The sequence below is a fragment of the Silvibacterium sp. genome (assembly GCF_047605705.1).
Classification (GTDB): Bacteria; Acidobacteriota; Terriglobia; order Terriglobales; family Acidobacteriaceae; genus Silvibacterium.
In genome coordinates, this window is record NZ_JASGFD010000007.1 from 57,672 (window position 1) to 115,342 (window position 57,671).

47 protein-coding genes (1 of these 47 only partly in view) are annotated in these 57,671 nt (G+C 61.9%); 24 read left to right on the plus strand and 23 right to left on the minus strand.

What is annotated here, in order from left to right; all coding sequences use genetic code 11:
- Together QM649_RS04135 and QM649_RS04140 are read right to left on the minus strand one after the other, a co-directional pair.
- Positions 1-899, minus strand: partial view of a M56 family metallopeptidase gene (locus QM649_RS04135; RefSeq protein WP_415197750.1) — the 5' portion only. The gene continues 532 nt to the left of window position 1, outside the view; only the first 899 of its 1,431 coding nucleotides appear in the window; its start codon is at positions 897-899; its stop codon lies beyond the left edge, outside the window.
- The gene (locus QM649_RS04140) at positions 896-1,330 is read right to left on the minus strand and encodes a BlaI/MecI/CopY family transcriptional regulator (protein ID WP_415197751.1); all 435 of its coding nucleotides are present in this window, start codon (positions 1,328-1,330) and stop codon (positions 896-898) included. Before QM649_RS04140 ends, QM649_RS04135 begins: the two co-directional genes overlap by 4 nt.
- 265 nt (positions 1,331-1,595) lie before the next feature.
- Between QM649_RS04140 and QM649_RS04145 the strand changes: the two genes are divergently transcribed.
- The 4 genes from QM649_RS04145 (at position 1,596) to QM649_RS04160 (ending at position 5,327) form a co-directional block, all read left to right on the plus strand.
- Positions 1,596-2,345 (plus strand): YebC/PmpR family DNA-binding transcriptional regulator, encoded by a 750-nt coding sequence (locus QM649_RS04145; protein ID WP_415197752.1) that lies wholly within the window; start codon positions 1,596-1,598, stop codon positions 2,343-2,345.
- A 138-nt stretch (positions 2,346-2,483) separates the two neighbouring features.
- The gene (locus QM649_RS04150) at positions 2,484-3,215 is read left to right on the plus strand and encodes an acyloxyacyl hydrolase (RefSeq protein WP_415197753.1); all 732 of its coding nucleotides are present in this window, start codon (positions 2,484-2,486) and stop codon (positions 3,213-3,215) included.
- Between the two features lie 91 nt (positions 3,216-3,306).
- The gene (ftcD, locus tag QM649_RS04155) at positions 3,307-4,242 is read left to right on the plus strand and encodes a glutamate formimidoyltransferase (protein ID WP_415197754.1); all 936 of its coding nucleotides are present in this window, start codon (positions 3,307-3,309) and stop codon (positions 4,240-4,242) included.
- 134 nt (positions 4,243-4,376) lie between these two features.
- Positions 4,377-5,327 carry a hypothetical protein gene (locus QM649_RS04160; protein ID WP_415197755.1) on the plus strand — a complete coding sequence of 317 codons (951 nt, stop codon included), beginning with the start codon at positions 4,377-4,379 and terminating at the stop codon, positions 5,325-5,327.
- Between the two features lie 73 nt (positions 5,328-5,400).
- Here the strand turns inward: QM649_RS04160 and QM649_RS04165 are convergent, their stop codons facing one another.
- The 3 genes from QM649_RS04165 to QM649_RS04175 form a co-directional block, all read right to left on the minus strand.
- Positions 5,401-6,591: a tetratricopeptide repeat protein gene (locus QM649_RS04165; RefSeq protein ID WP_415197756.1), complete on the minus strand. Its 1,191-nt coding sequence runs from the start codon at positions 6,589-6,591 to the stop codon at positions 5,401-5,403.
- A 95-nt stretch (positions 6,592-6,686) separates the two neighbouring features.
- Positions 6,687-8,102 carry a M16 family metallopeptidase gene (locus QM649_RS04170; protein WP_415197757.1) on the minus strand — a complete coding sequence of 472 codons (1,416 nt, stop codon included), beginning with the start codon at positions 8,100-8,102 and terminating at the stop codon, positions 6,687-6,689.
- Positions 8,102-9,505 carry a M16 family metallopeptidase gene (locus QM649_RS04175; RefSeq protein ID WP_415197758.1) on the minus strand — a complete coding sequence of 468 codons (1,404 nt, stop codon included), beginning with the start codon at positions 9,503-9,505 and terminating at the stop codon, positions 8,102-8,104. The genes QM649_RS04170 and QM649_RS04175 overlap by 1 nt, the downstream gene beginning before the upstream one ends.
- A 183-nt stretch (positions 9,506-9,688) precedes the next feature.
- Here QM649_RS04175 and xylB point away from each other — a divergent pair, with 183 nt between their 5' ends.
- The 3 genes from xylB to QM649_RS04190 all read left to right on the plus strand — a co-directional run bounded on the left by xylB (position 9,689) and on the right by QM649_RS04190 (position 13,569).
- Positions 9,689-11,158: a xylulokinase gene (xylB, locus tag QM649_RS04180; RefSeq protein ID WP_415197759.1), complete on the plus strand. Its 1,470-nt coding sequence runs from the start codon at positions 9,689-9,691 to the stop codon at positions 11,156-11,158.
- Positions 11,159-11,219: 61 nt separating this feature from the next.
- The gene (locus tag QM649_RS04185; RefSeq protein WP_415197760.1) at positions 11,220-11,555 is read left to right on the plus strand and encodes a hypothetical protein; all 336 of its coding nucleotides are present in this window, start codon (positions 11,220-11,222) and stop codon (positions 11,553-11,555) included.
- 181 nt (positions 11,556-11,736) lie between these two features.
- On the plus strand, positions 11,737-13,569 hold the full coding sequence (locus tag QM649_RS04190; RefSeq protein ID WP_415197761.1) for a diguanylate cyclase: 1,833 nt from the start codon (positions 11,737-11,739) through the stop codon (positions 13,567-13,569).
- 93 nt (positions 13,570-13,662) lie between these two features.
- Here QM649_RS04190 and QM649_RS04195 read toward each other — a convergent pair whose 3' ends face one another.
- The 3 genes from QM649_RS04195 to QM649_RS04205 all read right to left on the minus strand — a co-directional run bounded on the left by QM649_RS04195 (position 13,663) and on the right by QM649_RS04205 (position 20,032).
- Positions 13,663-15,693: a beta-N-acetylhexosaminidase gene (locus QM649_RS04195; RefSeq protein WP_415197762.1), complete on the minus strand. Its 2,031-nt coding sequence runs from the start codon at positions 15,691-15,693 to the stop codon at positions 13,663-13,665.
- A gap of 176 nt (positions 15,694-15,869) precedes the next feature.
- Positions 15,870-17,894, minus strand: coding sequence for a M1 family metallopeptidase (locus QM649_RS04200; protein WP_415197763.1), 2,025 nt, complete (start codon positions 17,892-17,894; stop codon positions 15,870-15,872).
- A gap of 56 nt (positions 17,895-17,950) precedes the next feature.
- Positions 17,951-20,032 carry a S9 family peptidase gene (locus QM649_RS04205; RefSeq protein WP_415197764.1) on the minus strand — a complete coding sequence of 694 codons (2,082 nt, stop codon included), beginning with the start codon at positions 20,030-20,032 and terminating at the stop codon, positions 17,951-17,953.
- A 115-nt stretch (positions 20,033-20,147) separates the two neighbouring features.
- Between QM649_RS04205 and QM649_RS04210 the strand changes: the two genes are divergently transcribed.
- Entirely contained in the window at positions 20,148-21,626 is a 1,479-nt protein-coding gene (locus tag QM649_RS04210; protein WP_415197765.1) for a M20/M25/M40 family metallo-hydrolase, read from the plus strand.
- Positions 21,627-21,689: 63 nt separating this feature from the next.
- Here QM649_RS04210 and QM649_RS04215 read toward each other — a convergent pair whose 3' ends face one another.
- Together QM649_RS04215 and msrA are read right to left on the minus strand one after the other, a co-directional pair.
- Positions 21,690-22,358 (minus strand): dihydrofolate reductase family protein, encoded by a 669-nt coding sequence (locus QM649_RS04215; RefSeq protein WP_415197766.1) that lies wholly within the window; start codon positions 22,356-22,358, stop codon positions 21,690-21,692.
- A 48-nt stretch (positions 22,359-22,406) separates the two neighbouring features.
- Positions 22,407-23,075 (minus strand): peptide-methionine (S)-S-oxide reductase MsrA, encoded by a 669-nt coding sequence (gene msrA / locus QM649_RS04220; RefSeq protein WP_415197767.1) that lies wholly within the window; start codon positions 23,073-23,075, stop codon positions 22,407-22,409.
- 204 nt (positions 23,076-23,279) lie between these two features.
- On the opposite strand from msrA, the gene QM649_RS04225 reads away from it, so the two are divergent.
- Both QM649_RS04225 and QM649_RS04230 read left to right on the plus strand, forming a co-directional pair.
- Positions 23,280-25,670: a TonB-dependent siderophore receptor gene (locus QM649_RS04225; RefSeq protein WP_415197768.1), complete on the plus strand. Its 2,391-nt coding sequence runs from the start codon at positions 23,280-23,282 to the stop codon at positions 25,668-25,670.
- A 32-nt stretch (positions 25,671-25,702) separates the two neighbouring features.
- Positions 25,703-26,863: a PepSY-associated TM helix domain-containing protein gene (locus QM649_RS04230; RefSeq protein ID WP_415197769.1), complete on the plus strand. Its 1,161-nt coding sequence runs from the start codon at positions 25,703-25,705 to the stop codon at positions 26,861-26,863.
- Between the two features lie 133 nt (positions 26,864-26,996).
- Here the strand turns inward: QM649_RS04230 and QM649_RS04235 are convergent, their stop codons facing one another.
- Positions 26,997-27,698, minus strand: coding sequence for a cytochrome c biogenesis protein (locus QM649_RS04235; protein ID WP_415197770.1), 702 nt, complete (start codon positions 27,696-27,698; stop codon positions 26,997-26,999).
- Positions 27,699-27,820: 122 nt separating this feature from the next.
- On the opposite strand from QM649_RS04235, the gene QM649_RS04240 reads away from it, so the two are divergent.
- The gene (locus tag QM649_RS04240; RefSeq protein ID WP_415197771.1) at positions 27,821-28,033 is read left to right on the plus strand and encodes a hypothetical protein; all 213 of its coding nucleotides are present in this window, start codon (positions 27,821-27,823) and stop codon (positions 28,031-28,033) included.
- Positions 28,034-28,196: 163 nt separating this feature from the next.
- On the opposite strand, the gene QM649_RS04245 is transcribed toward QM649_RS04240, so the two are convergent.
- The 6 genes from QM649_RS04245 to QM649_RS04270 form a co-directional block, all read right to left on the minus strand.
- Positions 28,197-28,871 (minus strand): heme exporter protein CcmB, encoded by a 675-nt coding sequence (locus QM649_RS04245; RefSeq protein ID WP_415197772.1) that lies wholly within the window; start codon positions 28,869-28,871, stop codon positions 28,197-28,199.
- Entirely contained in the window at positions 28,868-29,392 is a 525-nt protein-coding gene (gene ybaK, locus QM649_RS04250) for a Cys-tRNA(Pro) deacylase (protein ID WP_415197773.1), read from the minus strand. The genes QM649_RS04245 and ybaK overlap by 4 nt, the downstream gene beginning before the upstream one ends.
- Complete coding sequence (gene ccmA, locus QM649_RS04255; RefSeq protein WP_415197774.1) at positions 29,389-30,084, minus strand: heme ABC exporter ATP-binding protein CcmA; 696 nt, start codon at positions 30,082-30,084, stop codon at positions 29,389-29,391. Before ccmA ends, ybaK begins: the two co-directional genes overlap by 4 nt.
- 50 nt (positions 30,085-30,134) lie before the next feature.
- Positions 30,135-31,748 carry a chloride channel protein gene (locus QM649_RS04260; RefSeq protein WP_415197775.1) on the minus strand — a complete coding sequence of 538 codons (1,614 nt, stop codon included), beginning with the start codon at positions 31,746-31,748 and terminating at the stop codon, positions 30,135-30,137.
- Positions 31,749-31,797: 49 nt separating this feature from the next.
- On the minus strand, positions 31,798-32,211 hold the full coding sequence (locus QM649_RS04265) for a MarR family winged helix-turn-helix transcriptional regulator (protein WP_415197776.1): 414 nt from the start codon (positions 32,209-32,211) through the stop codon (positions 31,798-31,800).
- A 109-nt stretch (positions 32,212-32,320) separates the two neighbouring features.
- Complete coding sequence (locus QM649_RS04270) at positions 32,321-32,788, minus strand: cytochrome c maturation protein CcmE (protein ID WP_415197777.1); 468 nt, start codon at positions 32,786-32,788, stop codon at positions 32,321-32,323.
- A 233-nt stretch (positions 32,789-33,021) separates the two neighbouring features.
- Between QM649_RS04270 and thiC the strand changes: the two genes are divergently transcribed.
- Complete coding sequence (gene thiC, locus QM649_RS04275) at positions 33,022-34,491, plus strand: phosphomethylpyrimidine synthase ThiC (protein ID WP_415197778.1); 1,470 nt, start codon at positions 33,022-33,024, stop codon at positions 34,489-34,491.
- A gap of 169 nt (positions 34,492-34,660) precedes the next feature.
- Positions 34,661-34,930, plus strand: a complete 270-nt coding sequence (locus tag QM649_RS04280) for a YtxH domain-containing protein (RefSeq protein ID WP_415197779.1) — start codon at positions 34,661-34,663, stop codon at positions 34,928-34,930.
- Positions 34,931-35,041: 111 nt separating this feature from the next.
- Here QM649_RS04280 and QM649_RS04285 read toward each other — a convergent pair whose 3' ends face one another.
- Positions 35,042-35,218, minus strand: a complete 177-nt coding sequence (locus QM649_RS04285) for a hypothetical protein (protein ID WP_415197780.1) — start codon at positions 35,216-35,218, stop codon at positions 35,042-35,044.
- Between the two features lie 313 nt (positions 35,219-35,531).
- Here QM649_RS04285 and uvrA point away from each other — a divergent pair, with 313 nt between their 5' ends.
- The 3 genes from uvrA (at position 35,532) to pyrE (ending at position 40,134) form a co-directional block, all read left to right on the plus strand.
- A complete protein-coding gene (gene uvrA / locus QM649_RS04290) occupies positions 35,532-38,387 on the plus strand; it encodes an excinuclease ABC subunit UvrA (RefSeq protein WP_415197781.1) in 2,856 nt (951 codons plus the stop codon).
- On the plus strand, positions 38,384-39,352 hold the full coding sequence (locus tag QM649_RS04295) for a lysostaphin resistance A-like protein (protein WP_415197782.1): 969 nt from the start codon (positions 38,384-38,386) through the stop codon (positions 39,350-39,352). The genes uvrA and QM649_RS04295 overlap by 4 nt, the downstream gene beginning before the upstream one ends.
- Before the next feature lie 176 nt (positions 39,353-39,528).
- Positions 39,529-40,134, plus strand: coding sequence for an orotate phosphoribosyltransferase (pyrE, locus tag QM649_RS04300; protein WP_415197783.1), 606 nt, complete (start codon positions 39,529-39,531; stop codon positions 40,132-40,134).
- Positions 40,135-40,227: 93 nt separating this feature from the next.
- On the opposite strand, the gene QM649_RS04305 is transcribed toward pyrE, so the two are convergent.
- Positions 40,228-40,995: an OmpA family protein gene (locus QM649_RS04305; protein ID WP_415197784.1), complete on the minus strand. Its 768-nt coding sequence runs from the start codon at positions 40,993-40,995 to the stop codon at positions 40,228-40,230.
- Between the two features lie 300 nt (positions 40,996-41,295).
- Between QM649_RS04305 and uvrC the strand changes: the two genes are divergently transcribed.
- The 3 genes from uvrC (at position 41,296) to QM649_RS04320 (ending at position 46,338) form a co-directional block, all read left to right on the plus strand.
- Positions 41,296-43,221, plus strand: a complete 1,926-nt coding sequence (gene uvrC / locus QM649_RS04310) for an excinuclease ABC subunit UvrC (RefSeq protein WP_415197785.1) — start codon at positions 41,296-41,298, stop codon at positions 43,219-43,221.
- 97 nt (positions 43,222-43,318) lie between these two features.
- Positions 43,319-44,911, plus strand: a complete 1,593-nt coding sequence (locus QM649_RS04315) for an ArnT family glycosyltransferase (RefSeq protein WP_415197786.1) — start codon at positions 43,319-43,321, stop codon at positions 44,909-44,911.
- 29 nt (positions 44,912-44,940) lie between these two features.
- On the plus strand, positions 44,941-46,338 hold the full coding sequence (locus QM649_RS04320; RefSeq protein WP_415197787.1) for an APC family permease: 1,398 nt from the start codon (positions 44,941-44,943) through the stop codon (positions 46,336-46,338).
- Here QM649_RS04320 and QM649_RS04325 read toward each other — a convergent pair.
- Positions 46,335-47,219 carry an ornithine cyclodeaminase family protein gene (locus QM649_RS04325; protein WP_415197788.1) on the minus strand — a complete coding sequence of 295 codons (885 nt, stop codon included), beginning with the start codon at positions 47,217-47,219 and terminating at the stop codon, positions 46,335-46,337. The two genes, QM649_RS04320 and QM649_RS04325, sit on opposite strands and share 4 nt — an antisense overlap.
- Positions 47,220-47,554: 335 nt before the next feature.
- Between QM649_RS04325 and QM649_RS04330 the strand changes: the two genes are divergently transcribed.
- Positions 47,555-50,122, plus strand: coding sequence for an EAL domain-containing protein (locus QM649_RS04330; RefSeq protein WP_415197789.1), 2,568 nt, complete (start codon positions 47,555-47,557; stop codon positions 50,120-50,122).
- Positions 50,123-50,272: 150 nt separating this feature from the next.
- Positions 50,273-50,452, plus strand: a complete 180-nt coding sequence (locus tag QM649_RS04335; protein ID WP_129208647.1) for a hypothetical protein — start codon at positions 50,273-50,275, stop codon at positions 50,450-50,452.
- 175 nt (positions 50,453-50,627) lie between these two features.
- Here QM649_RS04335 and QM649_RS04340 read toward each other — a convergent pair whose 3' ends face one another.
- Positions 50,628-51,428: a prolipoprotein diacylglyceryl transferase gene (locus QM649_RS04340; RefSeq protein ID WP_415197790.1), complete on the minus strand. Its 801-nt coding sequence runs from the start codon at positions 51,426-51,428 to the stop codon at positions 50,628-50,630.
- A gap of 151 nt (positions 51,429-51,579) precedes the next feature.
- Between QM649_RS04340 and hpt the strand changes: the two genes are divergently transcribed.
- The 3 genes from hpt (at position 51,580) to QM649_RS04355 (ending at position 55,059) form a co-directional block, all read left to right on the plus strand.
- Positions 51,580-52,098 carry a hypoxanthine phosphoribosyltransferase gene (hpt, locus tag QM649_RS04345; protein ID WP_415197791.1) on the plus strand — a complete coding sequence of 173 codons (519 nt, stop codon included), beginning with the start codon at positions 51,580-51,582 and terminating at the stop codon, positions 52,096-52,098.
- A gap of 33 nt (positions 52,099-52,131) precedes the next feature.
- Entirely contained in the window at positions 52,132-52,914 is a 783-nt protein-coding gene (gene deoC, locus QM649_RS04350) for a deoxyribose-phosphate aldolase (RefSeq protein WP_415197792.1), read from the plus strand.
- Positions 52,915-53,247: 333 nt separating this feature from the next.
- Positions 53,248-55,059 carry a SpoIIE family protein phosphatase gene (locus tag QM649_RS04355; RefSeq protein ID WP_415197793.1) on the plus strand — a complete coding sequence of 604 codons (1,812 nt, stop codon included), beginning with the start codon at positions 53,248-53,250 and terminating at the stop codon, positions 55,057-55,059.
- Positions 55,060-55,266: 207 nt separating this feature from the next.
- Here the strand turns inward: QM649_RS04355 and QM649_RS04360 are convergent, their stop codons facing one another.
- Together QM649_RS04360 and QM649_RS04365 are read right to left on the minus strand one after the other, a co-directional pair.
- Positions 55,267-56,880, minus strand: a complete 1,614-nt coding sequence (locus QM649_RS04360; RefSeq protein WP_415197794.1) for a S10 family peptidase — start codon at positions 56,878-56,880, stop codon at positions 55,267-55,269.
- A gap of 146 nt (positions 56,881-57,026) precedes the next feature.
- Positions 57,027-57,521: a DinB family protein gene (locus QM649_RS04365; RefSeq protein ID WP_415197795.1), complete on the minus strand. Its 495-nt coding sequence runs from the start codon at positions 57,519-57,521 to the stop codon at positions 57,027-57,029.
- Between the last annotated feature and the right edge of the window lie 150 nt (positions 57,522-57,671).

The window sequence follows — 57,671 nt, forward strand, 5'->3', positions numbered from 1 at the left end:
ACGTTGGCATCGAAGAGGCCGATGGCGTGGGGGACGGGCAGAGGCATGCCTTCGAGCAACACGGCAGCCAGCCGCAGCAGAGATCGCGCATAGGCCTTCGGCCCGGTCATCTCCGCCGCAAGCTGGTCGCAGACCATCTCGCGGCTCTCCATGACCCGCGCGCGGGTGAGCGCAGAGAGCGGGTGATAGCTCGCCGGCAGCGCCAGCACCTGCAGAACCAGGTTCGCCAGGTAGTCCCGCCGCCGAAGGTGCGCGCACTCATGCGCCAGCGCCGCCTGCAGATCGTCCTCCGGCAAACCGGCCAACATATCTCCCGGCATCAGCACGATTCTGCGCATGGCGCCCATCGCCATCGGTCCCGGGACATCCGGCGAAACCCGGATCGAAGCATCCGCGACACCGAAGTGTTTCGAGCACCGCGCCCACACGGAGGCCGCCTCGCCCGGCAGCTGCTCCACCGGCATGGCCGATCGCAGGATTCGCGCCGCACGCAGCCAGCTCAAGAGAAAGCGCGCCGCGAACCATACCGAGATCAGCACATACGCGGCGGCAACGATGGTGAGCAGCATGGCAGAGATCGGCATGCGGTTCCCTGCCATCCCTGGCTCCATCACCACCGCGACCCCGGAACCTCCGGAGGCATGCGCATGAAAACGCCATGCCATCAGATGACGCAGCCACGGTTCCCACCAGCCTGCCCCTGAAACAGTTGAGGAAATCGCCGAGCAGGCGGGCAGGACACTCTGGAGGATCAGCACCGCTACCCACACTGCATGCTCCATCGCTGCACCCACACGCCGCGCCAGCCGCGCCGCCACCCATCCTGCACCCAGCAGCAGAGGCACCTGCCAGAGCGAGTTCAACAGATACGTCAAGACCCAGGACTCAGCACTCTTCATTGCCCCTCCTTCCCGCCACCCGGCTTCTCAACACCGGGCTCGTCATCGAGCTCGCGATGGAAGCGCTCCGTCAGTTCGGCCAGCTTCTTTGCATCGATCTGCCGATTCTTGAGCAGGCTCATCACCAACTCCTCGCTCGATCCGCCGAACATGCGGTCCACCAGGTCGCGCACGCTCTGGCCGAGCGCCTTGTTCTCGGTCACCCGCGCCGAGTAGACATAGGCACGGCCCTCGAGCTCGCGCTTGAGCTTGCCTTTGCGCTCCAGGATGTTCAGCATCGTCTGCACCGTGGTGTAAGCCAGCGGAGGCTCCAGCTCCGCCTGCACCGCGCTCACCGTGCACGCGCCCAGCCGCCAGATCACCTGCATGATCCGCAGTTCCAGCCGCGTCAGCTCCACCTTCTTCACGCCGTTCTTCGAGTCGCTCGCCACGCTTCCTCCTAATTCATTAGGACACTAGGCCCGCACATTCAGCCCTGTCAACTAAATTCTTAGGACTTCATTCCTCGGAGATCCGGTGCGTCACTTCCCCGCTCTCGGCAAAGCGTGAAGAAGCGCGATTTTCATCGATCCCCCGATGATTTTTCACCCCCGGATTGCCCTGCTATACTTCTGAGTTGCGGGAGTAGCTCCAAAGCAGCAATGTTTTCCAGCACTTCGCGGCAAAAATCAATCCACACAGACTCCTGAGGTCCCTATGTCCGGCCATTCCAAATGGGCGACAATCAAGCACAAGAAGGGCGCACTGGACGCCAAGCGCGGCAAGATCTTTACCCGCCTGATCAAGGAAATCACCATCGCGGCGCGTGCCGGCGGCGGCGATCCGGATGGCAATCCCCGTCTGCGTACGGCTATTGCCGCAGCCAAGGCCGAGAACATGCCGGCCGACAACATCAAGCGCGGCATCCAGCGCGGCACCGGTGAAATCCCCGGCCTGCAGTACGAGGAAATATCCTTCGAGGGCTACGGCCCCGGCGGCGTGGCCGTCATCGTGGACTGCACCACCGATAACCGTAATCGCGCGGTCAGCGAAATCCGTCACGCCTTCTCGAAGAACGGCGGCAACCTGGGCGAGCCGAACTCGGTCCGCTTCATGTTCTCGAAGAAGGGTGTCATCGCCATCGCAAAGGAAGCGGCCAACGAAGAGCAGCTGATGAACATCGTGCTCGAAGCCGGCGGCGACGACCTGAACGACGAAGGCGAAAACTGGGAGATCATTACCGATCCCTCGGCCTACGAAGCTGTCTCCGAAGCGGTGAAGGCTGCCAAGATCGAGACCGTGATGTCCGAGGTGACCATGATCGCCTCGACTTACACCAAGCTCGAAGGCGCACCCGCCGCTCAGATGCTTCGCCTGCTCGATGCGCTCGAAGATCACGACGACGTGCAGAACGTCTACTCGAACTTCGACATGGACGCCAACCAGCTCGAGGAGATCGCCGGCTAACCTCGCGGTTACCGGAAGGGTCAGAGAAGTGGGCCGCCGCTCAGGCGGCCTCGCTTTTGCGGGCAACGCCGGAGGCTACACAGGCCGGCAGAATTTTGTTTCAAGAGGGAAGATACGATTCGGATGCGGATGCAATGGATGTGTGCCCTGGGAGCAGCGCTACTGGCTGCGACCACGCTGAATGCGCAGAATGCGACCGGACAGAGCCAGACGGAGCACCAGGTACTGGAAACCGACGCACCAGCCAAGGCGGCCATGGCGTCGCTCCCGTGGGAGTTCGGCCCATTCCTGCAAGGTGGCCTGGGCGAAGGTGACCGCGATGACTTCAAGTTTCTTTCCGGCGGTGTGCGCCTCGGCAAGGTTCTGACCGACCCACACCTGGGCACCATCTTCCGCGGCCAGTTCGAATATGCCGGTGAGATCATGCCCTACTGGCAGTCCTTCACGCCGGCTCCGTATTCGGCACTGACCAAGATCTACAGCCAGACCGGCACCTACCTCGGGTCGGAGATCCTCCCCTACGGCGGCGGCACCTATACCGGTGTCAGCATCACGCCCATCATCCTGCGCTGGAATTTCACCCCGACGAAGAAGATCATTCCTTTCATCCAGGGTGCGGGCGGACTGGTTTACACCACCCACAAGTTTCCGCCGGACATCCTCGTCGAGCACGGCACCTCGGGCGGCACCAGTGTCTTCAACTTCACGCCCCAGTTCGGCGTCGGCTTCCATTACTTCGTGAAGCCCGGCCAGGCGATCGATTTCGCGGCCAATGCCATCCATATCTCGAGCGCCTCGCTCGGCGATCGCAACCCCGGCGTCAACGCCAGCGTGCAGTTCCAGATCGGTTACTCCTGGTGGAAAAAGTAGGGAGCCATCGGATCGGGGATGGGTGTAGCGTATACACCGCATCCCCGGGCCCATCCGGTATCTTTCTGTTAGCGTGACGCCACTCCTGCCTATGTCCGAACCCCTGATCGAATGCGTACCGAATTTTTCCGAGGGTCAGCGTCCCGAGGTTGTTGAGGCCATCGTCGCAGCCATGCGGGTCGACGGCGTTTCCCTGCTGGACTACTCGCGCGACTCGGACCATAACCGCTCGGTCGTGACCATCGTTGGACCGCCCGCGGCCGTCATCGAATCCGCCGTGCGCGGAGCAGGCAGGGCGGCGGAGTTGATCGACCTCACTCTGCAGGAAGGCGTGCATCCCCGTATCGGCGCGGCCGACGTGATCCCCTTCGTGCCCGTGCGCGACATCTCGCTCGAACACTGCGTGCTCTTCGCCCGGCAGGCCGGCCAGCTGCTCTGGAACCGCTACGGCATTCCGGTTTATTTCTATGAGGCCGCCGCTGCCCGCCCGGACCGCGCGCTGCTCGAAGACGTGCGCCGGGGGCAGTTCGAAGGGCTTCGGGACGCGGTGCATCGCGAAGCGGCACGCCGTCCCGATGTGGGAGGACCGGACCTTCACCCCACCGCCGGAGCCTCGGCCGTAGGCGCCCGCCGCTTCCTGATCGCCTACAATCTGTACTTGAAGACCGCGGACGTCGCCAAGGCCCGCGCCATTGCCCGCGAAATTCGGGCCTCGGGCGGCGGCCTCACCGGCATCAAGGCGATGGGCGTTCTGGCGCATGGCGAGGCGCAGATTTCGATGAACATCACCGACTTCCGCCAGACCCCGGTCAGCGAAGTCTACCGCGCCGTCCGGGACAAGGCTGCCCGTTTCGGAGTGGAAATTGGCCGCGGAGAATTGATCGGGCTCATTCCCGAAGCCGCCGCTGAGCAGGAAAGTGAGTGGATGCGTCTTTTCCATGAGTTCGATCCGGAAGAGAAAATTCTGGAACGCAAACTCCGGCATCCGCGACCCTGGCCGGAACAACCGGCGGGGTTACGAGTCTAAGATAGAAGCGCGGACTCCAGAAACGCGCCACCGTCTACACCTGCAAAGGCAGGAATGGTTTTGAAGAGGTCGGGCGAAGTGCTGAGTGAAGGACCGCCGGCCGAAAGGATAAAGCAATGAGGCTAGATAAGCAGATGAAACGTCTTGCAATGGCAGCGCTTCTGGCAGTGGGCACGACCGTGCTCGCGCCGATGGCGGCCCACGCCGCGCAGCTGGATAACGATGCGCGCTCCGTAATTCCCAAGAACATCCAGCAGATCATCGTCGTCGATTACCGCGCCATGCAGAACTCGCAGGCGGCCATGGATCTGAAGGCGCGCGTACTGCCGCCGCCGCTCAAGCAACTCGAAGAAGCGATGAAGAACTCGGGCTTCAATGAGAATCATGACGTCGAAGAGCTGGCGTTTGCCGCCTTCCGTGTCAGCGATCAGGATACGAAGACCGTTGGCATCGCCCAGGGGCAGTTCGATCTCTCCAGCATCATGGCCAACATCAAGAAGAGCAAGGTCAAGCCGCAGGTCATCCGCGACAACAAGCTCTACCCGATGGGCAAGAGCGGCATGCTGGTCGTCTTCCTGAATCCGACGACGCTGGTCTTCGGCTCAAGCGACGCGCTCAAGATCGCCATGGACGTCCGCGATGGCCTCGCGCCGGGCCTGCTCAACAATGCCAACATGCTGCAGCAGATGACCTCGGTCGACACCGAGCCGCTCTGGAGCATCATGGATGACAAGGGCACCCAGTACATGATGCACGGCCTGCTTGGCGAAGCTTCGCAGCTCACCGACTACGATTCCATCAAGAAGCGTCTGCTCGGCTCGCGCTACACGATGAACTTCCAGAACGGTGTGAAGTTCAACCTCGTCGTCTCGACGCCGGATACCTTCACCGCGGCCACTATGTCTTCGCTGTTGAATGCGGCGGCGATGTACAAGAAGGTGAGCGGCACGGCGGTCGAGAAGTCGGCCATCGACGACACCACCATCGATTCGAGCGCAGGCGACCTCGAAGTCAGCTTCGCGGCTTCCGACAGCCAGTTCTCTACCCTGCTGCAATCGCCGCTCTTCCACTCGGTGGTTCAGTAGTCATTCTGTAAAGGACACACGCAAAAAAGGCTCCCCGCATGGGGAGCCTTTTTTGTAGCTGGCCGGGCCTGCGCTACGGTTGAGAGGCGAGCGCATTTCCTCCCGAGGCATTTAGCCGCCTCCAGTCTTCTTCCTTGCGCGCGGTCTCGCGATCGTTCGCCTGCCGCAGAGACTGGTACTGTTCGAGCGCTGCCCGCGCCTGCTCCGGCTGATTGGTTTTGCGATAGAGCTGTCCCAGCTCATACCATGCCCGGCGCTGCACCTCACCCTCGACCTGCGTCGCCCGCTTGAGCGCCGCTTCTGCCTGCGCATTCTCTCCCTCCGTCGCAAGGCCACGGCCGAGATAATAATCTGCCACGGTGGGATGCCCGTAGAGCTTCACCACCTGCTCAAGCAGCGGCACGCCGGTCTTTTCTTCGCCGCGATCCACGCGGATGCTGCCCAGGTTGTACATCGCCACCGGATTACCCGGTGTCAGCTCGAGCTGCTGTGCGTAGGCTTTCTCCGCAAGCTCCGTGGCGCCCGTCTTGCGATATTCATCGCCCAGCTCTTCGTAGAGATCCGCCTGCTTCGGAGCCAGCTTGATCGCCGCGAGAAACTCGTCGATCGCCTGCTGCTGATGCTCGCCTTCATCGGCGATCTGCGCCTTCAGCCGATGCACCCGCCACGATCCCGGATCGAGCTGGTAGAGCGTGGCATAACTCGCCCGCGCCACCTGCATGTGCGCCTGTCCGCGATAGTCGAGGATGTTTTCATCCTTCGGCGACAGTTCCGCTGCATGATCGAGCGGCGCGGTCGCCAGCTCGGGATGTCCCGTGCTCAGCTCCACGATTCCCATCCACAAATTCGCTTCGACCGAGTTGGGATTCGCCGCAATCGCCTTTTGCAGATGCACGACAGCCTCATCGGCATGATTGGTCTGGTAGTACGCGATGCCGAGAAAGAGATCCGCACCCGGAGCATTCGCATCCAGATCCAGCGCCTTGTTCAGCGATGCAATCGCATCGGGCAGCTTGCCTTCACGAAGCTGTGCAAGTCCCAGGTCGAGAAACCCCGGCGCAAAGCTGGCATCCATCTCCGTAGTGCGGCGAAAGAGCTGTTCCGCCTGATCGGGATGGCCGGCCTTCATCGCCGCGATGCCATCACGATACGTGGATTGCAGCTGGTCGCCCTGCGCCTGGGATAATGCGTGCGGAAGACAAACAAAGGCCGCTGCGCACAGGAAAGACGCACGGCAAAAGACACGGAAAGCGCTTGCTCGCATGTTGCCGTGAACGTTATTGGATCGCCGCCACAAACGTCAATGCGCCGGCCCATGAAGCATGAGGCCGGCGCATTGCGATTCGTTCGACTACGGTTTTAATTCGATTGTGAGGAGAAGCTCGTCAGCTGCGGCTTGACCACAGCCGGGTCGCCCACCACCACCAGCGTCATGCCATCCACCTTCAGATACTTCTTCGCCGTCTCCTGCACCTGCTCAGGCGTCACCGCATTGATGCGGTCGACATAGCCAGTGAGGTAGGAGTCGTTGAGGTGGTGGAAATCCACAAAGTTGAGGTTCGACAGAATGCCCTGACGCGAGGAGTTTCGCAGGATGAAGACACCATCCTCGTAGCGCTGGATGTTCTGCACTTCGGTCGCAGATGGCGGCTCGTCCTGCAGCCGCTTAATCTCTTTCTGAATTTCGGTGATCGCCGGGCCGGTCGACGCAGTGGTGATCGCCGCATTCTCCGCCCAGATATTCGTCCCGTATCCCTGCGAGAGCGAGCTGTGTGGCGAATAGGTATAGCCCTTCTGCTCGCGGATATTTGCGGTGATACGCGAACCGAACGAGCCGCCGAGCAGCGAGTTCATCACCTGCAGCTGCGTCGTATCCGGCGAGCTGACATCGGCCACCGGAATGCCGTAGATTACATTGCTCTGCGCCGCGCCCGGCTGATCGATGAACGCAAAGTGCGCGCCCTCCGCCGCATGCTGATCGGCCCACGCGACCGCGGGCCCGCGATCCCACGCCTTGAAGGCTTTGTCGATCGCGGTACGTACGGCCTTCTCATCGAAGTGACCGACCACGTAAATCGTCGTGCGCTGGGCGCCGAAATTTGCCTTGTAGAAACCGCGCACATCGTCGAGGGTGTAGCTCTTCAGCTCCTCCTCGGTGGCAAGCAGGCGGCCATACGCCTGGTCGCCATACAGGATCTGCGCGAACTTCTGCTGCCCGAGAAAGCCGGGATTCGCCAGCGCCGTCGCACGCTGACGCAGCGCATCGGCACGGTGCCGCTCGAGATCCTTCGCGGGGAACGCCGGGTGCTCGATGACGTCCGCGAGCAGCCCGACAGCATCGGCCGCGTTACTGCTGAGAACGTCCATCGCAAACGACGATTGATAGGTACCGCCGCTCACGGACAGAGTCGAGCCCATATCTCCGGACCTCTGCGCGATCTGCTCGCCGGTCAGGCTGGTGGTGCCTTCGCTCGTCAGCTCCGCGGTCAACACGGACAGGTTGGTATGCTGCGGATCTTCGTTCACCTTGCCCGCGGCCACTTCGATCGTGATAGACACTTTCGGCACAGTGCCATATTCGAGCAGGTTCACCGTCAGGCCGTTGGGCAACGTGTAGCGCGTGCGCGGCGCAAGGTGAAAGGGCCGCGCGGGAGCAGGCGCGGGCGGTTGTTCTTTCACATGGGCAGGAGCCGCATCCTGCGCAATGGCAAAGGGCAGTACCGGTGCGGCAAGTATGGCCAGCGAAAGCGGAAGAGTCAGAGCGCGAACGTGCATCAGTTGCCTCCCTTGGCGCCTGCGGGTGCGGCGGCCGGCTTCGCAACGGTGACTTCAAGGACCGTGCGGTTCTGGGGACGGAGATACTTCGCAGCCGTGGCCTGCAGATCGGCCGGCGTCAGCTTGTTGAAGTTCGCCACCAGCGCATTGATCTCACTGGGATCGTCATCGAAGAGCGCAAAGCTCGCCAGCAGATCCACCTTGCCGAGACCGAGATTTCCCTCGTCGTCATAAAGCGACGAGACCAGCTTGGTCTGTGCACGGCGCAGTGTCGCCTCGTCCACCGGCTTGTCGATCACTCCCTGCACCACCGTGTCGACTGCGCCCATGATCTGCGCCGACGACACAGTGTCGTCATGGATCAGGCTTCCGGTGAAGAGCATCGGTCCGCGATAGTCATACATGTTGCCCAGTTCGTTGATGCCGCCATCCACCGAGCTCGCGTAGCCATCCTTCTTCACCAGCTCCTGCACCAGCAGGCTGTCATCGCCCTGCAGCAGGATCTGGTTCAGCAGCCCCATCGCGTACCAGTCCTTACTCAGGCGCGGAGGCATGTGATAGGCAAAAGCCAGTGCAGGCTTCTTCGCCAGCTTGTCTTCGCGGCTGGCGTGCTTCTCCGCGGTCTGCTCCGGCTCGGTCAGATCCGGCAGCGGCGGAACATCGGCCGACGGGATCGATGCGAAATACTTCTGCACCCAGCTCTTCGCCTGCGCGGTGTCGAAGTCGCCCACCACCACCAGAACCGCGTTGTTCGGCGCGTAGTAGGTCTTGAAGAACTTCTTCACATCCTCGAGCGTCGCCGCCTGGATGTCGGCCAGATCACCATAGAAATTATGCGCGTTATACCAGTTGGTGTTCGCATACTGCGGTATGTCGAGCCAGGGGAAGCCGCCATACGGACGGTTGAGGACGTTCACCTTCACCTCGTTCGAGACGACGCCCTTCTGATTAGTGAGGTTCGCATCGGTGATGTCGAGACCGCGCATGCGGTCGGACTCCGCCCACAGCACCGTCTCCAGCGTATTCGAAGGCAGCACCTCGTAATAGTTGGTGAAGTCGAAGCGCGTCGAACCGTTCAGGATGCCGCCATTCTTCTGAATGAGCTGGATGAACTGCATCTTGCCCAGGTTCTGCGAGCCCTGGAACATCATGTGCTCGAAGAGATGCGCGAAGCCGGTGCGATCTCGCGGCTCGATGCGGAAACCGATCTGGTAGTAAACGCCCACGGCCACTGTCGGCGCGGTCGAGTCCTGTGAGAGAACAACCTTCAACCCGTTCGGCAGCTTGTAGTAGGTGTAAGGCACCTTCTCCGCAGTCGCCTGCGCGCCGGCTGTCGCCGCAACTGGTCCGGCGACGCTCAGACCCAGGACAGCAGCGGCTGCCCAGCTCTTCCAAAGCCTCATCGTGCGTGCTCCATTTCCTGTTGCTGAATGCTGTGCTACGAAGTGTACAGCCAGCTACGAATGTGCGAGCCGGGAAGTTCAGAAGCCCCAAGGATTTTGGTTCTCCACCGACGTCCTCACGGTGTAGAGTAAGTGGGCAGCTATATCGATTTAGCCCAAGGTTTGGCTAACCCGGAGTTTGGCGTGTTTCTTGGTTTGGATGTCGGAACAGGTGGCACCCGCGCGGTGCTGGTGGATGAACGTGGCCGTGTCGTGGCCTCGGCTTCAGAGGAGCATATTCCCTTCGCAAGTCCTCAGCCCGGCTGGGCCGAGCAGGACCCCGAAGACTGGTGGCGCGCCGCGCAGAAGGCCATCCGTGATGTGATCGCCACTGTGCCCGGCGTAGAGGTCGACGCTGTCGGCCTCACCGGCCAGATGCACGGGGCTGTCCTGCTCGATGCTCAGGGCGAGGTTCTGCGCCCTTCGCTCATCTGGTGCGATCAGCGCACCGATGCGCAGTGCGACTGGCTGCATGAAAAGTTCGGACGCGAGCATCTCATCGAGTTGACCGCCAATCCCGCCCTGCCCAACTTCACGCTGACCAAGCTGCTTTGGGTGAAGGAGCATGAGCCGGAGATCTTCGCAAAGACCGAGCACATCCTGTGCCCGAAAGACTACGTCCGCTTCCGCCTGACCGGTACCTATGCCATCGACGTACATGAGGCCTCGGGCACACTGCTGCTCGATGTCGCCAATCGCCGCTGGTCGAAAGAAGTCGCCCAGGGCGCTGGCATTCCTGAATCCTGGCTGCCGGAGCTCTTCGAATCGCCGGAGATCTGCGCGAAGGTTTCTCCGGAGGCCGCAGCCGTCACCGGCCTTACCGCCGGTACGCCGGTCGCTGCGGGCGCGGGAGACCAGGGCGCTGGCGCGGTCGGCATGGGTATCCTGCAGCCGGGCTCGGTCTCGGCCACCATCGGCACCTCGGGCGTGGTCTTCGCCGCGACCGCCGCGCCTACACGCGATCCGCTGGGCCGCATGCATACCTTCTGCCATGCTGTCCCCGGTCGTTGGCATGTAATGGGCGTGACGCAGGCCGCTGGCCTTTCGTTGCGCTGGCTGCGCGAAACCATCGCCTCCGGCGAATCCTACGACCAGCTCACCGCCGAAGCCGCAAAGATTGCTGCCGGCAGCGATGGCCTCCTCTGGACGCCTTACCTGCTCGGAGAGCGTACGCCGCATCTCGACTCCCAGGCACGCGCCGCCTTTGTCGGCATCACGGCCGGACACGGCCGCGGTCATCTCGTGCGCGCCGTGCTCGAAGGCGTAGCCTACTCGCTCAAGGACACCTTTACCCTCTTCTCCGAACTCGGCATCCCGGTCAAAGGCGTGCGTTTAGGCGGCGGCGGAGCCCGCAGCCCGCTCTGGCGTTCCGTGCAGGCCTCTGTCTACGGCTACCCGGTAGATGTGCTCACCGCCGAAGAGGGCGGAGCCTTTGGCGCTGCCCTGCTCGCAGGCGTCGGCGCAGGAGCATGGGCCGATACCGACGCAGCCTGCGCTGCCGCCATCGAGGTAGCAGAGCAGATTCAGCCCGACGCGGCCGCAGTTGCGCGGTATGCTGAAGGGTACAAGGGGTTCCGGCAGGTGTATCCGGCACTCCGCAACATCCGAGGCTGACCTGGATCCGGTGTGCGGCCGGCTCCTCCAGCCGCACACCGTTGGAATACAGGTAGCCCCCATGCTCAGCGAAATCGGCAAAATCGCTTCCCTCCTGCTCAGCCTCCTGTCCCTCGAGTCGCTGCTGGGAAGCGCCTTTCTGGTACCCGGAATGGGCTGGGAAGAACGGCTGATCCGCTCATTGAGCCGCGTGGTACTGGCAGGATGTGTCTGCTTTGCCAGCGGTCTTCTTTTTGAGCAGCGCATGCCGGGCCACGGTCCGGGCGCAGGCATTCTGCGCACCCTGCCGGTTCGCCTCTACCTTGCGGCGCTCATCGGCATGGCGATCCTGTTCCTGCTGGGCTGGTACCTCGATACCTATTACATCCCGACCACCTGGAAGTACCAGCCGTACTGAATCCCGGCCGCATTCCCGTCCCAATCCCGGATAATAACAAGGTAAACAATCGGGCCCGATTCTCGCGCCAGGCAATGGAGCGTGCAATCACACAAGCACGTGGGTGTACATTCTTCCTTCGCAGGAAAGAGTTGATTCCGGCTGGCTCCTTCTGCCTCACAGCCGATAAACAAGGATGGGAATGGAAGCAAGACGGCAGACCCTGGGCCGCGATCTCGGTAGACTCGCACTCCTCCTTATCTCCTCGGATGTAGCGGCCTCGATCATGAATCTGGGGAGCTGGCATTCTGGCGGGATTACGATCCTGTGGCCGACCAATGCCCTGCTCACCGCATACCTGCTTTGCGCACCGCGAAGCTGGAAGCGTATCGCCGCGTATCTCGCGCTGGCCTTCTGCATCGACTTCGCAGAAAACTTCGCGCTCTCCTGGCCCGTGGGCTCCTCGCTCTACTTCGCAGCCTGTAACACGCTCGAAGTCCTGCTGGCGTGGATGCTCATCTCCCGCGTGACCGGTCCACGCCCGGATCTCACCAAGTGGCGCCATTTCGCAGCCATGGTCGTCTTCGGCATGGGCGTCGCTTCCATCGCGGCCTCGCTGGCCTCGTCCGTCGTTTTCGCGAGCGGGCTTTCCTGGACCTCCATGGATCGGCTTATCACCATCCGGAACTGGTACCTGGCAGACGTCCTCGGTATGGCGACCGTCCTGCCGCCGTATCTCAGCTACAGGTTGAGGACCGGTGTCCGCCGCTACTCCCGGACTGAAGCAGCCGGGCTTTTCCTCCTCCTCGTCGCAGTGAGCATCGCGGTCTTCGCCCAGCAGCATTACCCCGTACTCTTTGCACTCACGCCCCTGTTGCTGCTGCTCGGTGTACGCATGGGACTCACCGGCTCCGCGCTCGGCTTGCTGACGGTCACCGTAATCAGCGGCGCCTTCACCTCCCATGGCCGCGGCCCCACGGCGCTGATCCCGGACGCGACGCTGGCGCATCGCGATCTCTTCCTCCAGTGCTTCATCGCACTGAACATGTTCACGCTCTATCTCGTGGATGTGGTGGTCGCCAACAGCCAGCGCCTTCAGCAGGACCTCAAAATCAATGAGGCCCGATTCCGCCTGCTCGCGGAATCTTCGCGAGACATCATCATCCTTTCCAATCTCAAGGGCATGCGCGACTATGTTTCCCCAGCCATCGTCGAATTGCTTGGCTGGACCCCGGAAGAACTGGTCGGCCGATCGTACCGGGAGTATATCCACCAGGACGATCTCGAGCGTTTCGATGAAAAGCTCGATGACCTCCGCGCAGGCAGACCGATCCGTTCCATTACCTACCGGCAACTGGCCAAGAACGGCAGCCACCACTGGATGGAATCCAATCCGCGCCTGCTTCTTGATCCCGCGACCGGCGAAGCGACCGGCTACGTCACCGTCGTGAGGGACATCACGGATCGCAAACGTGCAGAAGAAGAGCTGGCTCGCGCCTTCTCGCTTGTCGAAGAGCTCGCCAGCATCGACGGCCTCACCGGCCTCGCCAATCGACGCCGTTTCGACGAGGCGCTCGAGCGCGAATGGCATCGCGCAGTCAGAGATGCGAGCGAGATCGCGATCCTCATGCTCGATGTCGACCACTTCAAGCGCTACAACGATACGTATGGACACCTTTCCGGCGACGAATGCCTGCGCAAGGTGGCTGGCGCCATACGGCAATCCGCGAACCGCGCTACCGACCTCGCCGCACGCTATGGAGGAGAAGAGTTCGCGGTCATTCTGCCCGGCACAGGCTACGAGGGCGCCATCGATGTATGTACCGAAATCCTGAAAGCGGTGCGCCTTTGCGGCATCACGCACAGTGACAACCCCACAGGAGTCGCAACCCTGAGCGCAGGCTGCGCTGTGACCCGCGCAACCACGGAAGGCAACTACTACAGCCTGCTGCGCGCCGCCGACTCTGCTCTTTATGAGGCCAAGGCCAATGGGCGCAACCAGCTGAAAATGGCGGGATCAATCGAAATAGCCTGACGAAGAAGCCTTCTGGAAAGACAAAGCCCGCGCGGAGATTCTCCGTGCGGGCTTCACTTCGTTCCAGCCTGTTTGATTCGCTCAGGGCGAGCGCTACTGCACGCTCGCCACCAGCTGCTTGAGAGGCTCCAGCACCGTGAACCGCACCATGCCGATCGGCTCATTCGCGCCTTTCAGCAGCGCCTGCGCCTGATCTTTCCAGCCCGCGGGTGCGGCCTGCTTCGCGTCGAGATACTTCAGCGCATCCAGCCCGATCTGTCCCAGTTGACCGAACTGCTCCGCCTTTGGCGCAGCCTCCTGCAGCAACGGCGCCTTCATAAGCGGCGCAAGCTGCGGCGCAGTCTTCACCCACTGCTGGAACCAGGCTGTCAGCTGCGCATGTGCAGGAGAGTCTGCAGACGGATTCTTCAGATACTCGGCAACCGCCGCTTCCACTTCATGGCGTGAAGGCGGATCAGGCCGCACCGCGTCGATCAGGTGATCGAGCGGAGTCAGCTGCGTGGTGTGCTGCAGCTGGTAACGCTGGCTGAAGCTGACCGGCTGCAGGACATCGGCAAAGACCCGCAGCGGAGCGATCTGATCCGGTGTTGTGATCTCGGGAGCGGCCAGCTTGCGCAGCCCAATGTCCTCAGCCGCAAGATGCAGCAGACCGAAGTCCTCAAGCCGCACCGACTCCACCCACAGACGGCGATACATGTCGTCCACGTTGCTCACCGACTGCGGCGACCACAGGCGCTCTGCAACCACCGCGGCGCGCGGCCAGATGCGGGAGTCGATGCTGCGCGGTGAAAGATGCTCAGCCCACATCGCCGCCTCGCCGCCCAGAATGCGGGAAGCCTGCTCCGGCGTCAGATCACTGCCGGCAGGAATCGGATCGACCTTGTAATGCTCTTCCGCCGACTGGATCTGGTCGAGATAATAGCCCGCCGACAGAATGCCGCCGTTGCCAGCCTTCGCACTTGCTGCGAGCGAGTCAAAGCCGCGCCACGACTGGATGATGGCATCCTTGGGCAGAGTCGGCGTGAAGATCTCATCCCAGCCGATCATCTTCTTGTTGTTCTTCTTCAGAATCGGTAACAGTTTCTGGTTGAAATACGTCTGAAGCGCGGCCGTGTCCTTCAGGTCATGCGACTTCATGAACTCCTGGATGCGTGGATTGTTCTTCCACTGCACACCGTTGTTCTCGTCGCCGCCGATGTGAAAGTAAGGATCGGGAAAGAGCGCCGTCATCTCGCTGAGGAACTTATCGAGGAACTGGTAGGTCGACTCACGCGTGGGATCGAGCACCGGATCGAAGATCCCCATCTCGCGCGAAATCGCATACGGTCCCTGGTGATTGCCCTTCCCGTCCGTGCCGACGCCGCTCGCGAGATCGGGATAGCCCACCAGCCACGACATCGCATGCCCGGGAATGTCGAACTCCGGCACCACGCGAATACCGCGATCGCGCGCGTACGCAATCACCGAGCGCACCTGATCCTGCGTGTAGTAATCGCCATCCGAGCCCAGCTCCTGCAGCTTGGGAAAGACCTTGCTCTCGATGCGGAAACCCTGATCATCGCTCAGGTGCCAGTGAAAGACATTCATCTTCACCGCAGCCATGCCATCGAGCGTGCGATAGATCACGTCGATGGGGACGAAGTGGCGGCTCGAATCGATCATCAAACCGCGCCAGCGGAAGCGCGGCGCATCGTCAATCGTTACCGCAGGCAATTCCCATCCCGAACCCGAGGCCTGCACCAGCTGATACACCGTAGCCAGGCCGTGAATCGCGCCGACCACCGTGGCCGCATGCAGATGCAGTCCATTCGGAGTCACTTCAAGCGAGTAGGTCTCGTTCTCATCATCCGATTGAATCGCCTCGCCTGCGCCATCGACGCTTATCGTCAGTGTGGCCGAGCAGTTCCCTGCCGCCGTCGCAATCTGCAGGCCTGTTTCATTCTTCAGACGAACAAGAAAGCGGCTGACCGCGCGGTCAAGACGCCCGTCATGAAACTTGTCTTCGCAGGCAGTGAACTGCGTGCCCAGCGCGAGCGATCCGCTACCCACCGTGAGGTGTGCAGGCTGCGGCATCAGAGTGTTCACAAAGGTCGACGATTGCGCCTGAAGAGGAATGGAACCCATGGCAAGTCCTAGAAACATACCGGCAGAAAGACAACGATCCAACGCGCGCACACTACCTCCGCTTTGTCTGATGGAATGAGGCTTCTTTTGAGCAGGGACAGTATACCTGTCTAGACGAACACCTGATTTTCGCAAAACAAAGGGCGTGGCATCCAGCCACGCCCTTCGCAGAACCACTACTCTGCCTTCTTCTCATTGTTGCTGCGATCGTCATCCGGCAGCACATGATCCGGATCGACAAGCACCGAGGCGATCTTCTTGCCGTTGTCCGGAGCCCATACCAGCGTGCCCTTGGAGAGCCACGTCTCCACCGGCAGTTTCTCGCGCTCGCTCGTGCCGTCCGTGAACTTCACCTCGAAGGTCGCCGGAAGAACCAGTTGTCCGCGATTGCTGATCGTCACCTTGTTGTCCGCGATGCTGTCCACCGCAAGATCGAACTTCCAGTTGTTCAGGTACCAGCCACGCCAGAAGTACGACAGGTCTTCCCCGCCCTCGCTCTCGATCTCGCGGAAAAAGTCCGAAGGCGATGGGTGCTTGAACGCCCAGTCACGGATGTACTTGCGGAAGGCCCAGTCGAAGCGCTCGGGACCAAGAATCTGCTCCCGCAGCAGCACCATGCCGTACGCGCCTTTGAAGTAGCTCACAGGATGGCCAAGGTTTCCGGGATATCCATCCGCACGGCTCATCAGGGTTGGCGCATCCGGATTATCCAGCACCTTCAGAATCATGTCCGGCGGCTCACCGCCAGCGGAGTATTCCGAATCGCGCTTCGGCCCATACTTGCCGCCTGCGAATGTTGCTGATTCGTCGATGTCGATGAAGGTGTTGAAGCCCTCATCCATGAATGCGTGCCGTCGCTCGTTCGAGCCGACGATCATCGGGAACCAGTCGTGGCCAATCTCATGCGCCGTCACCCAGAAGAGAAAGGCACCGCTGTCCGGGATGCCATCGAAGACGATGCCCGGATACTCCATGCCCGTCGAGAAACCCGCCACGTTGATCGCCGCCGGCCAGGGGTACGGATACCACTGCTTCGAGAAGTGCTCGACCGTGTCCTTCACGTACTCGGTCGAATGCGCCCAAGCATCCTCGCCCTTGCTGTTTGGGCCAACGCTCTCCGGCGGATAAAAGCTCATCGCTAGAGAGGTCTTGCCGTCAGGAAGGTTGATACGTGCAGCATCCCACACAAAGACTGGCGAAGCCGACCACGCCACATCGCGCGTATGCTCCATGCGGAAATGCCACGTCAGATCGCCGGACTGCTTCGGACGGCTCGCGGGCGACGTCACCTCAGACGCACCGCGGATTACGACCGTCTTGTCGCTCTTCTTCGCTTCCTCGAATCTCTGTATCTCCGTCGGAGTGAGCACGTCCTTCGGATTTACCAGCTCACCCGAGCCCGCAACGATCATGTTCGCAGGCACGGTCACGAAGTAATCGATGTTGCCGTACTCAAGATAGAACTCGCTGCCGATATAAGGCAGCGTGTCCCAGCCACGAAGATCGTCATAGACGCACATGCGCGGAAACCACTGCGCCATGTCGTAGATGTCGCCCTTCGGCAGGTCACCGGGCTTGTCATCTACCGACCCAGTCGTCGTGCCCCACGATGTGCGCCCGCCCCACGGACCTGGAATCTGGTAGTGATAGTCGATACGGATGCGGATCTGGCCGCCATGCCCACGCAGCGCCTCAGGCAACCGCACCTGCAGGCGCGTATCGGAGACGACATAATCCACTTTCTCCGCCTTGCCCTGCGTCTCTATGGCCACGGAATCGAGCACGTATCCGTCCGTTGCGGGCTGCGGACCGTCCTCGGGCGCTGCATTGCGACGGCGCGGACGGCCGGAACCGTACATCTCGCGAGAACGCGAATCCTTGCGGTAGATGTTCTGGTCGAGCTGAATCCAAAGGCTCGGCAGCCCGTCCGGCGAATTATTTGTGTAGGTAATGATTTCGTGGGTGTGCAGCACCTTCGCTGACGTATCCAGCTGCGCGTGCAGCTCGTAGTCGGCCTCATTCTGCCAGTACGCCGGACCGGGCGCGCCGTTGCTCGAGCGATAGGCATTCACCGGATCGGGCAGCGTGAGCGGAGCAAAGGTCGTGCGCGGATCATACGAGTTCGCGCTCTGTGCAAGAGCCGGAAGGGCAAGACTGCACGCAGCAACGAAGAAGAGCGGAAGCGAGCGGCGATGCGGCATAAAAGCAGTTCTCTCTTTCTGCGGAAATAAAGTATCGGAGTGATGCATGTAGGCGATTACTGGCCACCATATTTCTTCAGCCATTGCAGCTCATCGCGAACCTTGATGTACCCGTGCCAGGGATTTTTATCGAGCGGGTGGTTTTCGCCCGGGAAGAGCAGCAACGTGTGTGGCACGTTCAGCCGTTGCAGCGCGCGCTCGAGCACCACCTGCTCGAAGTAGCTCACGCGAACGTCCGCGTTGCCTCCGACGATATGTGTCGGCGTCGTGACCTTATTCATCTGGAAGAGCGCGGCCTCGGACTGGTACAGCTCCGGCTTCTCCCACGGCGTACCCGAGAGATACCACGCATCGTCGTACGTGAGGTCATCATTGCCCCAGTTCGCCGCATGCTCCACCGCGCCCGCGCCCGTCACCGCAGCTTTGAAGCGCGTCGTCTGCGTAATGAGCCAGTTCGTCATATAGCCGCCGTAGCTGTAACCACCGATGGTCAGGCGATCGGGGTCCGCGATGCCGTCTTTCACCAGAGCATCCACGCCTGAAAGAATGTCGCGTCCCGGAGACGACACGAGATGCGGCTGGATCGCCAGCATGAAGGCGTCGCCATATCCTGTTGAGCCGCGATAGTTCGGACGGAAGACAAGCCATCCGTTTGCCGCCGCATACGTCGCCCAGTCATACCAGTCCGCGCCAAAGCGATCGCCATCCGCATCCTCCGGGCCACCATGAATCAATGTCAGCATCGGCAGATGCTTCGCACCCTTCTTGCCCGGCGGATAGATGAGCACGCCCTCCACGCTCGTTCCATCCGGAGACTTCCATCGATACGGCTCCCAGCTCACCTGCGCACGTTCATGGAAAACCGGATTGAATGCCGTCACAGCCTTCGCGCTGTTCAGCTCTCCGGGTTGAGAGGCAACAAAGACCTGCGTGGGATCGTTGATCGTCGAGTGTGTAAACAGCACCGCATCGCTGTTTCGCGCGGCCTCGAGGTGCGCATTGTTCCCCACATCGTTGAACACGGGCGTGAATTTGTCACCGTCAATGCGATAAATCTTCTGGTCCATGCCGGTGAGACCCGTGGCCAGCACCGCATCGTGCGAGGTCAGCGTGAAATCATCCCACGATCCCTGAAAATCCGACCCAAGACGAGTCGTCTTGCCCGAGGCCGTATCGATGGAATAGATCCGCCCCTGTACATCCTGGTACGGGCCCTCGATGGAGCCTCCTCCTGCGCGCACCGTGAAGAAGAGCCGGCTGCCTGCATGGTTCCACTTGAGGCTTCCCTCGATTCCCTGGTTATGCGTCAGCTGCCGCAATTCGCCGCCCTGCGCCGGGACCAGGTATATCTCGTAGTCCGCAGGATTCTCCTCGCGATGCGAGATCGGCCCCGATTCCACCGCGATCACATCGCCCTTGGGAGAAGGCGCAATCTCGTCGATCTCGAGCGTACTGTGGGCGATGGTCCTCGCATCGGGCGGCAGTGCAGGCTTGTCCGCATCGTCCTTCGCATGCGCTTCCGGGGCAAGCTGGCTGCGCTCCCGCGCCGCATCCACAGCGATCGAAAGCAGCAGGTCGCCGCGCTCCTGCTCGCGCCAGCGGATCACATCCTTCCACTCCGCCTTGTTGGCGTCTTCCTGATCCTTCGAGAGCGGTTCCGTCGCGGAGAACAGAACGCTCGCGCCATCGGCCGACCACGCAAGGGCGTGCGCATCCAGCTTGCCGGTATAGAGGGGAAAGGCCTCGCCGCCGTTCAGCGGAAGAATCCATACGCGGCTCGGCTCATCATCCTTACCCGCCGCATCATCGCTCTCGGCAGCCACAATTGGCCGATCCGACAGGAACGCCACGTAGCGGCCATCGGGCGACCACAAAGGCGAGGAGTCATGCCCGGAGTGCGTCAGCGACGTCAGCTTACCGGTCGCCTTCGACCACAGCCAGAGATCCTCGCGAAAGCGATTATGCTGCCAGTCCGGCACGCCCGTCGCGATCACCGCCGCACTGCCGTCCGGAGCGATCCGCGCATCGCGAATCTCCGTCGCATTCATGAATTCGTCCAGCGATATGGGGGCCTGGGCTCGAGCGACAAGCGGCAGAGACACCAGGGGCAGCAGCGAAAGCAGGCGAATGCTCTTCATGGCGGAATGGAAACACTATAAATGCACGATGAAAATTCGCAGTTTGTTAGAGTGCAATCACCCCCGTGTATAGGAAGCCAGGCGCGGCGGACACAATCGACGGAGAAAAGATCGAATGGCAGGCAGCAGAACGTATTTAAGGGGCCAGACCTGGCGGCGAGCCATTCCCGCGGCTGTTCTTTTTGGATCACTCGCGGTCACCGCGCCCATGCACGCACAGGCGCCCACGCAGCTCGACGCCGGAACGCGCCAGCTCGCGCACGACATCTTCCAGCAGCTCATCGAGATCAACACCACCGACTCGGTCGGCAACGTGACCACCGCCGCAAAGGCCATGCAGCAGCGGCTTCTCGACGCGGGCTTCTCCAGCAGCGACATGTTTCTCGGTGGCCCCAACGACCGCAAGGAGAACCTCGTCCTTCGCTACCACGGCTCCGGTAAAAAGAAGCCCATCCTCTTCATCGGGCACCTCGACGTCGTCGAAGCCAAGCGCAGCGACTGGACCACCGATCCCTTCCAGTTCGTCGAGAAGGATGGCTTCTACTACGGGCGCGGCACGCAGGACATGAAGGAGAGCGACGCCATCCTCGTCACCACCCTCATCCGCCTCAAGAAGGCCGGATACGTGCCGGATCGCGACCTCATCCTCGCGCTCACCGCCGATGAAGAAGGCGGGAAATCGAATGGCGTCGACTGGCTGATCAAGAACCATCGCGACCTGATAGACGCGGAGTACGTGCTCAATCCCGACGGCGGCGGCACGGACCTCGACCACGGCAAGCCGGTCTCGGTGGACATCGACGCCACGGAGAAACTCTACGGCGACTACCAGCTCACCGTGACGAATCCAGGTGGCCACAGCTCATTGCCGCTGCCCGATAACGCGATCTACCATCTCGCCGATGCGCTCAATAATTTGCAACATTATTCGTTCCCTTTTGAGCTGAACGCCGTCACGCGTGCCTACTTTCTGAAGCTGAGCACACTCGAACAGGGGCAGAAAGCCGCCGATCTCAAGGTCATGCTGGCAACGCCGCCCGACACTGCAGCCATCGCCCGCCTCTCCACCGGCAGCGCCGAGTGGAACTCGATGATGCACACCACCTGCGTCGCGACGCGTCTCCAGGCCGGCCATGCCAACAACGCCCTGCCGCAGCTGGCGCAGGCCATCGTCAACTGCCGCATCCTGCCCGGCTACACGCTCGAAGACATCCGCCAGCAGCTCATCCACATCTTCAATGACCCGAAGGTGACCGTCCGCTATATGGACGACGCAGGCAACACTTACGATGTCGCGCCGAACCGCAAGCAACTGCCTCCCGCCGCAGTCAACTATGAGGTCCTGTCGTCGATGGAGAAGCTCTCGGCCACATTCTGGCCGGGAGCGCCGGTAATCCCGACGATGGCTACCGGGGCTTCGGATGGCGTTTACACCATGGCCGCCGGTATGCCCACCTATGCGGTCTCCGGCATCGCACTAGAGACCAACGATGTCCGCGCGCACGGTCAGGATGAACGTCTACCCGTCGAAGCCTACTATCGCGGTGTCGACTTCTACTTCCAGCTGGTCAAAATGCTCACCAGCGGTAAGTAGATCTGTCACCGTCACAGATACAGAAAGGCCGCTCCTGGCAAATAAGACCAGGACGGCCTCTTTCTATACGCCTCGCCGCAGGATCATGTGCGTGGCGTTCTCTCCTTGCACCGCTTCCGCATGGGCAAAGCCGAGCTTCGGCAGATCGAGTCCGTGAAAGAGGGGCTCTCCCTCGCCAAGCAGCATCGGCGCCAGCACAAGATGAAGTTCGTCGATCGCCCCTGCCTGCAGATAGGCACGCACCGTCGAAACGCCGCCACCGATGCGAACATCCTTCTCGCCCGCGGCGTCTTTCGCCAGCGCCAGCGCCGCATCAGGCCCATCGGTCACGAAGTGGAACGTGGTGCCGCCCTTCATCTCCAGCGGCGGACGCGCGTGGTGCGTCAGCACGAACACCGGCACATGATATGGCGGCTCCTCGCCCCACCAGCCATTCCATGCCTCTGCCCCCCACGACTCCCACGGACCGCGCACCGGTCCGAACATATTGCGGCCCAGGATCCATGCGCCTACGTTCTCGAACGATCGCTCGGCAAAGCCGTTGTCGATGCCCGTCGAGCCGCTCGCTTGCCCCTCGGCAGAGGCATGCATCTTCTGGAATGTGGCGGTCTCGAAAAACCAGCGCATCAGCTCGAGTCCGCGTACGCCGAGCGGGTTACTCAGATCCTGCCCAGGCCCTGCGCCAAATCCATCGAGTGACACTGCAAATGCTGCGACTCGGACCTTGCCCATGACGCCTCCGCGGGCGATTGTAGCCGCTGCGGAGGCGCGTGACAGGCGTTATTTGCCCGTGTAGTTCTTGAAGAGCTCCGGGAATTGCTCCTTCAGCGCCTCAATCCTCGGACGATCGCAGACCTGGATATAAGGATTGTCGGGATTATGCAGCGCGTAGTCCTGGTGATACGCCTCGGCATCGTAGAACGCCTTCAACGGAACCACCTGCGTCACGATCTTCGCCGGAAACACATGCGCCGCGTCGAGCTGCGCGATGTATGCATTCGCCAGCCGATGCTGATCCTCGTTTCCATAAAAAATCACGGAGCGATACGAGGTGCCCACGTCCGGCCCCTGCCGGTTAAGCTGCGTCGGATCGTGCGCCACCGAGAAGAAAATCCGCAGCAGCTGGCCGTAGGTAATCTTCGATGGGTCGTAGACGACCTTCACCGATTCGGCATGACCGGTCGTCTCCGACGAGACCTGGTCGTAGGTGGCCGTAGCCGCCGAACCACCCGAGTATCCCACCGTGGTGTCGAGCACGCCCTTTACCCGCTCGAAGACCGACTGCGTGCCCCAGAAGCACCCGCCTGCGAAGACCGCAGTGGCTCGTCCGCCGTGCGAAGCAAGACTTACATCACCCTGGATGGGCGGAATGGACGGATGCGTGGCCGCGCCGGCACACCCGGCGAACAGCAGAACCGCAAAGAGTGGCAGAACCCGAAACGATCTCATGGAATACCTCTGCACCATAGGACGCAGGGCAGCGCTTCCGGTTACAAAATCAGGAACCACCGAGAGCGCTCCCATTGTCTCCCTCTGTGTAATTTCCTCCAAACGGCATAATTTCGCACTAATATCGGACTGTAACGGTCTTAATCCCATTGCAACAGCCTCTATATACGACTAAACTAGTCGTATTCCCCTTGGAGGTTGTTTGTGCACGTCTTTGCTGGCCTGCTGCTGTTTCTCTCTCTCGCTGAATCCCCTGCTCCCGCTCCACAGCATGCCGTGCTGCAAGGCGTAGTTACTGACACTTCGGGTGCCGCGATCCCTAACGCGGACGTCTCGCTCGAGACCCCAAAGGGCCTCGTCATCGCCTCGACCCATAGCGATGCCGCCGGCCACTATCGTCTGGAAATCGACGGCGAACTCGAGGCCGGCTATCGCGAGCGCGTGAGCGCGCCCGGCTTTCACACGACGGTCGAGGAGAACCTCTCGCTGCCCGACGGCGCAACCCGGAATAACGATGTCCACCTGACCGTCGGCTCAACCTCGCAGACGGTGAACGTCACCGCTTCCGAAACCACGGGCAACGGCGAAATCGCCACCGTGGCTCAGGCCGGCATCCTCGGCACCATCAGTGAAAGCGATTTGCCTTTCTCAGCGTCGAGCTACACCTCGCAGGCGGTGCTCGACCAGCAGGCGCAGACCGCATCCGACATTCTTGCCAATGAAGTCGGCATCCAGGAGGGCAACGGCCGCTACTCCGAGGACCAGTACATGTCCCTGCGCGGCTTCGCGCTGAATCCAGGTGAGGCCCTGCTGAACGGCATGCCCGGACTGGTGGACAGCCGCAGCCCGAATATCGAGAACATCGAGCGGATTGAAATCTTCAAGGGACCGACCTCGTTCCTGAACGGTGCGAGCGCCTATGGCGCGCCCGGCGGCACCGTCAACTTCGTGACCAAACGCGCCGGCGACGTGCCCTACTATCGTGCCGACGGCGGCTTCTCCTCGAGCAGCGAGGCGGAGGGCCATGTCGACCTCGGCCGCCGGTTCCTGCCGCAGAACGCATTGGGTGTGCGCTTCACCATGGGTGGACGCATGGGCGATACGCCGGTCGATAACCAGGAAGAGAATGTAGCCGCCGCAGGACTCGGCGTTGATTACCGCGGGCAGAAATTCCATGGCAGCGTGGATGTGAGCGACCAGGTGCGCAGCATGCTGGCCGCGCGCGACGTCATCTATGTGGACCCCGGCTTTGCCATCCCCAAGGCTCCGAATGTGAAGACCAACATCTTCGACCACTCGAGCAGCTACGTGGGGCGTGAACAGCTGGTGCTGGCGCAGGGCGACTACGAGCTCACACCCAGCCTCGATGTCTACGGCACCTACGGCTTCGGCCATGAACTGGAAACGGCCGTGGGTCCGGGCTACGCCTGGCTTACCGATGCGCAGGGAGACGTAGGCCTGGAAGATCTGCCGTACCTCTACGACTACCACAACTACGTGGCGCGCGCGGGCGTGCGGGACAACGTGCAGACCGGCCCCATCCACAACGACATTACCCTCGCCGGCGACTACCTGCAGTTCATGTCGGGCTTTTTCTACGAGTATGACGCCGTGTATAGCAGCAACATGTATCACCCCATTGCTATCGCGCCGCTGGAGGATCCGCTCATCGGGGATATCAAGAGCGTTCCGGACACCAACCTCAACCGCAACTCGAGCGTGGCTCTGGCCGATGTGGCCACAGCGTTTCACGGCAAGCTCGTCGTCATCGGCGGCGTGCGCGGACAGTGGATCGGCACCAAGGAATACGGCACCGTGAGCCGCGGGAACAACAACAGCGCCGACTTTACCGCCTGCACCAGCCAGTGCAGCTACAACCAGGGCATCGCCAGCCCGTCGGTGGCAGCAATGTATCACCTGCCCAAGGGCTTCTCGATCTACGGCAACTACATCCAGGATCTGCAGGCAGTGACCCCAACGGCGGGTGCCACCAACCAGAACGAGGTCTTTGCCCCGGCGAAAACCAACCAGAAGGAAGCGGGCGTGAAGTATGAGCATGGCACGCTCCAGGCGACGCTGGCTCTCTACCAGATCGCTGAACCGGATGGCGTCGAGAACCCGACCACGCTGGTCTTCGCCGTCACCGGCGAGCAGCGCAACCGCGGCCTTGAGTTCACCCTCGGCGGCAACATCGCACCCGGCCTGCGGGTGAATGGCGGCGTCAGCTTCCTCGATGCCCGCCAGATCAATACCGGCGACAGCACGACCGATGGCAAGCGTGCCGAGGGCGTCCCGGCGACCGAAAGCACCGTGAACTTCGAGTGGACGGTGCCGTACATGAAGAAGGCCCTCAACCTCGATGCTCGCGTCACCGACTCGTCGAGCCAGTGGGTAGATACCGCCGAAACGCAGAGCATTCCCTCCTGGGCGCGTCTCGACGTTGGCGGCCGCTACGACCTCAAGTGGAAGTGGGACGAGACGATTCGTGTGAACATCGACAATGTGACCGGGGCAAATTACTACGAATCCGGCCTGCTCGGTCTTGCCTTCACCGGACCGCGCACCGTGCGCGTCTCCGCCGGCGTGCACTTCTAACCAGGACAGAACCAAGACAGCAGAGCCCGGCCATGAAGAGCTTCGTCAGCGATCTCATCCATCACCCGCGCAGGTTATTCCTGCGCCGGGCCCTGTTTCAGATCCATCTCTGGTTGGGCGTTCTGCTCTCGCTCTATCTCGTTCTTATCTCGCTCTCGGGTGCGCTCATGGTCTACCACGATGCGCTCACCCGGAGCACACTTCCCTCCGGCCTCGCACCCTACGACTCCGCGCACACTGCATCGGTCCCCGCGGTGATGGCCGCGGCTCAGGCGGCCTTCCCGGGCACGGTCGTCACCTACCTGAGCATGCCGACCGCACGACTGCCCGTCTTTCAGCTCAACCTCCACGACAGCGCGAAGAGCAAGGAGTTCCAGGCCATCGCTGATCCGCAGACCGGCAAGCCAACCCTGCTGCCGCGCAGCTGGGTCGATGTGATCTACGACTTCCACGTCAATCTTTTGATGGGGGACGCGCACGGCGTGCAGTGGAATGGCGTCGGAGCAGCAGGGCTGCTGGTGCTTGCCATGAGCGGCATTCTGCTCTGGTGGCGTGGTATCCGGAGCTGGTGGCGCGCGCTCGGCATCTCGCTGCGCCATAGCTGGAGGCGCGTCAACTACGATCTGCACCACGCCCTCGGTCTCTGGACCGTCCTGATCGTCTCCTGGTGGGCGCTCTCCGGCGTCTACTTCGCGTGGGATGAACCCTTCGCCAAGGCCGTCGGTGTCGTCTCACCTTTGGCAGGGATGCAGGAACCCAGCCCGCGCACGCCTCCGCATGCAGACCGCCTTGCCACGTTGCAGGAGATTCTCGACACGGCGCACAAAGCTTCGCCGCAGGGCAGGCTGAGCACGATCTCCAACCCCAGCCTCGCTCCCGATGGCAACGACGTCTACGCGTACATGTACCTGGGGTCGCCCGAAGACTTCGGGCACATGGATATCGTCCGGCTCGATGCGAAGTCCGGCGCAATCGTGAGCCTCTGGCACTATGGCCGGAACCGCAGCCTTGGCGACTGGTTTCTGTGGGCGATGCAGCCCCTGCACTTCGGCACGCTATGGGGACCATGGTTCCGCATGCTGTGGTGCGCCTTCGGCGTAGCGCTCGCCGTGCTCACCATCTCAGGACTGCTAATGTACTGGAACCGCTACCTGCGGTTTCGCTGGAGAGACCTCACCGCCGCGAGGGCGTGAGGTCTCATCGGATCCAGCCTTTACTTCGAGCTGCGCCACTTCCAGGCCACGTAGGCGAGGTAGGCCAGCTGCACGCCCCAGGTCACGATATAGGCTGCGACCAGGTGCCGGTGAAACATTGCGTCCATCTCGCTCATGCGGCCTCCAGAGCGGCCACCGCCGCCGACTCGGCATTTCTCTGCGCGCGGACTTCAGCGGCGTAGCGCAGGCTCACCAGCAGGAACCCCCACATGACCCAGCCTGCCAGGTTCCAGAAGAAGGCAGGCAGCATGCTGGCGTCGAGCCCCGTGTTCGGACCGCCAAAAAATACCGGCGACGGATGCTGCGTCCGGAACCAGCGCGTCGTCATATACACGATCGGCACGTCGGCATAGCCGAAAATCGCCAGCACCGCAGCCAGGGTCCGCATCTCCGGCCCCGTGGCGAAGCGCCGCAGCAGCAGGTAGGCGACGTAAATCAGCCACAGGATAAGGGTTGTCGTCAGCCGCGCATCCCAGGTCCACCAGATGCCCCAGGCCGCCTTGCCCCAGATCGACCCGGTCGCCATGCCGATCAGGCAATAAACCACGCCCATCTCCGCCGAAGCCAGCGCCAGCGCATCCGTCTTGAGCGCGAAGGCCCGGTTGCGATGCCGTACGGCCAGGTAGAGAATGGAGCACAACAGATTGATAGCGAAGAAGATAGCCATGCCGCACCACGTAGGTACGTGGTAGTAGAGGATGCGCGACAGATCCCCCTGATCATGGTCGGCAGGAACGACGAACAGCGCTTCCCGAAAACCATTGGCTAATACTGCCAGCGTGGCCACAGCCAACATCCAGCGAAACCACTTCATCTTTGTCCTCGCTTGATTGCTATAAAAAGTTTACCGGAACGGCTCAAAGTGCTTGCGGTCCTGCAAAAAATCTGATTATGGCCCTTTTCAACTCTTCCCTCAAAGGAGTAGAACCTCTGGCCATGGCATGGATGACTCTCATCATCGGCGGCATTATTCTCCTGGCCGGCACTCTCGGTCAGGTCGTGATCCTGCGGCGCAAAGAAGCCGGACACCCTCAGGATCGACAGGCACGGACGCTGGCAGTAACCATCGGCTCCGCGGTTGTCGGACTGTGGCTGGTTGCTTTCTCCGCAGCGCAGCTCTTACACCTCCATCACACGGGACACTGGTAAAGAAAGCGCGTAACCCCTTCATCCGGAAAGGAGAGTAGCGGCAGGAACATCCACCGGCACTCATACTCGCACCCTCTCTCGCAGTCGCCTCTGGCCTGCCGCGCGCTCTTGAGCCCGCTCGCAGCAAACAAAACGGAAACCTCCATCCCTGCCCTGGCCTGCCTCAGTCCTCTGCCTGCAGGATCGTCTCGAACAGCATCACGCTCAGCAGCGTAAAGATGATGTCGTAGCCGAAGAGAATCTTGATCCACAGCGACGGATCCGACTCCCCACTCAAAATCGAACTGATCGCCTGCACCATGGCCAGCAGCGCCGGCAGAAAGATCGGAAACAGGATCAGCGGCAGCAGCAGCTCGCGATTGCGCGCGCGGATCGACAGCGCCGCGAAAAACGTGCCATTCACCAGGATCGCCCACGTCCCCAGCGGCACCGCCAGCAGCAGCACCCACACCTGCCCCAGCGCATGCAGGTTGTAGAAAATCACGAACAACGGCGCCAGCACCGCTTCCACCACCGAGACAAACAGGAAGTTCGCCACCACCTTGCCCAGGAACAGCGACCCCGATGGAGCCGGAGCCATCCGATGCGCCTCGAGCACGTTGTGCCGCAACTCTCGCGCCCAGGTCTGGTTCAGCGCGCTGACCGCCGCAAACAGAATCGCCACGCACAACACCGGAGAAGCGATCTGCCGTGCGAAGGACCGCGTCGGATCAAAGGCCAGCGAGAAAATCACCACCACCAGCAGCGCGAAGAACAGCATGGAGTTGATCGCATCGCGCGAGCGCCACTCCAGCCGCAGGTCTTTCCGTAAATGGACGAGGAAATAGGGTTGCGTCACGTCCAGCTCTCCCCATGTCTCTGGTTCGCTGGCGGCTGATCCTTCGTAATGCCGGCGATCTCCGCGCCCAGTGCGCGTGCATTCGCTGCACGCAGATAGTCTTCCGGCGAGAGCAGCATCTGCACGCCACGCGTCCCGGCCGAAACCGAGATCACGTCGAAGAGCTCCAGCGTCTCGTCCACGTAGGCCGTGTAATCCTTGCGCGCTCCGAAGATCGTTACCCCGCCGCGCACGTAGCCGGTAAGCGGCTCCACGTCCTTGAGCGATGCCATCTCCGCCTTGCGCGCCCCCGCGGCACGGGCAAGCTTCTTGAAGTCCAGCTCTTCATTGCCCGGAACCACCGCAAACACGTACTCGCGGTCGCCAGTCGCGCACAGCAGCGTTTTGAAGACCTGCTCCGGCGGAAGGCCGATCTTCTCCGCGACCACGATGGCGGAGAACTCCTCCGGCGTCACGTGATATTCGCGCAGCTCGTACGGAATCTTCAGGGAATCGAGAAAGCGCGCCGCGTTGGTCTTCATATCTGTAGTTCTCTTTCGCGTTGATTGGCCGCGCCCCTTGCCGGACCATCCATCAATGACTCCACCCGCCCGGCCTGCAATGTCAGCAGATAATCGGCAATCGGCTCGGCCAGCTCGCGCTGATGCGTTGTCAGAATGATGGTCTTGCCTTCGGCGCGCAGCCCTGCCACCAGCGCCAGCATCTGCTGCGCGCTCGCCGCGTCCATGTTGGAAAAGGGCTCATCCAGCAACAGCAGTTCGGGACGGGACAGCAGCACGCGGGCCAGCGATGCCCGCTGCCGCATTCCCTGCGAATACTGTCCTACCGGACGCGCCAGCACAGGGTCGAGTCCCACCGCGCGCATCGCCCCTTCCGGCGTAAGACACGGCTGGCCCCGATAGAGGCTGGCGAAATACTGCAGGTTCTCGAGCGCCGTCAGCTCTTCGTAGAGCATCGGCGCGTGACTCATATAGCCGATCGACTGCCGCACCTCGACCGGCGGCTGCGACGCCGCGCCGCGCTCGATGCGGACTGCGCCGTAAGTCGGACGCAGCAGTCCGGCCACCATGCGCAACAGCGTCGACTTCCCTGCACCGTTCTCTCCCAGCAGCACGTAGCAACAGCCCGGCTCAAACCGGAGAGAGACTTTGCGCAGTGCGGCGAAGCTGCCGTAAACCTTCGAAACCTCTTTAAGCTCAACCGCGCAGGACATGCTCTACGGAGTATACCGACCGGGACACGGGATCGAATGTGACGACCGTCTCAGTTGTGACCACCCAATTCGGGCGGCACATACCGGGAGAGCCGTAGCCGTTCGTGCTCCCGCTCCAGCGATTTTCCCCGCACCTGCAGCAGGTGCCGCAGCGAGAACTCGCCACAGCTCAGGCCCGTTTTGCGGTCCACAACCGGGATCGTCTCCAGCCCCTCCGTCGCCATCACTGCCATGGCTGCGCGGGTTGTCGAGTCGGAATAGGTGAAGGTCGCCGACGCAGGGATCTCGACCGGCGCTCCCTGAAGAGGCGACATGACCTCGCGCACCAGCACCAGCTCCAGCGGGTCCACACCGTATTCGCGCGTCAGGTGCGTTCCGCGCCGGCCCAGCTTCTCCGTCAGGATGGAACGCGGCATGATCAGCGCCGTCACCAGGTAGGACGCAATGCAGGCAACCGCCAGCGGCAGCAGCGCCGGCAGACAGTGCGTCACCTCCAGGCTGAAGAGGATGGCGGTAAGAGGAACGCCGAGCGCTCCCGCCAGCATCGCCCCCATGCCGATCAGCGCCCAAAGGGCCTCCGCCTCGGTCGAAGTATGCGCAAGGTGCGCGGCCAGCGCGCCGATCGCGCCGCCGATCATGAGCAGCGGCGCGAGTACGCCGCCCGAGGTGCCGGAACCCAGCGAGACCGCCCACATCAGCGACTTCGCCAGCAGGACGCCGACAATCAGGCCGACCGCCGCATTTCCGTGGAGAAGCTCCGCGATGTTGTCGTATCCCACGCCCAGGCCGCGCGGAAAGAAGAGTCCACCGACGCCGATACCGATACCGCCGATGGCCGGCCACCACATCCAGTGCAGGTGCAGGTGCTCAAAAAGGTCTTCAATCGAATACATCAGGCGGCTCATCACCGCGGCGACAAGCCCCACGAAGGCGCCCAGAAGAACCGCGCCAATGACAAACGAAGCATGCGGGGTACCCTCGGAGGGCATATCGAAGAGGGGCCCCGAGCCAAGCCAGTGCGTACGAAGCAACGCTGCGGTCGTGCTGGCCATCGCCACGGGAACCAGGCTGCGCGGACGCCACTCGAAGAGCAGCAGCTCCACGGCGAGAAGAATCGCCGCAACCGGCGTGGCGAAGACTGCCGACATTCCGGCAGCTGCTCCCGCCACCAGCAGCGTGGTCCGCTCGTTATCGGTCACATGCATCCACTGCCCGATCAGCGAGCCCGCCGCGCCGCCCGTCATGATAATCGGCCCCTCGGCGCCGAACGGTCCGCCCGATCCGATCGCAATCGCTGCCGAAATCGGTTTGAGCAGCGCGATCTTCGGGGCAACCCTGGCGCGATGGAGCAGGATCGCCTCAATCGCCTCCGGGATGCCGTGGCCGCGAATCTTGTCGGAGCCAAAGCGCGCCATCACGCCCACAAGAAGGCCGCCAATCACCGGGACAATTACCATCCAGTGCCCGAGTGGGCTCCCGGCCGGCGATACCGGCGCGATGCTGAAGCGGTGGTAGTAAAACAGGTTGGTCGAAAAGGCGATGCAGCGCAGCAGAAAGACCGCGAGCAGCGTGGCGATCGCGCCGATGCCAATGGCGACTCCGGACAGCAGCCATACCCGCTTGTCCACCGTGAAATCCCGAAGGATGGAGGGCTCGGCCTTCACAGGCGGCCTCTTCTATCTGTGCAGTCCATGAATATTAGTCCTTTTCTTCTTACGGCTTCGCCTCGCTGATGCGCGTCAACGCCTGGATCAGGCCCGGCGCCAGTTCCCGCAACTGCTGCGCATGCGCGTCCGAGAGCGCACGAAGAGCACGCTGCCCCTGCGCAGTCAGCTCCAGCAGCACACACCGCCGGTCGGCAGGATCATGCATCCTCCGCACCAATCCCGCGGCTTCGCTACGGTTGCTGAGCTCGACCACGCTGTGGTGACGAAGTCCCATCACCTCGGCGACATAGCCGATCGTGACCGGCGTACCCTCCGGCGCACCCGCAATCTGGAGCAGGAGCTGATGCTGCTGCGGCTGAATCCCGGCAGAAAGCGCGGCCTGTTCGCTGAACTGGAGAAATCGCCGGATTTCCTGGCGAAACTTGGCCAGAAGCTGAATTTCGCTGTGCGTGTCTGTCATCGGGTTCTCAATATTTATATCGTATCACGATATGTCAAACGAGGCAGCGAAAGACAAAACAGCCCCGGGAAATCCCGGGGCTGCGTATGAAACCAGGTAAGAAAAGTATTCAGCGCGTGGCTGGCATCACCACAGATGCGGTGTTCGCAGCGGGAGCCGGGGCTGCTCCGGGCTTGGCGCCCTGCGCGGGAGCGTACTTCGACGCGCACTTCGCCTGCAGCTGGGTGGCGTGAAAGACGCCATCGCGGCCGTAGGTGCCGATGGCCAGGGCCTGCGAATCGTCCTTGAAGGTATCCGGCGGCGGCTCCTCGCCCTCATACGACACGCGAAGCTGGTTCGCATTTTCCACCAGCGTGAAATCTGCATTCGGACCGTTATGCACGATCGAGCCTGGCAGGACATTGCCCGCCACGCGCAGGTTCCGCGTGTAGGCCTTGCCGCCCATGGCATGCAGTTCCTGGATGGTGACGTAATAACTCTTGGTGGCGCTTGCGCCGCTCACGGCGAGCCACGCAACGACGCCGAGAATAATTACCACGGCGGCGCCGATCTTCATCTGCGGTTTTGTCAGGGCCATCTCTCTGCTTGCTCCACTCCTCCGACACTTCCAAGTGTACGCCCCGGGTTTCACGCGCGCTGGCGATTTATAATCGCGGGAAGCATTGCCTGAAGTCATGGTGCCGGCAGACGCGCCACACTCGAGCCGAAAAAAGCGGCCCTCCGAGCGCACCAGCCATCTTTATTAGTTACCAGTCTTCCGCAGCGCGTCCGGCAAGCGATGACCCAACGATCCTGCTCCCAGAGGTGATAATGACGACCAACGGCCATACCCAGAACGACACTCTCGAAATCCTCAAGCCTCGCGCCGAATGGATCGTGAAACGCAAGGAAGAAGCTGCGCGCACCGGCGACACCAATATGTCGCAGATGCACTTCGCCCGCCTCGGCAAGATCACCGAGGAGATGGCCTACGTTGCGAAGCGCGAGAACATCTCCGCCGAGCTCATCCGCTCGGAGATCGCCAAGGGCACCCTCATCATCCCCGCGAACATCAACCATCCCGAGCTCGAGCCCATGGGCATCGGCGTGGCCACCAAGTGCAAGGTCAACGCCAACATCGGCAACTCGGCCATCACCTCGAACATCGACGAGGAGCTGCGCAAGCTGCACACCGCCGTCCAGTTCGGCGCGGATACGGTCATGGACCTCTCCACCGGCGGCAGCATCCCCGAGATTCGCGACGCCATCCTCCGCCACTCGCCCGTGCCCATCGGCACCGTGCCGCTCTATGAGGCACTGGGCCGCGTGAAGAAGGTCGAAGACCTCAACATCGATCTCTACCTCGAAGTCATCGAGGAGCAGGCGCAGCAGGGTGTGGACTACTTCACCATCCACGCCGGCGTACTGATCCAGTACGTGCCGCTGGTGGCCAACCGCATCACCGGCATCGTCAGCCGTGGCGGCGCCATCATGGCGCAGTGGATGACCGCGCACCACAAGCAGAACTTCCTCTACGAAAACTTCGACCGCATCACCAAGATCATGGCCAAGTACGACGTCAGCTACTCGCTCGGCGACGGCCTGCGCCCTGGCTCGGTTGCGGACGCCAGCGACGAAGCGCAGTTCTCCGAGCTCAAGACCCTGGGCGAGCTGACCCGCCAGGCCTGGAAGGATGATGTGCAGGTGATGATCGAAGGCCCCGGCCACGTGCCGATGGACAAGATCAAGGAGCAGGTCGATAAGGAAGTCGAACTCTGCGACGGCGCACCGTTCTACGTGCTCGGACCGCTGGTCACCGACATCGCCCCCGGCTACGACCACATCACCTCGGCCATCGGCGCAGCCATGATCGGCTGGCACGGCGCGGCTATGCTCTGCTACGTCACGCCGAAGGAGCACCTCGGTCTGCCGAACGAGAAGGACGTGAAGGACGGCATGATCGCCTACAAGATCGCCGCCCACGCTGCCGACATCGCCCGTCATCGCCCCGGCGCGCAGGATCGCGACGACGCCATCAGCTATGCCCGCTACACCTTTGACTGGGAGAAGCAGTTCGCCCTCTCGCTCGATCCGGAGACGGCGCGCTCGATGCACGACGAGACCCTCCCCGACGACTACTACAAGGAGACCGCCTTCTGCTCCATGTGCGGACCGAAGTTCTGCTCCATGAACTGGTCTGCCAAGGTGGACGAGTTCAACAAGAGCGTCCATGGCCTCGAGAAGAAGGATCTCAGCCAGCTGGTCGTTCTGCAGGCACAGCAGCTCGCGACCAAGAGCTAGGGCTCATACGTCTCGAAAATAATCGCATGCCCGGGCTTCCTCGCCCGGGCATGTGCTTTTTCCGGCCGAAATGGGCATTTCTGCTCGAAAATCCACGGTAATCCTGCAACCCGAGCACCATGAGGCGTATCTCAATGCGGGTATAGCGCCAAGCATAAGGAGTTTCATCATGAATGCAGTCAAGTTCTGGGCAGTGTTTACTGTGGGAGTTGCCGCCGGTGCGGCGGTTGCCCTGATCTACGCCCCCCAGTCCGGGGAAAAGACTCGGCGCCAGCTCAAGCGCAGCTTCGAGGATGCGACCGATTACCTCAAGGACGCCGCCGACAACATCAGCGACCACGCCGAGAAGTATGTGAAAAAGGGCAAGGACCTGATTGACGATGCGGTGGATTCCGCCTCGAACGCCGTGACCGCGGCCAAGAAGGTCGTCCAGATCTAAAACCCGCCAATCCCCTCCCCGAAACAGAAACGCCAGATCCTCGCAGAGAATCTGGCGTTTTGCCGTTTGGAGGCAGCAGGAGTTCGCCTGCGGCTGAAAATGTCTAAATTGCTAGACCTGGCTTGCCGGAGCCTCGGCGTTCAGGTTGACCTTGGCCACGCGCGCTGCGGCCACCGACTGCGAGTGGACGCGGAAGATAGTAAAGGCCAGCCAGCAGACCCCATACGCTGCCAGAACCCCCAGCGCCAACGACGCGGCACTGGCGCACACAAGCATTAGGGTATTCATTGCATCCTGCATCATGACTTCCGACTCTGCCTTCCGTTCTGCTGATCCAAATTTTCCGGCCCGCCTTCAGGCAGAACCACGGGAACAGGCTTCGCGCTTTGCTTCAGCTTTGCGAGCCATACCCTTACGATGACAATTGTGGCAGAGGAAGCGTGCCGGGTCGTGAGAAATTGACCCAACTTTCTGTTGCCGAATAAGATACCGGAAGGGGATCTGAGGCCATCTTCAAGCTTCCTATGAAGTTTTGCAATGTCTTGAGCTGCCCTCCGCCGCTCGTCGACGAAATTTCATAATGCCGGACCCCGACCTATCCATGTCCATTACACACATCACGGTGCGCGGAGCGCGGCAGCATAACCTTCGCGACATCAGCGTACAGATTCCCCGCAACACGCTTACCGTCGTCACCGGTCTCTCCGGCTCCGGCAAGTCCTCGCTCGCGTTCGACACCATCTACGCCGAAGGCCAGCGCCGCTACGTGGAAACGCTGTCGGCTTATGCGCGCCAGTTTCTCGATCAGATCGAGCGGCCCGACGTCGATTCCATCGAAGGCCTGAGCCCGGCGATTTCGATCGAGCAGAAGACCACCAGCCGCAGCCCGCGATCCACCGTCGGCACCATCACCGAGATTTACGACTACCTGCGCCTGCTCTACGCATCGGTCGGCTCGCCGCACTGCCCGAACTGCGGCCAGGAGATCTCGCGTCAGTCCGCTGAGCAGATCGTCGAGCGCATCCTCGCGCTGGGCCAGGGCGAGCGCGTCACCATCTACGCGCCCATCGTGCGCGGCCGCAAGGGCGAGTTCAAAGACCTCCTCGACAAGATCGAACAGCAGGGATTTAAGGCTCGCATCGATGGAGAACTGCGCGATCTCTCCGAGCCCATTCAGCTTGAGAAGCGCAAGAACCACACCATCGAAGCCGCCGTCTACCGCACGATTTTGAAGCCTGGTATCGAGAAGTCCCTCGAAGCCTCGGTGGCGAAGGCCTTGCAGATGGCCAACGGCCTCGTGCTCGTGGCCACGCAGCATAGCGAGCAGCTCTACTCCTCGTCGATGGCCTGCCCCGACTGCGGCCTCGACATCCCCAAGCTCGAGCCGCGCAGCTTCTCCTTCAACTCCACCTATGGCGCATGCCCGGAGTGCCACGGCCTCGGCAACATCTACGACTTCGATCCCGCGAAGATCATCAACGACTGGTCGAAGCCGCTGCTCGACGGCGCACTCGGCCCCGGCTCGTCCTCGCAATACCTGCTGAAGCTCATCAAGCTCGCCGCGGACCGCTACAAGATCGACCTCAAGAAGCCTTTCGAGGAGCTGCCGCAGAAACAGCAGGACCTGCTGCTCTACGGGCCGCCAAAGTCGGAAGCCCCGCGCACCGGCTTCCACGGCATCCTCTCCTACCTGCGCGACTCGCTCGAGGAGTCGAAGTCCGACGCCTACCGCGAGTGGATGATGCAGTACATGTCAGCCTCGGTCTGCCCGGCCTGTAAGGGCCGCAGGCTGCGTCCGGAGTCGCTGGCCGTCAAGGTCAGCGGCCTTTCCATCGCTGACTTCACCGCCCTGCCGCTCAATCGCGCACTCGATGCCGCACGCGCCATCTCCTTTACCTCACGCGATGCCCTGATTGCGGAACGCCTGCGCCGTGAAGTCGTCGAACGCCTCGAATTCCTCACTGCCGTCGGCCTCAGCTATCTCGCGCTCGACCGCAACGCCGCCACACTCTCCGGCGGCGAAGGCCAGCGCATCCGTCTCGCCACGCAGATCGGCTCACGACTCCGCGGCGTGCTCTATGTGCTCGACGAGCCTTCGATCGGCCTGCATCAACGCGACAACCAGAAACTCATCGTAGCCCTCGAGTCGTTACGCGATCTCGGCAATACCGTCCTCGTCGTCGAGCATGACGAAGACACCATCCGCCGCGCCGACTATGTGCTCGACCTCGGCCCCGGCGCGGGCAAGCTCGGCGGCCATGTCGTCGCCGAGGGCACGCCGGCCGAAATCATGAACACGCCGGCCTCGCTTACCGGACGCTATCTCTCCGGCGAGACGACCATCCTCCATCGCGAAACGCCGCGTCCGCTTGTCGAGAAGTGGATCACCGTCGAAGGCGCGCGCAGCCACAACCTGCGCGACGTCACCGCGAAGTTCCCGCTCGGCGTCATGACCGTGATCACCGGCGTCTCCGGCTCCGGCAAGAGCACACTGGTCAACGACATCCTCTACCGCGCGCTGGCCAAGCAGCTCTACGGCTCGCGTGAGGAGCCCGGCGAACACAAGAAGGTCACCGGCTTTGAGAACATCGACAAGGCCATCCGCATCGACCAGTCGCCCATCGGACGCACCCCGCGCTCGAACCCCGCGACCTACACCGGCGTCTTCACCGCCATCCGCGACCTCTTCGCCATGCTGCCTGAGTCACGCGAGCGCGGCTACAAGGCAGGACGCTTCTCCTTCAACGTCGCCGGCGGCCGCTGCGAAGCCTGCCAGGGCGACGGACAGCGCCGTATCGAGATGAACTTCCTGCCCGATGTTTACGTGCAGTGCGAAGTCTGTAACGGTCGCCGTTACAATCAGGAAACCCTGGCCGTGAAGTTCAACGGCTACTCCATCGCGGACATCCTCGACCTCACCATCGAGGACGCGCTGCCCGTGCTCGCCGACATCCCGCAGGTCAAGGTCAAGCTGCAGACGCTGGTCGACGTCGGTCTCGGCTACATCCATCTCGGCCAGGCAGCAACCACGCTCTCGGGCGGCGAAGCACAGCGCATGAAGCTGGCCCGCGAGCTTTCCAAGCGGCAGACAGGCCGCACACTTTATCTGCTCGACGAGCCCACCACCGGCCTGCACTTCGATGACGTGCGCAAGCTCCTCGAGGTACTCCATCGCCTCACCGACCTCGGCAACACCATCATCATCATCGAGCACAATCTCGACGTGATCCGCAACGCGGACTGGATCGTCGATCTAGGACCCGAAGGCGGCGAAGGCGGCGGTACGATCGTCGCGGAAGGTACCCCCGAGCAGGTGGCACAGGCAGCAGGCTCGCACACCGGCGAGTTCCTCCGCCGCTACTACCAGGCCACCGGGACCGTTCTAAACGGAACAGAGCCGCTTCCCAAAGCAGCACCGAAGCGTAAACGCAGCACGAAGAAAGACTGGGTGCAATGACGCCGCCGCTCGAGGACGATCCGCAAGCGCACACAACGTGGGAACCAGGAAGCTGGGAGCCGGTCCAAAGCAGCTTCCCTGCTTCTTCGGTGCCCGACCCTCCGCTTGCGCCGGAATTCGTCCCCGAGCCGCCTGCATTCCTCACGGAGACGCACCGTCCGCGTCTCATCCCGCACCTCGGGCACACCGTGCTGTTCTTTGTCCTCGCCTTCATTGCGCTGCTCATCGGGCAAGGGCTCGGCCTCTTCCTGATCAAACAGTTCCACATCTTCGGTCATAAGACGTTGAATGAACTGGCTGCTGCCACGCAGGACGATCCCCGCATCAGCCTGCCGGTACAAGGCCTTTCCTATGCGCTCATCGCGCTCGTCGTCATCCCGGTCTTTTCCGTGCTCTGGCATGAGCCCTTCGGCGCGGGTATTCACTGGAACGCCTCGGTCGCTCGCCGCCGCTTTCTGTTTCTCGCGCTCGGCGGCCTGGCCTGCGGCTTCAGCATCGCCATCTTTGGCAACTTCCTCCCCATGCCGAAAGACCCGCCCATCATGCAGGACATGATGCACTCGCCGCTCGGTGCGTGGATGATGCTGATCTTCGGCGTCACCATCGCGCCGCTGCTCGAAGAGCTGGCCTTCCGCGGCTTCCTGCTTCCCGGATTGGTGAATGGTGTTCGCTGGCTCGAGCGCGAAGAACTCATCAGCACAACCGCGGCCCGTTTCATCGGCGTACCCGCCGCCGTGTTCGTCACCAGCCTTGGTTTTGCCTTCATGCACTCCGGGCAGGTCTCGCACGCCTGGGGACCGCTGGTTCTTATCGGCGGCGTCAGCATCGTGCTGTGCATCGTGCGCCTTACACTCGACTCACTCGCGGCTTCGGTCATCGTGCATGCGGCCTACAACTTCACGCTCTTCGCCGGCATGATTGCCGCCACCGGCGGCTTCCGCCACCTCGAAAAGCTGACGACGTAGAAGAGTTCTTCTGACAAGCGCGCTCTTTGTCGCTTCGTCTCTCGTCAGGAAACCCCGTCATCTCGACCGGAGCGAGACCTCCGTCGTCTCGCGGAGTGGAGAGGCCAGCGACCGGAACGATAGAGGTGCAGAACGATTGCCCTATCCCCGCCATTCGCGGCATACAATATTTCCTGATGACTACGAGCAACCGCGACGCCCTTCTGCACCTGCTTTCCCGCATTTCCTTCAAGCTGGGTGACTTCACCCTGTCCTCCGGCGCGAAGAGCGATTACTACATCGACTGCCGCATCACCACGCTGCATGCCGAAGGCGCTCGCCTCACCGGCCTCGCTCTGCTGGATCTCTTTCATCAGCACAAGCTGAAGCCCGCGGCCGTAGGCGGCCTCACCATGGGCGCTGACCCGGTCGTCTCTGCTGTCTCCACTGCCAGCGCGTGGCGCGCGGCCGAGCACCCGAACGGGCATCATGCCCTCGTGCATGGCTTTCTCGTCCGCAAGGCCGAGAAGGCGCACGGTACCGGCCGCCGCATCGAAGGCTTCTTCGAAGCAGGCGCGCCTGTCGTGATCGTCGATGACGTCTGCACCACCGGCGCATCCACGATCAATGCCATCGAAGCGGCGAAGCAGGCAGGCATGAAGGTGATCGGCGCGCTCTGTCTCGTCGAGCGCGAAGCCAAAGGCCGCGCCGCCGTGGAAGCCGCCTGCGAAGGTGCACCCTTCCTCAGCCTCTACACCGCGGACGATGTCCGCGCCGCGCACGTCGCCCAGCTGGCGATGTAGGCAGTTCGAAGCCGTCAGGTTTCAGCCAAAAAGAAAGCGGGGCGCCAAATGGCGCCCCGCTTTCTTTTCTCTCTCAACATGCTTCACAAGGCCCTACTGATTGCTGCTCCCTGCAGGCATCCTCAGGCTGCTTGTCTGTGCGGGAGCCGCAGGCTCCTGCCCCGTCATGTTCGAGAGAAGCTGAATGTCTACGCGACGATTCTTGGCTCGTCCCGCGGCTGTGGAGTTGGAGGCGACCTCCTTGTCCTTGCCGATACCAATGAGATAGAACTTGTGCGCCGGAACGTTGTATTTCGACGCTAAATATTGCACAACAGCCTGCGCACGGCGCTGGCTCAGGTCATAGTTGTAAGCGTCCGAACCCGTCGAGTCCGTTCCGCCCGTGACTTCGAGAATGTAGCTCTTCGTGCCCTGCAGCTGTCCGGCAAACTGGTCGAGCTGCTGCTTGTCCGCGCGCGTCAGCTCCGCCTTGTCGAAACCGAAGTTCACGGAGGCGATGGCTACCTGCTGGTACTTATCGAGATTCGCCACCACGCTGGCCAGCGAGTCCGCACGATTCACAGCTTCCTGGGCAGACTGCTGCGCCTGTCCCGCAGCCGTGTTCGCCGTCTGAGCCTGCTGGTTCGCCTGGTTCGCGGAGTTCTGTGCATTGGAGATACCGGCCTGCGCACGCTGGTCTACGTCCTGAATATTACGGTTGTTGCGCGCGGTCGCGTCATCCAGCTCATTCGTCTGTTGAACAATCGGAGTCGTCTGGCTGCGTACATAGTTCTTTGTGGTGCAGCCGGTCACCGTGAAGAGAGAAAGTGCTCCCAATGCAGTTACGCTGAAAAGACCTGGGATGTACTTGCCACGAGTCATCTGTCTCACTCCGTTCTCCGCGGCTCTTTGCTGCCGCGCGAGTTCTTATGCCGTCCTTGCCTTTGTGGCTAACTCCTGATGCCTCATGCATCAACGGCCACAGGCTGTCCGTCGTTGTAGTCAGATGCAAGGCGGGGGCCAAAATGGCGCTTATCGCTGTAACGCTTTTGTAATGTTCACGATAACGGAAACTCCTTCCAAAACACCCATAATTGCTTTGGGATTAAGCCTGTATTTTTTACCTGGTTTGAGCCCCGAACAGTGCCAAACCGGGAAGGTCTACACTGGAAGAGAAGGCGAATGGATCTCGAGCAGAAAATACGAACCCTCCCCGCGAAGCCCGGCGTGTATCTCTACAAAAACGCTGAGGATGAGGTCATCTACGTTGGCAAGGCCAAGAACCTCCGCTCACGGGTGCGCTCCTACCTGCTCGAAGCCTCGCAGGCCAACGCCAAAACTGGCTCGCTCATGCGCGAGGCCGTCGATGTCGACTACATCCTCGTCGATAACGAACGCGAAGCTCTGGCCCTTGAAAACAACCTCATCAAGCAGCGCAAGCCGCGCTTCAATATCCTGCTGCGCGATGACAAGACCTATCCGTACGTAAAGCTCACGCTCGCCGACCGCTACCCCAAGGTCTTCGTCACCCGCCGTCTGCGCAAGGATGGCGGCGCCTATTACGGCCCGTACTTTCCCGGCAACCTCGCCTACCGCATCGCCGAGCTCATTCACCGAAGCTTCCTGCTGCCCAGCTGCAAACTCGATCTGCGCCGTTACTACCCGCGTCCCTGCCTGCAGTACTACATCAAGCGCTGCCTCGGCCCCTGCGTCGAGGGCCTGACGACACCGGAGGCCTATCGTGAGTCCGTCCGCGACGCGCAGATGTTCCTCGAAGGCCGCGCCGACGATCTCGAAAAATCTCTTCAGCAGCGCATGGAAGAAGCCGCGATGGCCGAGCAGTTCGAACTGGCGGCGAAATACCGCGACCTGCTCATTACCATCAGCCAGCTCCACGAGAAGCAGCGCATCGCCACCGCGGAGAACGACGACGCCGATGTCTTCGGCTATCACTACGAGAACGGCATGCTCGCCGTGAACCTCTTCCACATGCGCGGCGGCAAGATCGTCGATCGCCGCGAGTTCTTCTGGGAGGATCTGCAGGAGCTGGAGCTTTTCGAAGCTGCCGTGGGCGAAGACGCCGCTGTGGGGGAAGACGAGGAACAGCCAGAGGCGCCGGCTGCCACCGCACCAACCGGCTTTCATGCCGGCGCCGTCTTTTCGGCGCTGCTCAAGCAGCTCTACATCGATCAGAACTACGTGCCGCGCACCGTCTATCTGCCGGTGGAATTCACCGATCGCCCCACGCTCGCGGCCCTGCTCACAGAGCACTCCGGCCATCGCGTCGATATTGCCGTGCCGGTGCGCGGAGAACGCCGCTCGCTCGTCGACCTCGCCGGGCAAAATGCCAAGCAGAGCTACGACCAGCGCTTCCGCGTCATGCAGCCAAGCGAGAAGGCCATCCAGGAATCGCTGCAGGACATCCTCATGCTGCCCGAACTGCCGCGCCGCATCGAGTGCTTCGACATCTCGCACATCCAGGGAGCGGAGACCGTCGCTTCCATGGTGGTGTGGGAGAACGGCGCCATGAAGAAGTCCGACTACCGCAAGTTCAAGATCAAGACCGTCGAAGGCGTCGACGATTTCGCCTCCATGCGCGAAGTGGTCACGCGCCGCTACAGCCGCGTGCAGGAGGAAGGCCAGCAGATGCCCAGCCTCATCCTCATCGACGGCGGCCTCGGCCAGTTGCACTCCGCCGCACAGGCGCTCGAAGAACTCGGCCTGACCACGCAGCCGCTCGCGTCGATCGCAAAACGCGAAGAGCTGATCTACCTCTACGGGCAGGAGGACGACCCCATCGTCCTCGAACGCCGCTCCCCCGTTCTGCACCTCATCCAGCGTGTCCGCGACGAGTCGCATCGCTTCGCCATCAACTACCATCGCAAGCGCCGCGAGATGCGCGACCGCGATTCCGAACTGCTCGGTATCCCCGGCGTAGGAGCACGCACGCGCACCCGCCTCATCGAGCACTTCGGCAGCCTGCGCAGCGTGCAGCAGGCCGACCTCGCCGCCCTTACCGCCGTCGTACCGCAGAAGACCGCCGAAGCTATCTACGCGCACTTCCACACCACGGAACTGGAAGCCACGCTGCCGATACTTGGCCAATAGCGCCCATAAAAGCCGTAAATAGACGCAGTCCTGGGAACCAGCCTCCCGCATTTCTGCGTATCTTGGCTGTGTGACGACTCAACCGCAACCCACAACCGTGCTTCAGACCTCGGCACTCCGCGCCATCCTCCCTCTGGCGCTCGCCTTCGCCGCGCTCAAGATCGCCATCCATATCACGACCAACGTGATGGCGCAGCACGCGGGCTACGGCATCTTTCGCGATGAGATGTACTACCTCATGTGCGGACGGCACCTGGCCTTCGGCTTTGTCGATCAGCCTCCGCTCGTTTCGCTGATGGCGCGGCTCACAGACGTGCTCTTCGGCTATCAGCACATGTGGTCGCTGCGCCTCTTTCCGGCGATCGCCGGAGGCGTGAAGGTCTTTCTTACCGGCATGCTCGTATGGGCCTTCGGCGGAGGCCGCCGCGCCGCCGCGCTCGCCATGCTCGGAGTCATCGCGGTTGCGGTCTATCTCGGCATCGACAGCTTCCTCTCGATGAACTGCCTCGATCCGGTCTTCTGGACAACCTGCTTCCTCGCACTCGTCCGTATCATCCGGATCGAGTCTTCAGGAACGTTAGGAGCAGACTCGCCCACATCGGTGCGCAACTGGTGGCTCCTGCTCGGGGTAAGCGCGGGCCTCGGCCTCGAGAATAAGGACTCCGAGGTCTTTTTCCTCGTTTGTGCCCTGGTGGCTCTGCTGCTCACACCGCCGCGCCGCATCCTCGCCAGCCGCTGGTTCGCTGCATCCGTCGGCCTCATTGTCCTGATCGCACTGCCGAATCTTCTCTGGCAGATCCACTATCACTTCCCCACGCTTGAATGGCTGCGCACCGTCTCAAAGAGCGACAAGGATGTCATCCTCTCCCCGCCAGCATTCCTCAACGCGCAGTTCGTCGGATTAGGGCCGTTCACCGTTCTGCTCTGGCTGCCCGGGATTCTGTGGCTGCTCTTTGCGCGAGCGGCAAAGCCATGGCGCTTCGCCGGACTTACCTACGTCCTGTTTCTGCCGCTGATGATCGCGCTGCACGCCAAGGACTACTACCTCGCACCCATCTACCCGATCTACTTCGCCGCCGGCGCCGTTGCATGGATGCAGTGGGCCGGAGTCACGCGCTGGCGCAATGCCTTGGCAGGCGCCTATGCTATCGCCCTCATCGCTGCGTTCTTCCTGGTCCTGCCTTTCGCTGTGCCAGTACTTCCGCCACAGCAGTTCCTTGCTTATGAAAAGAAGCTGGGCTTCGCGCCGAAGGACTCCGAGAACCACGCGCCCACCATCCTTCCGCAGTTCTATGCCGACCGTTTCGGCTGGACCGATCTCGTTGCGCAGGTCAACGCGATCTATCACGCCCTGCCGCCGGACGAGCAGGCCCGCACCGGCATCTTCGCGCAGAACTACGGACAGGCCAGCGCCATCAATATCCTCGGCGAACACGACGGCCTGCCGACCGTCATCAGCGGACATCAGAACTACTGGCTCTGGGGGCCGCGAGGCTACACGGGCGCGGAGATGATTGTCCTGTCGCAAGCCTCACTCTCCGAGATACAGGAAAACTACGCCTCATGCAGACTCGTCGGCATGCGCGACAATCCGCTCGCCATGCCCTGGGAGCACGGCCCCATCTACCTTTGCTATGGCAGGAAAACTACCTATGCGGCAGACTGGAAGGAGTTTAAGAACTACTACTGATCGCATCGGAGCCGGAGCCTCTTACCGCATTGAACGAAGCCACGCCGCTGCACGCACACACCGAGGCCCGTAACGACTCACCCCAAAGGCATGAGCTTCCGCGCGTACTGCGCACCTCGCATGCCACCGCAATTGTCGTCGGCACGCTCATCGGCAGCGGCATCTTCCTCGTCCCGCATGAAATGATGCAGTCCACCGGCTCCTCTGGCCTTGTCTATCTCGCGTGGATCGTCGGTGGCCTGCTCTCGCTCTTCGGCGCCATGACCTATGCCGAGCTCAGCACCCTGCAGCCTTACACCGGCGGCGAATATGTCTACCTGCGCGGAGCCTACGGCGACCTCACCGCCTTCCTCTACATGTGGACGTGGTTCGCCGTGGCCAAGCCCGCATCGATCGCCAGCGTCACCACCGGACTTGCGCGCACGCTCGCCATCTTTCCGGCCTTTCGCTGGCTCCCCGCGGAAGCAGTGCATGTGCCCTTCGCCATCACCTGGGCGCAGCTCTTCGCCATCGTCGCCACGTGGGGCATCACCGGACTGAATTATCTTGGCATCAAGAAGGCCGGAGACTTCCAGCTCATCTTCACCTGGCTTAAGGGCCTGCTCATTCTTGCCATCGCCGGCTTCTGCTTTGCCTCCGGCATGGGCCACTGGACGAACTTCACCACCGTCTTCACCGGCGCCCACGGCGGCTTCAGCGGATTCATGGTCGCGCTCATCGCCGCGCTCTGGGCCTATGACGGCTGGAACGACCTCACCATGGTCTCGGGCGAAGTCCAGCACCCTGAGAAAAGCCTGCCTATCGCGCTCATCGCGGGACTCGGCATCGTCGGCGTGCTCTACATGGCCACCAACGCCGCCATCCAGTACATCCTTCCGGCTTCGGCCATCGCCGCCGCACCTCGCCCTGCCGTCTCCGCGCTTGCGCTGGTCACTGGCCACTGGGGAGCGGCGCTGGTCTCCGCCGTCATGGCGCTAAGCATCTTCGTCACGCTCAACGGCACCATCATGTCCGGCGCCCGCATTCCCTTCGCTGCCGCACAGGACGGCCTCTTCTTCCGCCGCATGGCAGACGTTCACCCACGCTTCCAGAGCCCTTCGACTTCACTTCTCGTGCAGGCGCTGCTCACCACCGGACTACTGCTCGCTGTCGGTCGCTTCCAGCAGCTCTTCGAGCTCGCCATCTTCGCCGAATGGCTTTTCTACATGATTACGGCAACGACCATCTTCCACTACCGCCGCACCGCACCGGCCGCGAAAACCTTCCGCGCCTGGGGATACCCGGCCGTACCGCTGCTCTTCATCGCCGCCGCCGCCGTACTGCTCTACTTCTCCTACGTTGAGAACCTGATCAGCTCACTGCTCGGCTCGGCCATCATTCTGCTCGGCATCCCGCTCTTCTTCGTCATTCGGCGCAACACACGTTAAGTCAGAGACTCATACACCAGCCGCGCAGCAGCCAGATCTTCCGCAGCCACCCCCAGCGATTTGTAGACGACGCGTCCGCTCACAGGCTTCGCCACCGAACCCGCCAGCACCTCACCAAGTTCGGCGTAAATATTCGCGCCCGTGGCGAGAATATCTCCCGATTCCCGCAAAGCCGCCTCGCGCGACTCCACCACAACCGGAGCTTGCATCGCCACGTCATCCAGCTCACGCTTCCCCGGGCCGATCGCTCCCACGGCAGCGACGAAGGTCTCCTCGCCGAGCCACTCTCCACGAATCAACGGCTCGGAAACATTCGCAACGCCGAAGACAATATCCGCTCCACGCACCGCCTCCTCGACATCGCATGCCCGTCCGCCGCACTCGGCGGCCAGCCGCTGCGCGTGCTCAGACGTACGGCTCCAGATGCGAATTTCGCGGATCTCCCGTACGCGCCGTAATGCTTCGATATGTGCCCGCGCCTGCACGCCGGAACCCAGCACGGCCACCACACTCGGCACGTCACGGCTGAAGGTGCGGGCCGCAATCGCTGAGACAGCAGCCGTGCGCATCTCTGTGATCAAGCGGCCGTCCATCACCGCCAGTGGCTCGCCTGTCGCCGCTCGGAAGAGCTGGATTACCGCCTGATGAGTCGGGAGGCGTCCGTTCTTCTCGTAAACCGTGACCACCTTCAGTCCCATCAGATCGCCGTCCACAGCCGGCATCAAACCCATCAGCCCATGGCTCTCCGGCACTGCCAGCACCGAGCGTACGGGCTGGCGAATTTGCCCGGATGAAAGACGGATCAATGCCCACTCAAGAACTGGCAGCAAGGTGTCATAGCTCAGGCAACGGCGAACCTCCGATTCGGAAACAATGCGCATCGTCCTGTAAACGTATCAGGTAGAAAAGACTCTCTATTAGCATCCAATCGCGAAAGAATCTAGAGCACGGACCACAAAAGGATCAAATTTTGTATCCAACGGACCGGAACGGAACCATAACCGTATGGGAAACAGTAATTCTGTTGACTTTCCGAGTACCGGCTTCCATGCTGGATAGTGAAAGCTCAGGACAATAAATTATTGTTGTGCGGCTGGAGCTTTTCGGATCGTTCGCTGAGTCCTTCAGCCTTTCCAGCCACTACCGCCTGCAGTCATGGCCCTCCCCATCCACTGCAACGGATTCTCGTGATACTTGCTGCCAGGATTTTTCTTCGATGAAGCTTCCACACCTCTTCAGACCGGACCTGATTGCACTTTCCGTGCTTCTGACCTCGGTCGCGGCCCTTACGGCCTTCAGCTTTATCGACATCCTCTGCACAGCTGCCGGCCAGCGGCGCCGGCTCTGGCTCGCGGCGGGAGCTGCCGCATCCGGCTTCAGCCTCTGGTCCATGCACTTTCTCGTGGTCCAGGCCTTCCTTCCGCGTGAAGCCGTAAGCTACTCGATTCCCCTGGTCGTCGCCTCGCTCTGCGGCGCCATCTTCACTTCGCTCACGGCTCTCGTCTGCGTCGTCCGCAGAACGCAGACGCCTCTGGCTGCGACCGTCACTTCCCTGCTGATGTCCACCGGGCTGTGGATCATGCATCTCACCGGCACCGCCGCTATCAGCGCGCCCCGCGCCGTGCACTTGCATCCCTTCTTCATCCTGCTCGCCGCACTTGTCACTTTCCTTTTCTGCGGCGCATCGCTGCAGACCGTGGCCCATTCGCAATCCCCTGCAGGAGCAGGCCCCGTGTGGCGGGTCTCCTCCGCCTGCGTCACTAGCCTCGGACTCGCGGCCCTGCTCTCAGTCTGCGTGATTACCGTGCCCCTGCCGACGCAGTTCGCTCTCCTGCTTCAACCCTGGATGCAGAACACCAGCAGCCTGAGCGTCGTCGGCGTGGCCGGCGTGACCGGGCTGATCGCAGCCGCAGCCTTTCTTTCTACATCCATGGAGCGCTACCTCAGCCGCCAGTCGCGAATCAGGATGGCCATGATCGCGCAGCTGCAGGAATCCAACACCCTGCGCGAAGCCATCGTCGACAGCGCATTGTTCGCAATCATCTCCACCGACCTCAACGGCATGATCCGCTCCGTGAACCGCGCCGCAATCCAGATGCTCGGCTATTCGGCTCAGGAGATGATCGGCAATATGTCACTTCTCCACCTGCACGATCCGGCCGAGGTCGAGGAGCAGGCGATCCGTCTGAGCGTGCAGCTTCGCCGCGGCATTCCAGCCGATGTCGAGGCAATCACTACCCTGACAGGCGATCAGCGGCTGGACGAGCGCGAGTGGACCTACATGCGCCGCGACGGTCAGGCCGTTCCGGTGCGCCTCTCCATCAGCCCGCTTCAGTTTGCCGGTTCGGCAAACGACGAGCTCTCCAGTCAGCAGGGCTTCCTCATCATTGCCCAGGACATCAGCGCCCAGAAGAGCGCCGAGCAGACCATGCGCCGCATGGCGCTTTATGATCCGCTCACCGGCCTGCCGAACCGCACGCTGCTGGAAGAGCAGATCATCCGTTCGCTGGCGCTTGCCGGACGCCATCGTCTTCAGGTATCGCTCGCCGTCATCGATCTCGACCGCTTCAAGCAGATCAACGATTCTCTCGGTCGCCTTGTGGGCGACGAGGTGCTGCTGCTGCTCTCGCGCCGCCTCACCGAGACGGTCCGCACCTCCGATATGGTGGTGCGCCTGGGCAGCGACGAGTTCGTGATCCTGATGCCCGGCATCGAGCATCCCCGTCAGTCTCTCGACGTGATGCAGCGCGTGCTGCAGGCTCTCTCCGAACCGATCTGCCTCGAAGGCCAGGAGTTTTACGTCACGCCGAGCATCGGCATCAGTGCCTTCCCCAACGATGGCCACGACCTGAACACTCTTCTGCGCAAAGCAGACCGCGCCATGTACAAGGCAAAGTCCCGCGGACGAAACAGCGTCGCCATCTTCTCGAGCGAATTCGAGAGCGAGGCCTCGAGCCTGCTCGCCATGGACAGCGCGCTGCGCCGGGCCATCAAGCGCAATGAGTTCTTCCTCGTCTACCAGCCGATCTTCCACATCCCCACCGGCGAAATCTCCGGTCTGGAAGCGCTGATCCGCTGGCAGCAGCCCGATGGATCCGTGCTTTCGCCTGCGGGCTTTATCCCCCTGGCCGAGGAAACCGGTCTCATCTTCAAGATCGGCGAATGGGTGCTCCGCACCGCCTGCGCCCGCGTCGGCATGTTCTCCCGCGCGGCCCGCAAGCCGCTGCGGATGGCGGTGAACATCTCGCCCTACCAGTTCCGCGATCCCCAGCTTCTCCAGTGCATCCAGGAGACCCTCGCCACCACCGGTATCGAGCCCTCGCAGCTCGAGCTCGAGATCACCGAAGGTGTCCTGCTTGACGACAGCAGCGAAGCCGAAGAAACCATCCGCCAGCTGCGCACGCTCGGCATCCAGATCGCCATGGATGACTTCGGCACCGGTTACTCGAGCCTCGGCTATCTCAAGCGTTTCCCTATCGACCGCTTGAAGATCGACCGTTCCTTCGTCACCGGCATGGAGAGCACCCGCAACGACCTCACCCTGACCGAAGCCGTCATCAAGATGGGCCACAGCCTGAATGCCCAGGTGACAGCGGAGGGAGTGGAATCGGCGCAGCAGTGGCAGTATTTGTGCGAGCAGGGATGCGACGACGCCCAGGGTTTTCATCTGGCTCGTCCCATGCGCGCCGAACAGCTGCTCGAGTTCCTGTTGAGCCGCGCCGAAGAACAGGTTTCAGCAAGGCTTGCCGCACACCGCCCGGCGGTCAGCTTTGATGTAAACTAGTAGCTGCGAGTCCGATGGTCTTCACGATCCTCCCCGGTCGAATCCCTGCGAAACAGGTACCACGAAGGGTTAAGATTTCGAAGTCCGGCCGCAGTGCGCCGCGCGAACGTGTGCGCCCGACCAGTTTGCTTTGATGAGGAGAAGCCTTTCATGGCCAAGATCGCTAAAACCGCAGATCGTAAGAAAGTTATGGACACGTCCAAGAGCACGGACTGCCCCAAGTGCAGCAAGCCGACCCGCATTGTGAAGCGCGTCAAGGACCGCGAGCGCGGCACCCCTGGTGGCGTTTACATCTCCTGCTCGGCCTGCGATTTCTACGAGAAGCTCTAGTCCCGGCCGTACAATCCGCAGTCGAAAAAGCCCGGCTTATCGCCGGGCTTTTTCATTTTCCTCTGCAAGTTCTCGGGGGACCATGCAAGCCCGATATTGGCTTGAGTGGGGAACGCACAATCTTTCATCGGGTGTCCCACATCTCGTTCTGAACGAAATGTGGGACGATCTGAACCTAGCTCGCGATCGTCTCCGGCTCACTCGCAGGCGAAACCGTGAGGTAAGCCTTGCGGCTTCGCGCCCACAGCACCAGCAGGAAGCCAGCCGCGACCGAACCGATGCTCGCCATCTGCGCGTTCGTCAGCACATGGAAGTAGATCGGCGGATTGATGCGGATGAACTCCACCAGGAAGCGAGCAATGCCCGTCAGGATGAGGTACTCGCCCGTCAGCTGACCGATCGGCTTCTGCCGCACGGGACCGCCGCGCCGCCAGAGGATCCACGCGATGAAGAGCGCCGCGATGAACTCATAGATCGGCGTGGGATGCACATAGACACCCTTGGGCGTGGGGACCAGCCCGTCCGGGAAGGCCATGCCCCAGGGCAGGCTCGTAGGCTTGCCGTAGTCGCCGTCGCCGGAGACAAGGCAGCCGATGCGGCCGACGCCATAGCCGACCGCGGCGCACGAAGTCGCCAGGTCCAGCATCGAGAGTCCGCCGATGCGATAGCTGCGCCCCTGCCAGAGCAGTGCCAGGATGCCGAAGACCAGGCCGCCAAACCACGCAAAGCCCGCGCGATCAAGCAGGGTGGCCATCGGGTGAGCCATCAGCTCATGCGGCTCCTGCAGCACATGCCAGAGCTTGGATCCGATGACACCCGCAACCGTGCAGATCGCCACAATCCCGATCGCATCCGCCTCGATCTTCCAGCGGCGAAAGTTGCGTTGCAGCACGAGGCAGGCACAGACCGCAGCCAGCCAAAGCAGAATTCCGAAGGTGCCGACACTGAATCGGCCGATATGAATAAAGGGATACATCAGGAGTCTACTGTCTCAAGTATAGCTTTCTTCTTTCAGATATCCTAAGACGGTCGGCAGCCCCTATCCGTGAGCAACGCTGCCGACTAACTCTCTTCCCTCGGAGACCCGAACGGTGAGCTCGTCCCTGATCCACAAGGATTTTCCTGTCTTGTTCAGCGAAGAACAGATCCGCCAGCGCATTATCGAAATCGGCAAACAGATCGATGCAGACTATGAGGGAAAGAGCGTAGTCCTGGTGGGCGTGCTGAAGGGCGCGGCCATTTTCCTCTCCGACCTGGCACGCGCCATTAGCGTGCAGTGCACCTTTGATTTCGTCGCCGTCTCCAGCTATGGCAAGGGCCAGCGCTCGAGCGGAGCCGTCAAGCTGATCAAGGACCTCGATCAGCCGATCGAAGGCAAGCACATCATCGTGGTTGAAGACATACTCGACACAGGACTCACGCTCAGCTACCTGCACAGCCTCTTCAAGCGTCATAACCCGGCCAGCCTGCGCATCGCCGCGCTGCTCGACAAGCCCTCCCGCCGTCTGGCACAAATTGAAGCCGATTACACCGGCTTCCAGATCCCGAATCACTTCGTCATCGGCTACGGCATGGATTACGCGGAGCGCTTCCGCAATGTGCCGGACATCCGCCTGATGCCGCCCGATTCCCCCGAGCTGCACTAGCGCACGCTGTGCACTCGATTCAGGAGTTGCTTCATGACCACCTCTTCTCTCTCCTCTGCGATCGAATCTGTTCCCGTTTATGACGCAGCGGCCTTCGCCGCGCAGGCATTGTCCAGCCCGGCTGCGCTGTCCGCGGTCATCGACCACACGCTGCTCAAGGCCGACGCCACCCGCGAGCAGGCGTTGAAAATTGCGCGCGAAGCCGCCGAGTACCGCTTTGCCTGCGCCATGGTGAACCCGGTCTGGACCGGCCTGCTGGCCTCGGAACTCGCTGGCACCGGCATCCCTGTCGGCGTAGTCGTCGGCTTCCCTCTCGGGGCGAACCTCGTCAGCACCAAGCGCGAAGAAACCGCCGCGCTGTTGCGTCTCGGCGCGAAGGAAATCGACATGGTGCTCAACATCGGGCTGCTCAAGTCCGGTGAGACCACGCGCGTGGCGCGCGACATTGAGGCTGTCGTCGAAGTCAGTCACGATGCCGGCGCCATTGTGAAGGTGATTCTCGAAACCTGCCTGCTGACGACCGAGGAGAAGCTCACCGCCTCGGAGATCGCCTGCGCGGCCGGCGTCGACTTCCTCAAAACCAGCACCGGTTTCTCCGTCCATGGCGCAACCGCCGAGGACGTGGCCCTGTTACGCGGCGTGGCCGGAACCCGCTGCGGCGTGAAGGCATCGGGCGGCATCCGCACCCTCGTCGACGCCGAAACGATGCTGCGTGCCGGAGCCAGCCGCATCGGTGCAAGCGCAAGCGTGGCCATCGTGGAGGCACTCAAGCACGGCGCAAAGCCGGATTCGTCTCAAGGCGCATCGGGCTACTGATCCCATCGATCCTCCGTCATCCCGACAGAAGCAATAGAGGGAGCGAGGTGCGGGTGCCTGCAGTTTGCCTTGGACAGGCAACATGCGGGTGCCCCATCCAAGCTCCGCTTGGGTGGGATAGTAGAGGCCACAAAAAATAGTCATCCCCGCCGGAGCTGCACGCCCACGTATCGCCTCCGGTTCGCCGGTGCGCACCCGCCTGTTGTTCCTCCGCCGAACGCCGTATGAATGCTTTATGATGGCTCCTCTGAAGAGTTTTCTACCGGCCGCGCAATCACGATAGAACGGCATGGAACGATGCCTGCGCCGCGCCGGATGCCTGACAGGAAACGCGTGACCGAAGAGCCGAAACCCATCGCTGGCAATCCCGAGGCATATGAAGGCGACTACCGCCCCTCCGCGGTTTCGCCTGCGCACACGCAGGTCCGCATCGAGCCGCTTTCGACGGAATTCCTCATCCGTCTCGCCGACGCGCTCAACACCACGCTGGACCTGAACACGTTGCTGCGCCGCACCGCCGATCTCGTCCGCGCCGTCATCGACTACCGCATCTTCGCGATCCTGCTCGTCAACGACCGCACGAAGGATCTCCGCATGCGCTTCCAGATCGGGCACACGCCGGAGATCGAGCGTATGCGCATCAAGATCGGCCAGGGGATCGTGGGCCGCGTTGCCCAGGAACGGCACGCCATCCTCATCCAGGACGTCTCCCAGGCAGAGAACTACATCAACGCCAACCCCGACGTCCGCTCTGAGCTCGCCGTCCCGCTCATCGTCAAGAATCGCCTCATCGGCGTCATCGACATCCAGTCCGAGCAGCCGAACTACTTCTCACCGGAGCACCAGCGCCTGCTCACCCTCACCGCTTCGCGCGTGGGACAGGCCATCGAGAATGCCCGCCTCTACACCCGCGTCGCGCGGCAGGCCCAGACGCTTGAAGTCCTCAACGAGATCAGCCGCGAGCTCACCTCGATCCTCGATGTCGATGCCCTGCTCGAGCGCGTCGGTCAGCTCCTGCGCCGCATCATCGACTTCCAGATGTTCTCCGTATGGCTGGTCAACGAGCGCGACAAAGTCCTCGAAAACCGCTACGCGGTGCGCTTCGGCGAACGTTTCTATCCCGGCGAAAAGATTCCGCTCGACCGCGGCCTCGTCGGCGCGGCGATCCAGGATCGCCAAGCCGTGCATGTCTCCGATGTCCGCAAGGACAAGCGGTATCACATGATCAATCCCGAGACCCGCTCGGAGATGGCCGTGCCCCTCATCTATAAGGGCAAGGTCATCGGCGTCCTCGACATCGAGCACACACGCAGCCACTACTTCAATGAGGATCACGAGCGCGCGCTCTCGACGCTCGCCGCGCAGATCGCCATCTCGATCGAGAATGCGCAGCTTTACCAGCGTGTGATGCAACAGGAGCAGCGCCTCGAGCGCGACCTCGCCATGGCCCGCGAGGTACAGCTTCGCCTGCTTCCCCCCGTGAAGCCGCAGCATGAGCACGCCGAGTTCTCCGCGCGCTTCGTGCCCGCGCGCACCATCGGCGGCGACCTCTATGACTTCCTGCCCTACGACGCGAACCGCAGCGCCATCGCGCTTGGCGACGTAAGCGGCAAGGCCGCGCCGGCCGCGCTCTACGCCGCGCTGGTCAGCGGCATCATGCGCTCTGCCGCGAACCAGAACCTTTCGCCGTCGGAGATGCTCGAAGAGCTCAACGAATCGCTGCAGGAGCGCAAGGTCGATTCGCAGTACGTCGCCATGGTCTATGCGCTCTGGAATGACGACAACCGCACGCTGCAGATCGCGAACGCCGGCGCCGTGCAGCCACTCATCTGTCGCAGCGGCGAGGTGGATACCGTGCACGCCGAGGGCTTCCCTCTCGGCATGTTCCCCGGCGTAAAGTACGAAGAGTTCTCGCTCGCCACGCAGCCCGGCGACTCCCTCATCTTCTTCAGCGACGGTATCGTCGATGCGCAGAACGCAGCCGGCGATATGTTCGGCGACGAGCGGCTCCGCAACGTCGTCACGAAGAACCACCAGAAGCCAGCCTCGAAGATCGCCGACGCCATCCTCGCCGAAGTCGGAAAGTTCCAGGGCGGCCGCGAGCGTTTCGATGACGAAACCGTGCTCGTGCTCAAGGTGCTGTAAAAAACTAATTCCGCATCCACCATAGAACTGTCATTCCGACCGAAGCGAGGCGGCTCTTCGTCTCGTGCAGTGGAGGAACCTGCGGTTTTGCATGCGTCTGCACAAAACAAACGGCCAGCAATCCCCCTAGAACCGGGACCTCTGGCCGTCTCTGTGACTGACGACTGGCACTTTCAACTGCCGGTCGTCAATGTGTGCCTGTAACCGTTACTTATTTCCTGCTTCCGTGCTGCGGATGAACGCGGCCACGCGATCATGCAGCTTGGCCAGCGAAGCGTCGTGCACATAAACCATGTGGCCCGACTCATACCAGTCGTACTCGATGTTCGAAGCCAGGCTCTGCGGAATCGGCAGGTGCTTGTCTTCGTAGTACGCCGCATAGAAGGGCGTGGCCAGGTCGTAGTAGCCGCCGTTCACCATCACCTTCAGCTTCGGGTTGGTCTTCATGGCCATCGCCAGGTCGCCGCTCACGTTCACGCCGATGGAATTGCCGTCGTGCTTGAAGTCCCATTCGTGGCCGCCAAAGTCCGCCATCGGCAGATAGGTCTGTCCCTGGCCATACTTCAGGTCGCGACGGACATAATCGTTGAACAGCGCAACGTAAGCCGACGAGATCGCCGAGCTCTGCGGATCGTATTCCGACTCTTCGCTCAGCGGGTTCAGCGACGGCCCGGAGAAGCGCGTGTCGAGACGGCCCGTGGTCAGGTCGTTGTCATCCTGCAGGTTCTTCGTGAAGCCACCGCCGCTCACACGCAGGTCGGCCTTCAGCAGGTAGTCCACCGAGAGGCCGGTGTACTCGTGCAGCTTCTCTGCAACCTGCTTCTTCTCGTCCTCCGGCAGATCGGAGCCGAGCGCCAGCGCATGCGCGTACTCGCCAAAGGCATACGCCTCCACTTCCTTGAGGAAGGGCTCGAGCGCAGCCGGCTGGCTGGGCAGCTTGTGGTGATACCACGCAGTCGCCGCGTAGGTCGGCAGCCCGGTCTCAAACGGCAGGTCAATGCCGGGATTCATGCGCGCGCCATCGATATCCGAATTGAAGTTGAAGATCTGCGAGAGCAGGATCACGCCGTTCAGGTCGATGTCCTTCTCGTTCTCGAGGATGTTCGACACCACGGCCGAGCGCGTCGTGCCGTAGCTCTCGCCGAAGAGATACTTGGGCGAGTTCCAGCGGTTGTTCTTGCTGATGTAGCGGGCGATGAAGCGCGCGAAGGCGTGGCCGTCTTCGTCGATGCCCCAGAAGGACTTTTCCTTGTCCTTGCCCACCAGACGTCCAAATCCGGTGCCCGGCATATCGATGAAGACCAGATCCGTCGTGTCGAGCAGGCTGTACTCGTTGTCCACGAGCTTGTACGGCGCCGCGGCCAGATGCTGATCGCTCGCGGTGACCACATGCTTCGGACCGACAGAGCCCATGTGCAGCCACACTGTCGAGCTGCCCGGTCCACCGTTGTAGAGGAAGGTGATGGGACGATCTTCCGGATGCGCAACATCCTTCTTCGTGTACGCGACGTAGAAGATGCGCGCGACCGGCGGCTTCTCCTTCGATTCCTTGTCCGCTGCAGCGTCGATCGCGGCCTGCGTGCCGGGCAGCGGTTCGCCGTCCGCGCCGAGCTGCGCGTCCTGCTCCTCGGTTGCGCCGACGGTGATGGTTCCCGCCGTAGCAGTGTAGGCGATGGCGTGTCCGCCGACAGTGACCGTGCCATCCGTAATGGAGTCGGGCGCGACAGTAGGAGTCTTGGCGGGAGCATCGTCGGCAGCAAATGCCGAGGCAGTCATCGCCGCGTACAATACAGCGGCAAAGAATGGAGCAGTCTTAGACATGAAATCTTCCTCGATCGGTTACGAATTCAAAATGCGCGGTGAGTCGCCGGAACAATTACGCAAAGTATAAAGCGGCACAAGAGGTGCCCGTTTTCGGACAACTCCTGTGCCGCTTCACCGCACGATCGAGGGCCTGGGTGGATCGTCTATTCGTGCCAGGCGCCGAGCTGTTTTCGTATCAGTACCAGCTGCCCCAGGTGATAGCTGTTGTGGTCCGCAGCCAGCAGCACCTCGCGCAGCACCGTCTGCCCGTCGCCCCATGGGATCTTTGCGTACAGGTTCGTCTCATGGTCGCGGACCAGCTTCTCGAACTCCGCAAGGTCCGCCTTCACTGCCCTCACCGACCGCTGCCATTTCTCTTCCTCGACGTGCGCTTCCTCGGCAGGCCAGTAGTCATCGGGCCACTTCGGTGCGACGTACTTCGGATCAGTGCAGAACACCAGCAGGTCGTGCAGTGCAATGCGCAGATGCTCCAGCAGTTGCCAGGCGCTGTGCGGTGAGCCCTTGGGCCGCTTCGTGTAGAACTCGGGCGCAAGGTCACCGATGGATGCGTCGAAATCGGCGTGTGCGCTGCCACCGCGCAGCAACTCCACCAGCTGCTCACGTATGACTTTCTCTTCTGTGGATTTTGTTTCCGTCATGCATCCCTCCGCAAGGATGGTCCCGTTCGTGGAATAACGTTCTCTTCTCGCGCTCGTTCTTTCCCTTGGGATGCCGGATTTCAGAGAGCCGCTTCCTTCCGCATCACGACGTAAACGCAACTTTGACAGTCATGAAAAAGCCCACCCCTT

Bases quoted from the DNA above. Each gene is read 5' to 3' on its own strand.
- QM649_RS04360 (WP_415197794.1), bottom strand. From the start codon at position 56,880: ATGTCTAAGACTGCTCCATTCTTTGCCGCTGTATTGTACGCGGCGATG.
- QM649_RS04365 (WP_415197795.1), bottom strand. From the start codon at position 57,521: ATGACGGAAACAAAATCCACAGAAGAGAAAGTCATACGTGAGCAGCTG.
- QM649_RS04185 (WP_415197760.1), top strand. From the start codon at position 11,220: ATGCTCAGCGAAATCGGCAAAATCGCTTCCCTCCTGCTCAGCCTCCTG.
- QM649_RS04330 (WP_415197789.1), top strand. From the start codon at position 47,555: ATGAAGCTTCCACACCTCTTCAGACCGGACCTGATTGCACTTTCCGTG.
- deoC (WP_415197792.1), top strand. From the start codon at position 52,132: ATGACCACCTCTTCTCTCTCCTCTGCGATCGAATCTGTTCCCGTTTAT.
- QM649_RS04165 (WP_415197756.1), bottom strand. From the start codon at position 6,591: ATGCGAGCAAGCGCTTTCCGTGTCTTTTGCCGTGCGTCTTTCCTGTGC.
- QM649_RS04145 (WP_415197752.1), top strand. From the start codon at position 1,596: ATGTCCGGCCATTCCAAATGGGCGACAATCAAGCACAAGAAGGGCGCA.
- QM649_RS04160 (WP_415197755.1), top strand. From the start codon at position 4,377: ATGAAACGTCTTGCAATGGCAGCGCTTCTGGCAGTGGGCACGACCGTG.
- QM649_RS04325 (WP_415197788.1), bottom strand. From the start codon at position 47,219: ATGCGCATTGTTTCCGAATCGGAGGTTCGCCGTTGCCTGAGCTATGAC.
- ybaK (WP_415197773.1), bottom strand. From the start codon at position 29,392: ATGAAGACCAACGCGGCGCGCTTTCTCGATTCCCTGAAGATTCCGTAC.
- QM649_RS04190 (WP_415197761.1), top strand. From the start codon at position 11,737: ATGGAAGCAAGACGGCAGACCCTGGGCCGCGATCTCGGTAGACTCGCA.
- ccmA (WP_415197774.1), bottom strand. From the start codon at position 30,084: ATGTCCTGCGCGGTTGAGCTTAAAGAGGTTTCGAAGGTTTACGGCAGC.
- QM649_RS04240 (WP_415197771.1), top strand. From the start codon at position 27,821: ATGGCATGGATGACTCTCATCATCGGCGGCATTATTCTCCTGGCCGGC.
- pyrE (WP_415197783.1), top strand. From the start codon at position 39,529: ATGACTACGAGCAACCGCGACGCCCTTCTGCACCTGCTTTCCCGCATT.
- QM649_RS04215 (WP_415197766.1), bottom strand. From the start codon at position 22,358: ATGGGCAAGGTCCGAGTCGCAGCATTTGCAGTGTCACTCGATGGATTT.
- QM649_RS04205 (WP_415197764.1), bottom strand. From the start codon at position 20,032: ATGAAGAGCATTCGCCTGCTTTCGCTGCTGCCCCTGGTGTCTCTGCCG.
- QM649_RS04200 (WP_415197763.1), bottom strand. From the start codon at position 17,894: ATGCCGCATCGCCGCTCGCTTCCGCTCTTCTTCGTTGCTGCGTGCAGT.
- QM649_RS04210 (WP_415197765.1), top strand. From the start codon at position 20,148: ATGGCAGGCAGCAGAACGTATTTAAGGGGCCAGACCTGGCGGCGAGCC.
- QM649_RS04270 (WP_415197777.1), bottom strand. From the start codon at position 32,788: ATGGCCCTGACAAAACCGCAGATGAAGATCGGCGCCGCCGTGGTAATT.
- QM649_RS04295 (WP_415197782.1), top strand. From the start codon at position 38,384: ATGACGCCGCCGCTCGAGGACGATCCGCAAGCGCACACAACGTGGGAA.
- uvrA (WP_415197781.1), top strand. From the start codon at position 35,532: ATGTCCATTACACACATCACGGTGCGCGGAGCGCGGCAGCATAACCTT.
- QM649_RS04285 (WP_415197780.1), bottom strand. From the start codon at position 35,218: ATGAATACCCTAATGCTTGTGTGCGCCAGTGCCGCGTCGTTGGCGCTG.
- QM649_RS04175 (WP_415197758.1), bottom strand. From the start codon at position 9,505: ATGAGGCTTTGGAAGAGCTGGGCAGCCGCTGCTGTCCTGGGTCTGAGC.
- QM649_RS04150 (WP_415197753.1), top strand. From the start codon at position 2,484: ATGTGTGCCCTGGGAGCAGCGCTACTGGCTGCGACCACGCTGAATGCG.
- QM649_RS04170 (WP_415197757.1), bottom strand. From the start codon at position 8,102: ATGCACGTTCGCGCTCTGACTCTTCCGCTTTCGCTGGCCATACTTGCC.
- QM649_RS04265 (WP_415197776.1), bottom strand. From the start codon at position 32,211: ATGACAGACACGCACAGCGAAATTCAGCTTCTGGCCAAGTTTCGCCAG.
- QM649_RS04230 (WP_415197769.1), top strand. From the start codon at position 25,703: ATGAAGAGCTTCGTCAGCGATCTCATCCATCACCCGCGCAGGTTATTC.
- QM649_RS04195 (WP_415197762.1), bottom strand. From the start codon at position 15,693: ATGGGTTCCATTCCTCTTCAGGCGCAATCGTCGACCTTTGTGAACACT.
- QM649_RS04235 (WP_415197770.1), bottom strand. From the start codon at position 27,698: ATGAAGTGGTTTCGCTGGATGTTGGCTGTGGCCACGCTGGCAGTATTA.
- msrA (WP_415197767.1), bottom strand. From the start codon at position 23,075: ATGAGATCGTTTCGGGTTCTGCCACTCTTTGCGGTTCTGCTGTTCGCC.
- uvrC (WP_415197785.1), top strand. From the start codon at position 41,296: ATGGATCTCGAGCAGAAAATACGAACCCTCCCCGCGAAGCCCGGCGTG.
- thiC (WP_415197778.1), top strand. From the start codon at position 33,022: ATGACGACCAACGGCCATACCCAGAACGACACTCTCGAAATCCTCAAG.
- QM649_RS04340 (WP_415197790.1), bottom strand. From the start codon at position 51,428: ATGTATCCCTTTATTCATATCGGCCGATTCAGTGTCGGCACCTTCGGA.
- QM649_RS04280 (WP_415197779.1), top strand. From the start codon at position 34,661: ATGAATGCAGTCAAGTTCTGGGCAGTGTTTACTGTGGGAGTTGCCGCC.
- ftcD (WP_415197754.1), top strand. From the start codon at position 3,307: ATGTCCGAACCCCTGATCGAATGCGTACCGAATTTTTCCGAGGGTCAG.
- QM649_RS04305 (WP_415197784.1), bottom strand. From the start codon at position 40,995: ATGACTCGTGGCAAGTACATCCCAGGTCTTTTCAGCGTAACTGCATTG.
- QM649_RS04335 (WP_129208647.1), top strand. From the start codon at position 50,273: ATGGCCAAGATCGCTAAAACCGCAGATCGTAAGAAAGTTATGGACACG.